This window comes from Halalkalibacter oceani, from assembly GCF_040544555.1.
Lineage (GTDB): Bacteria > Bacillota > Bacilli > Bacillales > Bacillaceae_D > Halalkalibacter > Halalkalibacter oceani.
Map to the genome: position 1 here is coordinate 1 of NZ_JBEPKD010000011.1, position 57,671 is coordinate 57,671.

Here is a 57,671-nt window from a genome sequence, read left to right on the forward strand (position 1 = left end):
ACACAAAGAATCATTACTCAATCGTTAAAAAAGGATGTTGGCAAGTAGCTACATTTTTAACTGCCAAATCATACATTTCCTACTTGCCAAATACAAGTATGAATCAAAAGAATTCGTTACCATTATTGTTTTCATTGGTAATTATAAAAACAAAGTCAGAATGAATACTTTAGCTTTTAACGAAAGGAGCTTACCCGCAGGCAAGCTCCTTTCGTGAATAGACGATGCTCTATATAAGAATGGAATGAATTCATTCCAATAGCTCAAGGTTCCGAGCAGCAATTAAGGCCTGGGTTCTGGAGGAGACTCCGAGCTTTTCATACAGGCGGGAAAGGTACACCCGCACGGTGCCTGGGGATAAGGCAAGTTCTTCGGCCATTTGCTTGTTGGTTGCCCCTTGGTTCAGCAGACGGAGAAGATTTATTTCATTGCGGTTCAATGGCTCGGCGAGCTCTTCCTTATGCTGCTTTTGGGACATGATTTCTTTTGGAAATGATGCAACTAACTGGTGGACATAGTTCTCAGTCACTTCTGAAGAAGGAAACATGGAAGGTTCGTGCTGTTTCACTTTTAAATAATGCATCAAAACAGCTTTCATGTCAGCTCCATCATCCAGAAAGCTTCGTACATATCGATTTTGTTCGCCTAGCATTAGTGCTTCGTGGATGTGTTGCGTAGCTTTGTCCTTTAGTCCTCGCTGGTATTCTAATAAAGATTGCAAAGCTGAAATTTCCACTAGGCTCGAGATTAGTTGCTCTCTTGCCGCCTGAGGCTTCATTCGCTCCAGAAGGCGGAGCGCTTCCGCTTCCTTGCGTTGCTTGCCGAGCAGACGCACCAGTGCTATATTAGCATATTCTTGGTTGAAAGCTGGGTACGCCTCGGCGGTTAAGCCTAGTTTTTCGGCTTCTTTTTTTGCTTGTATGAGCCGGCCTTCGAGCAGGTACAATCGAATTTGAAAAGCATGAAGCAGTCGCAGCCAGTGGGCTTCGGAAGTAGACTGGATCGCATCACGAATCCGTTCGTGAGCAAGATCAAAATTTTGGTCGACGATGTGGAAGCGTGCTTGCATAATCACCAGTGGAATGAACAATCCGGGAACTGGCATCTGCAACGTATTTCTTTCGACCTCATTCAGTAGCTTGCGGCTTTTGTCCAACTCGTTCCATTCGTAATAGCCTTCGCACAAAGATTGTTTCACATATAAGTTAATGAGCGATTGTGTCCAGCCATGAGATTCCAGAATTTCATTGAACATGCGACCAATAGTATCTGTGTCGGCAGAGAGAACGCCCTTGAGACCGAGTGGTGTGCGTCTTACTAGAGGCTCTGACAAGTTGTAATTGTAATTGTAAAAAACAGCGTTCTCCGGCAATATGCGGTCTTGTATACCTTCCACGAATTTCAACCACTTTTTGAAGTCCCCATTTAGAAACATCAAGTTGGCTCGAACGAACAGGATGCCACTTTCCAGCTGTCCTTTGCGACTCGGTTTATCTATTGACGAGCTTGTCTGCTCCAATGTATCCAATAATCGATCCGCTTCAAGAAAGTCTCTGTTTAACAAGAGCACAAAGGCATACAAGAGAGACATCTCTGGAATAAGTAAGGTTTCATCTGGGATGCGCTGGAACCAACGATGCAATGTCTTGTGCTCACCTTTGCGTAGTACATCAGGGAGATGTTGCGCTAAATATTCTTGGGTCAATTCAAAATCCTGAGCTTCCAATGCATGATGGATGGCATCGTCCATGAAGCCGTATGAGGCGAGGCATTCACTCGCCAAACGATTAGCTCTAAGCCATCCTTCAGGGCTGTTCTTTTTAAACATTCCCTGCAGAAACTGCGCAAACAAATGATGATAACGGAACCATCTATTTTGATCGTCAAGTGGGATTAAGAACAGGTTTAATTGTTTGATCATCTCCAGCATGTCCCTGCTGTTTGAACGGTTTGTGATTGTATCGATAATCGGAGCATTCATCCTGGAAAGGACAGAGCTGTCTAACAAGAACGTATACAATTCATCAGGGAGACCTGACATCACTTCCTGAAACAAAAAATCTGAAACGTTTCGATGGTCTCCGTTGAACTCTTGAATAAAGTGATCGTAGTCGGTTTTTGAACGAATCGAGAGTGTTACCAACTGTAAACCTGCCGCCCAGCCACCCGTCTGTTCATGCAGTTTTCCAATTTGTTGGTGCGATAACTCGAGCTCGTTAACATTTGTGTAAAACAACTCGGCTTCATCCAAGGTAAATTGAAGTTGCTCCATATCGATGCTACTAACTTCGTTTTGAACAGTCCATTTGGCTGTAGAAAAGGGTAGCTCTTTGCGGGAAGAAATGATCATATGTATCGTAGACGGGAGGTAATGGATGAAATAGGTAATGCTGTCATGGATATGCGCATCATTTATGATGTGGTAATCATCTATAAGAATGGCGATTTCTTCGGAAGACGCAAAAAGTTCATTAATAAGCGAATCTAAAAAGCTATATATAGAAGAGCCAGATAAGGCTCGCTCCAGATTATAGATATGTTCTCGGTTTAATTGAGGTAGCACAGATGCTATGGCATGAAGGATATAGCGCCAAAACCTGACCGTATCATTATCCATCTCATCGAGAGAAAGCCAGACACAAGGTAGCGAATTTGAATCCGCCCATTGAGTCAACAACGTAGTCTTTCCGAAACCAGCGGGAGCCGTTACGATTGTCAATCTACCCTTCGATCCAGCATTAAGGGTATCCAATAAACGACTTCGTAAAACACTGCTATCTTTTGGAACAGGCAGGGTGATTTTTGTTTTTAGAATCGTTGGCTGAATTTGATTGGTCATGATTACCTCACCGTGTAATTTAGAATATTCGATATACTCATTATACAAAAGTCTGAAAAAAATTAACATTCGTCAATTTCATTTTTCTCTTTCTTTACTTATAATGAGGTGCGACTTAGCTATGGAAAAAAAGGAGAGAGTACTGTGAAAATTGTAGAGTATAAAAGGCGAGCCACAGTAATTGTCCTCATTGTCTTACTGGTGTTCAGTTTCCTCGGTTTTTTGAGGATAGCGAATCAAGAAGTTTATGCCAACACAAACACAAGTTTGTATTATACATTGGGTGACCCTGAGTATAGTGTGATGCAAATGAACTTGCAAAATGGTTCCGCTCCTGAGACGCTTGCTAAGCAAGGTGCTTTTTTTGAACCTAGAGCGATTGCTGTTGATTCAGAAGGTGGATACATCTACTATTCAGCGAGAGATCGTATATACAAAATGAAGCAGGATACATTACAAGAAGTTGCTCAATATGACAACCCTAGTGGTTATGTAATAAATGAGTTCGCTTTGGATGCCAGTAATCATAAGTTGTACTTTTCAGATGCCTATGGAGATGGATCAGGAACGTTTTTTTCAAGAGTGTTAGTCCTAGACTTAACGAATGGTTCCATCGATCTGCTCTATGATACGCCTACCGATGGCTTTGTCTTTCTTTTTGGGCTCTCGGTTTCCCATAATGGGGACTATCTTTATTTTCAAATAAGGGATTTATATGGTGATTCTAGTATTTATCGCATGGATACAGGAGGATTGAATGTCGAGGAATGGATTTCGGATATTGGGAACCCCATTCGTGCAGTTGTTGATCCAACAACCGATGAGCTTTATTTTTCTGATGAGAGGATGATTCGCAAAGCTAGCTTGAGTACAGGAGCTGTACAGAGTGAGCCTTATTATTCAGGAGAGCACCATATTTCAGCTATTGCGCGAGATCCAAGTGATGGGACGATTTACTTTGGTATATCCGACAATACGTTTGTCATCTCTATGTATCGAGTGATTTCAAGTAGTGAGGCAGAACTTGTTGTTGCCGATATAGGTCGTGTCAATGACATGGTCATTGCAGAGGCGCCCCAGCCCCTCACCTATACCTTAGAGCCGATTGACGATATAAAACTTCCAGATCTTGTTGAAGGGTATAAGCCGGAAGATAAATGGCCTAGAAACATTCTTCTTAGAAATACTGGAGCGGGTACGTTGAGGAATGTTTATGCAAGTATAGATGGTCCAGGTAAAGATGCTTTTATTTTGCAACAACCTTATTCACCGATAGAGACAACGACCAATATGTCAATAGAAGCGAAGAATGAATTAGCAGCGGGAAACTATAGAGCTACGGTCACGATAACAGCTGACAATATGGAGCCTGTGAGTTTTCAAGTTACTCAAGAGGTCCATACCTACTCGATAGCGCCAATTAACGATCAGACATTGACGGAGCTTGTGTCTGGATATGCATCGGGAACACAAGAGACGAGAAGTGTGGAGGTCGTGAGGACGGGTACGGGCATACCTAGAAATGTATCCGCCAACATAAGCGGGACGAATGCAGAGGCCTTTGAGATCACCCAACCAGCAACCACGATAGTTGGAGAATCTTCCTCATTTACTGTGAAAGCGAAGGATGAGCTAACGTCAGGCTTGTATACAGCAACAATTACGATCACAGCCGACCATATACAACCAATGAGCTTTCAAGTGACGCAAACTATACTTCCATCGACTGAGGCAAGGTTGGGAGGATTGAGTATAGCTGAGGGCACGCTCACCCCTTCCTTTGATCCCGACGTCATGCATTATACAGCTCATGTTCCGCATGAGCGCGATAGTATAACGCTTGCAGCATCCACACTCCATACACAGGCAACTTATACGGTCTACAACGCCGAAAGGGAAATCGTGACAGGACCTGCGGCATTAACGGTTGGAAAGAACCTGTTTGAAATTCACGTAACAGCTGAAGACGGTGAGGCTACTGAGATTTACGTGATTGAAGTAACACGAGCGCCTTCTAGCAATGCGGACATTCATTCACTAAGCTTGAAAGGCATCACACTAAATGAGACGGTAAGTGCGGATGTTTATCAATATACAGCAACAGTACCCAATGGGGTGGCTGTAACAGATCTTCAGGTGGAGACAGTGGATATGAATGCCTCGGTCAGTGCTTTGACCGTTAACGGAGCGTTAGCGGACAATCCAATTCCATTGACAGTAGGCTCCAATAGAATTGAGGTCACCATTCTGGCTCAAGATGGCGTAACCGAGCAAACCTACACGATCATTGTTACAAGGGTAGCTTCCGATAATGTGCTGTTGAGCAGTCTCGACGTAAACGAAGGTATACTGTCTCCGACCTTCGACCCGTCAATCTACGCCTATTCTATAGAGGTTTCTCATAATACAACGTCAGTGAGTATCACGCCTGTGGTCGATCATAAAAATGCCAAATTAAAGATTAATGGAGAGCCACAAGCAAGTGGTGCCCCGATCAGGATACCACTAAAGGTCGGAACCACGAACGTGCTTATCGAGATTGAAGCCGAGAACGGGATTCATTCATCGACCTACACGCTAGCGATTCAGAGAGCTGCAAACAGCAATGCTGCACTTGAGGATTTAAAACTAATCGGTGGAACGTTGTCACCGGTTTTCGCTGCCGATCAGCTCACCTACGATGTGGCTGTACCTTATTCGGTTTCACAGGTAAGCGTCTTAGCAACAGCTTATGATCCGTATGCTGTCTTAAGGATGAATGGCCATATCGCTTTAAGCGGTGAACCTTCTGCTCCTATTGAACTTGAAGTGGGAAGCAATATGATTACGGTTGAAGTGACGGCACAAGACGGGATGACAGTGCAGGAATATCAGATCAACGTCAATCGGTCGAAGAAGTCGAATAACAGCAATCCCCCACAAAGGGATAAGAAAGAAATTCCAGATGACTCTCCAGAATTATTCATAGATGAGCTCAGAGCACAATTTCAAATGGTGACGGAATTATTTAGGTCTTATTTGAGGTCAATAGGTATCTTTTGAAGTTAGGTCTTGAACAAGTGGAAGAAACCTCGGCTGATGTTACGATTAATTTTTCACCTGGGGAGTACCATGTAATTAAACACGTGAGCTCAAAAGGGATTAAGAATGAAAAAGGGAAGTATGGAGCAAAATTTTCTTTCCTTGAGAGGAGAAAGTAAAAAAATGTGTCGTTTGCTGAAGAAACAATTGTTGCTCGGATTAGCTTTCCAAAGCGTTGAGCAAGAGGTGGGTGTAGCCTCTCAGTCTTTTTCCTTTGATGATGGTTCAGCTGACGGCCCTTTTCTTATTGAACCGCAGAGCAGCTGAATGCTGTAAATGGGGAAAAGGAGCGACTCGCGCAGAGACGGCGGTTCTTCTTAGCCGAATGTTAGAAAGCATTGGTTCGAATTGACGAAAAATATGTTACAAAATAAAATCTCCATCGTGCCACTATCTAAGGTGGTATCGATGGAGGTTTTTTTGGCAGAAGGATCTTATAACGGTGTTTCGCTGGAATTTCCAAGATCGACTGAAATTGCGGGATAACAGCTTAACTAGTTTTTGGTATGATAATCAAAAATGTAGAAGAAATGGGCTGGCGTCTTTTTGTTCAAGTCATGACAGATGAAGAAGGCAACCACTTTACCAAAAAAGACAACCCTAATAGTGAAATTCGCATGATCTCTTCTTCTGCGTACATACTATCCTTATAAATGACTGGGCGGAGATGAGGAAAATGACGGAAAACCAACTTAAACATACATATTTGGTCATCGATCATCTTCGCGTCTATTGTGAGTATTGGATCGATCAGAGCAAGCCGGCGATGTTTCTGATTCACGGCTTTGCCTCTTCCACCTATACATTTCACCGTTTGATACCCCTGCTTAAGGAGCATTTTTCAATTTTCGCGATTGACCTTCCGGGGTTTGGCCGGAGTGACAAATCAACCTCATTTACCTATTCGTTTCAAAATTATGCGCAACTTGTAGCGAAGTGCCTGAAATATTTCGGCCTAGAGCGGGTCATTATCGTCGGTCATTCGATGGGCGGGCAGATCGCCTTGTATACGGCGAAATTAGTTCCGGATCAAGTCGATAAATTGGTGCTGCTAAATAGTTCCGGCTATTTGAAAAAAGTAAAGAAATCCCTGATGTACAGTTCATATATGCCCTTTTTTCCTGCTTTCGTTCAGTGGTATGTCGGACGGAAGGAAGTAAAGGACTATTTGGAAAATGTGCTGTATAACAAAGCACTAATTACCGCAGACATGATTGAGGAGTTCGGCCGACCGCTTAAGGAAAGAAACTTCTATAAATCACTCGTCCGGCTGGCGCGCCATCGTGAGGGTGACCTGACGACGGAACAGCTGCGCGACATTAGAAAACCGACCTTGCTTTTGTGGGGCGAAGAGGATAAGGTCGTCCCTGTGGCGGTTGGCAGACGCCTTGTGAAGGAACTGCCTGAAGCGGAGCTGATTACTTACAAGCACACAGGTCATCTGCTTTCGATTGAAAAGCCGCTTGATGTTGTGACGGATATAGTAAGGTATACATGTAGAACCAATTTAGTCTAAAGTTTTCGTAAAAGTCGGGTAAAAAGCGGGGCCTGGATCTTTAAAAAAGCTGTACAGTCCCTTAATATTCACCTGTTACACTAAAACCTATAAGACGTATGGAATGGGGGTAATGAGGTGAAAGTGCGAAAAGCGATCATCCCTGCGGGGGGATTGGGGACCCGGTTTTTACCTGCTACGAAAGCCCAGCCGAAGGAAATGCTGCCGATCGTCGATAAGCCTACGATTCAATATATTGTCGAGGAAGCTGCCGAGTCCGGCATCGAGGATATTATTATTGTCAGTGGACGCGGCAAAAGAGCGATTGAGGATCACTTTGACAGCTCCTACGAATTAGAGAGCGTGCTCGCCGGCAAGGAAAAATGGCGGCAGCTTGAAGAAGTGAAAACCATTTCGAGCCTGGCCAACATTCATTATATCCGTCAAAAAGAGCCGTTAGGACTCGGTCATGCGATTGCGTGCTGCCAGTCATTTATTGGCGATGAGCCGTTTGCTGTACTGCTCGGGGATGATATTGTCCGTTCGGCTATCCCTTGTACGAAGCAATTAATGACGATTTATGAGCGCTATCAATCTCCTGTTGTCGGCGTTCAGCCTGTCCGTGACGAAGAAGTATCGAGATACGGAATTGTCGCACCGGCAGGTTTGGAAATCGAACAAGGTGTGATCGGCGTATCAGACCTGGTTGAAAAACCTTCTCTCCACCACGCGCCATCGAACTATGCACTTATGGGACGTTACATCCTCTTACCCGACATCTTCCCACTTCTACACACAATTACGCCTGGTGCAGGAGGCGAAATCCAGTTAACTGACGCTTTGAAACAACTGAATCAATCCCATCATGTGCTTGCTTATCACTTCCAGGGAAAACGCTATGACATTGGCGATAAGCTCGGCTTTCTGAAAGCAACATTGGACTTTGCCATGGAGCGAGAGGGGCTCAGTCAAGAGTTGAGAGCCTACATGGAAGAACTGATGAACGTCACAATCGCGTAAAGGCGATGAAGGGAGGGGGTCCGCATGCAAATTACCGTTGTTGGGACTGGGTATGTCGGCTTAGTCACCGGTGTGACCTTTGCCGAGGTTGGCCATGAAGTCATTTGTATCGACGTTGACAGTACGAAAATCAAGATGCTGAAACGGGGCGAGGTGCCGTTTTATGAGCCTGGTCTTCAGCAGCTTCTTGTTCATAATCTCGCAAACGGCCGACTGACGTTTACGACTGATGGCGATGAAGCGTATCGCTTGAGAGATGTGATTTATGTAGCGGTCGGAACGCCCTCAAAGGCGGATGGCGCAGTGGATGTGAGCTATATGGAGCAGGCCGTAGTTGACGTCGCGAAAGCAATTGAAGAATATACGGTCATTGTTATTAAAAGCACTGTACCTGTCGGAACGAATGAACGTGTTCGCGCTATGGTCGCCCAGCATACAAGCTGTCCATTTGATCTTGTCTCCAATCCAGAGTTTTTACGGGAAGGCTCGGCGATTTACGATATTTATCATGGGGACCGGATCGTCATTGGCGCAGAACATGAGCGGGCCGCCGAAACGGTGGCGATGCTGCACAAGCCGTTTGGCACGCCGATTTTTCATACCGACCCGCGCAGTGCCGAGCTGATCAAATATGCGGCGAACGCTTTTTTGGCGACGAAGATCAGCTATATCAATGAAATTGCGAATCTATGTGAAAGGCTTGGAGCAAATGTCGACGCTGTCGCGCATGGCATCGGCTTGGACCGGCGGATCGGCGCGCAATTTTTACAGGCAGGTTTGGGCTACGGCGGCTCCTGTTTTCCGAAGGATACAAGAGCGCTTCTTCATATGGCAGAAACCGCTCAGTCTGATTTGCGGGTGCTCGCCGCTGCCAGTACCGTAAACGAGCGCCAGCCTTACGTCGTGATCGAGAAATTGAAAAAACGGTTTTCATCATTACGAGGGCTGCGAATCGCCTTATTGGGATTGAGCTTCAAACCGAATACAGATGATCTTCGTGAAGCTGTCTCGCTTGTCATTTTGCAGGAATTACAGGCGGCGGGAGCGTCGCTGATCGTGTATGATCCGGTCGTCGATCATCCGAAAGGAAACCGTGTTCTCGAACAAGTAATGTTTGCCGGCAGCATCGACGAAGCGCTGTCCGGGGCCGAGGCGAGCATCATCGTCACGGAGTGGGAGGAAATTAAGGCATTTCCACTTGCCAGGTATAAAGTGTTGATGAAAGAGGCAGTTGTTATCGATGGGCGGAATTGTTATCCTCTGGCGAAGGCGGAAAAAGCGGGGGTAGAGTATTACTCCATTGGCCGGCCGGCGGTCAATGAGCAGCAGCCGAGCCAGCTGCTGAAGCAATGAGAGAGAGGCAGGCAGTGGTGCCACTATAGATAGGGGGAGTCAAAAGATGAGAATCGCGATTTTTTCTGACACATACGCACCGGAAGTGAACGGGGTCGCCCGTACGCTGAAGCGTTACACCAATTATCTTGACACGAAAGGCATTGAATACCGTCTGTTTGTTCCGGAAAGCCGCACACCGGTGCCGAAGGTTCCTCACATCGAGCGGTTTATGAGCATCCCGTTTTTATTCTATCCGGACTGTCGTCTGGCACTGCCGAATCCACTCTACATCCGGCAAACGCTCGATGAATTCAAGCCGACATTGATTCATGTCGCCACACCGTTTAATCTCGGACTCTTTGGTCTTCATTATGGCAAAAAGCATCACATTCCGATGGTCGCTTCCTATCATACTCACTTCGATGATTATTTAGCCTATTATCATGCCACCTTATTCAAAAAATGGATCTGGAAATATTTGCATTGGTTTCATCACTCGTTTGACCGCGTCTTTGTTCCGTCAGAAAGCACAAAACAAAAGCTGATCGACCGCGATTTTCACCCTTCGATCGACATTTGGGGCCGGGGGGTGAACCACCAGTTCTTTTCGCCGGCAAAAAAATCGAGCGACGTCAGAAAAAAGTACCGGATCAAAGAAAAGAACATTCTGCTCTATGTTGGCCGCATCGCCCCGGAAAAAGATGTCCATATCGTGCTGGAGACGTTTCATGCTTTGCCGCCGCATATGAAAGAGCAAACACATTTGCTGCTAGTCGGCGACGGCCCGCTGTTTCAGACGCTGTCAGCTAAACCCCACCCGCAAATTACATGGACCGGTTTTTTAGAAGGGGAAGCTTTGTCCGAAGTGTATGCGTCGTCTGATCTTTTTCTTTTCCCATCTCCGACCGAGACGTTTGGCAATGTCGTCCTGGAAGCCCAGGCTTCCGGTCTTCCAGTTATCGGCGCAAAAGCAGGAGGCGTGCAGCACCTCGTTTCCCATGGAGTGAACGGCTTTTTATGCGAGCCGAAAAGCACAAAGGCCTTTGCTCACTATACGGCCTTTCTTTTAGAGCAAAAAAGCCTGCGCCGTTCCTTTTCGGAAAAATCGCGTGCATTTGCCTTAACGCTGTCATGGGAAGAAATATTCAATGGATTACTTTACAGTTTTTATCAGATTGCGAGTCAGAAGCAGGAGATTTCGGCATAATTGCTATAGAAGAGCTAAGAGGATGAAGAGGAGCTAGTGACCTTGGTTTTCTAACAGCAGATGGGCCAATCTAGTAGCGCTTCATCTCTCTTTTTTTAGCACTTTGTTTCATTGAACCGTATAGCCGCCATCGACAAATAAATTTTGACCTGTAATCCAATCAGCATCTTCGGAGGCAAAAAATATAATAGGTTTAACGATGTCATCGTACAGTCCAATTCTTTTGAACAGTGTTTTTTCGACTCTCATTTTTCTACCTTGTTCATCAGAGTTTTTATTCAAAAAGTCGCCATCAAGTGGTCCTGGTGAAATGGAGTTAACATTAATATTAAACGCAGAAAGCTCTTTCGCCAGCACTCTCGTTAATCCTAGAATCCCAGCTTTTGAAGAAGAGTAGGCGCCTCCGCCGTAAACCCCGCTGATCGAAGCAACTGAACTTATATTAATAATTTTTCCTTGGTTTTGTTGCTTCATAATGGCTCCAAAATGCTTCGCTGTTAGAAAGGACCCTTTTAAATTGATATTTAGTACTTTATCCCATTCGTTTTCCGACAATTCAAAGATCGTATTGTAATGTAAATAGCCGGCAATATTAATCAAGATATCGACTTTACCAAACTTATTAAGGACTGAAGCTGCTGTCTCTTGGATGTCTGTCTCTTGAGAAACATCCATAACGAAAGCTTCAATTTCACAGGAACGATGCTTCTCTTTATGAAGATGCGTTACTAAGTCGTTTATTTTCTCACTATGTATGTCCGTTACGACGATTTTACAAGGATAGTGGGAAAAAGTTTGACTTAGCGCTTTTCCTAAACCACCAGTTGCACCTGTTATGACAACGACCTTATCATTAAAATTATAAGACATCTCTCATCACCTTTGCATGGATTAATGGTTATTCACGATTCAATTGAACACTGGTTATATTCTCTAAAAACGTAACAATTTCTGTGTGATCCTGATTATGGTCTCCGCTAATGCTGGCGGCTTTATAGATTTGTTCTACTGAGCCCGCCAAAAAAACCGGAATGTGTAAGTCTCGAGAAATGTCATTGACCATCTTTACATCTTTTAAGATTAGATCGAGAGAAAACCCAGAGTTGAAGCTACGAGGCAGAACAAAAGTTGGAAATTTATAATGGGTTGAGAAACTTTGTCCAGAGCTTTGATTGATTGTTTCTAATGCAATATCCAAATCAATATTGAGCTTTTTTAGTAAGATTGCCGCTTCCGTCGTAGCATAAAGGGATGTTGCCGACAAGTAATTGTTAATTGCTTTCAAGGCATGCCCTGAGCCGGTTTCACCAATTAAATTGACTGTTTTGCCCATAGTCTTTAGAATGGGAAGAACTTTCAGGTAAACTTCTTTTTGAGCACCAACCATTATTGTCAATGTCCCAGCTTTTGCTCCTTTTACTCCTCCTGAAACGGGAGCATCCACGAAAGTTAAACCGGTTGAAGCGGCTTTCTGTGAAAGCTTTTTTGTCGAGAGAACGTAAGAACTGCTCATATCAATAATGATCCCGCCGGGCTTCATGCTGCGGAACAATCCATTATCCCCAGTAACTACGGATTCCACTATTGGCGAGTTCGGTAACATCAAAATGACGATGTCACTTTTGGCGCCAAGCTCCTTTATGGACGAAGCGGTGCGAGCATCCTTAAAACTTATCGTTGCGTCTGGATTCGTATCAAACATAGTCAAGTTGTAGCCGGCTTTTAGTAAGTGTTCAACCATCCAGCGCCCCATTTGCCCGATTCCAATAAATCCAATATTCATCGAATCTACTCCCTCATTAGAACAAATTAAGCCGAGTTTATTCTTCTCGGCCATCTTCCTTCATAACTTCCTGAGCAACCCGGAAGCTGTCAATCGCTGCTGGTACGCCGCAGTAAATGGCAGTCTGTAAAAAGACCTCTCTCATTTCCTCCAGCGTGACCCCGTTATTGAAGGCTCCTCTTACATGCAATTTCAATTCATGCGGGCGGTTAAGCGCCGTCATAAGGGCCAGATTGAGCAGGCTCCGTGTTTTCCTCGGAAGCTCTGGTCTCGTCCATATTTCGCCCCAGCAATATTCGGTCACCAGTTCCTGCAGCGGCTGAGTGAACTCCGTTGCATTGTTAATCGACTTGTCCACATACTCTGAGCCTAATACCTCTCTACGAACCTTCAATCCTTCTTCAAATTGTTTTTCATTCATTGTGCATAACTCCTTTCATCCTTTACATATTGTCCTTCTTATTGACGTTAATATTGTCGACAATATTAAATAATTTAAATCCATCTTAATTGAAAGCGTATTAAATGTCCATAGTTTATTAATTGAATTTTTGAAAAAGTAGAAATCAAGAGGATAAAAGACTGACCATTTGGCAAGGAGTGAAAAGACCGTTTAGGGTGTAAAAAGAGGAGGAGATAGAGCGGAATCGCTTGCCTGATTCACGACTCTATCAATGGCTTAATTGATATAGAAAATATCCAATGTCTTGAGCGAGCGCTTTTCCTGATCACGAATCGCTTTTAAACCGATTTCCTTATCTTTGTTTTTCAAGGCATTAAATTGTTGACAGTGTTCTTCGAAAGATAGGGAAAGATTATTTCCTTGGCCCATGTTTAATAAGCTTAACGGACGGGAGGAACGGCGAAGTGATTGATGCATTTCTTTTAAAAATTCATTTTGGGCGATCGAAAATAAAGTTGTGTGAAATTCCTCGTTATGGTTGTAATAAGAAACAATGTCTTCATCCTCAATCGCCTGCTTTTGTTTATTTAAAATTTCTTCCAAACGAGTAAGGTCTTCTTCCACAATATTGTTCATTGCTTTTTCCAGTGCAATTTCCTCCAAGCGAAAGGTTGCATCGTACAACTGATGAATTTCCTCTTTTGAAAAGTTTTTTACAACAAAGCCATGATGAGGTACGCGGGTTACGAGTCGATCCTTTTCGAGCATAAGTAAGGCTTCTCTTACTGGTGCACGACTCGTATTAAATTCTTTGGCGATGGCTGATTCAACTAAATGTTCATTAGGATGTAATTCTCTGTTAGCAATTTTTGCTGCGAGTTCTTCAGCAATTTGCATAGGAGCTGTTAATTTTTTCATTTATATCACCTGCAAATTTCTGTATAAATTTTCTTCTTTGTTGAAAGTAATGATTATTATATGCCTTATTGTCGGCAATTCTGTATGAAAATTATATTATTACACCGTTAATAAAAAGTCCAGCTTAATAAAGAGGCTGATTAAAGATGGAGAATAAAAAGATTTACAGATGAAAAACGGGCAAGAGGCATCAAAACCAATATTATTTTGATAAAGCAATAACAGCAAAGGACTTTCATATTCGTTTTTGAGAACAAAACGCTAATGCAACTTAAATTTGGAGATTTTTTAAAAAAAATCGTGGCCTCTATCATACCAAAATTAAAAATATTTAAATTTAATTCATATTAATATAATATAGGAAGGAAATTAAATATTTTATAATTTATATTTTATATTGGATATTTTATATTGACATGAAAATTCAGATTATTTATACTTTGAATACGGAAAATCAATTCTGAAAATTGAAATTCCTTTGAAGTCTATTTGTAACTTTGCTAGTTATTTTTTTAAAAAGGGGGATTAAGCTTTGGCTTTATAAGGAGAAGAGAAACATTAATAGTTTTGTAAGTGCTTACAGTCTGTGGATTTAAAATCAATGACAAAAGGAGAATTAAAAATGACGAAAACAATGGACTATACGAGGTATATTCGGTTAACAGCTCTTCTTCTTAGCGTATCGGTATTTTTCGTTTTAGCAGCTTGCTCATCTTCAGATGAATCCAATACTCCTGACCCAACAGATGGTAATAGCGGAGAGACGGAAGAATCAGTTACATTAAGAATTTCAACAGCGATGGATTTAAATAATCTTCAAATGCTTGGTTTTCCGATCTTTCAAGAATTAGTTGAAGCTAACAGTGATGGTAGGGTCAAAGTGGAATATGTAGGGGGCCCAGAAGCGATTCCAGCTTTTAATCAAGGGGAAGCAATTGCAACAGGGGCAGTGGATATGGCATGGGTAGCAAGTTCCTACTATGCTGAAATGGTTCCGGAAGCATTGGTTTCAAACTTCACGGAATTCACATATGAAGAGGAAATTGAAAACGGTGCCATTGAATATTTAAGTTCATTACATGAAGAAAATAATATTAAACTAATTGGTCGTGCTGCCAAAGGACAATATTCGATCTTTCTAAAAGAAGAGGTTCAATCAATGGAGGACTTTGAAGGATTAAGAATTAGAGGAACATCTACGTATCTTCCTTTACTAAATGCCTTGGGAGCTGTTGCCCTTTCTATGCCGGGGGAAGAAATTTATAGCGCATTAGAAAGAGGACTGGTCGATGGGACTGCTTGGGCAAGCTTTTCCATAACAGATTTAGCTTTACAGGAATTAATAGAATACCGAGTTGCCCCGAATTTTAATACGTTGGATACGCTAATTATCGCGAATTTAGATAATTGGAATTCGATTCCAGAGGATCTGCAAACGATTATTCAGGACGCTGCGATTGAATCTTATTACCGAATGGCGGAAGAGTTAGATGAGCATATTGAAAAAGAGAATCAACTGCTAGAGGAAGCTGGGGTAGAAACTATTAATTTACCAGATGGTGAGGAGTTTCAAAAACTTGCCCTGGATGAATCGTGGGAATGGCTTGGAGAAACAGTCGAAGACATTGCTGAGTTAGAAAAGTACTTTAGAAAGCAGTAATAATCCAACACACTACACAAATTATCAGCTAATTGTATTAAGGAAGTGAACGAGATGAAGACTGCTTATTTGTCAGAAATTGGACAAGTTCTTGTAAAGGATCTTGATATTCCTGAAATCCAGGACAATGAGATTTTAATTAAAGTTAACTGCGCAGGAATTTGTGGGTCAGATGTACATGCTTATCACGGTCATCACCCTTTTCGGAAACCACCAATGGTTTTAGGGCATGAAGTGGTGGGTGAGGTTTCTAAATTAGGGGGCGAGGTAACTGGGATTAGCATAGGTGATCGTGTTACCGTTGAACCACTAAAAGGTTGCGGCACTTGTTTGTATTGTTTGAGAGGAGAATACAACCTTTGTAAAACTAGGGTGAGCGCTGGAACGAACGGTTGGTTGGGAGCGATGGCGGAATTCTTTGTTGCCCCGGCTGATAAGGTTTATGTGTTGCCGGCATCAATGGAATATCAGGTCGGATTGCTAGCTGAGCCTTTGGCCGTTGGGGTGCATGCAGTAGAGTTAAGTGAAATTGGAGAGAGTGAAAATATACTTATAGTTGGCACAGGTCCGATTGGGTTATTAACGGGTGTCGCGGCTCAAGCAAAGGGTGCTAAGAACATTTATTGTACTGATATTAATGACTTTAGATTGGGCTTTGCTCAAAGCTTGGGGTTGCAAACGATTAACGTAAACAAACAGTCTATAAAAGAAGTGACAGAGGAAACAGTACCTGACGGGTTCGATGTAGTTTTTCTAGCGGTCACTTCGAAGGAGGCCGTGGAGCAGGCATTAACATATGTTCAATATGGTGGGAAAATAGTCGTGATTACAATCTTTACATCTGAGATACCATTTAATATGGGATTTCTGCAGGAGAGAGAGATCGAAGTGAAAGGCTCAATGGTTTACACAAAACCTGATTTTGAATTAGCCTTGAAGATTTTGTCGGACAGAGGGGAAGACATGAAGCGATTTATTACACATCAAGTACCAATTGAAGATGTAAATGAAGCAATGCAAGTCATTACCTCACCAAAAAATGAAGTTATAAAAATGGCTGTTTACCCGTAAGCAAAACATTTCAATGAACAAAGAAGTGGTGCGAAATTGAGTTCACAGACTGAACACCCTTCTTTGTACATTGGATTAAGGAGAGTGGACATTTTGATGGCGAAGTCAAAAGAAAGGGATGGTATGGAAATAACGAAGAACGAATCGAAGAAGGATAAAATCGAGAAAATAGTCAGAAAATCCGATTCGGCATTTTATAGAGTAGAAAAGGTGTTTCTTTTCTTTGCTGTAATCGCTTTGATAGGCATGTTAACGAGTATGTTATTTGGAATTGGAAGCAGGGTTATGTTCAATAGGTCCATTTTGTGGGTAACGGATTTCTCGGGATATGCCATGGTTTATGTCGTGTTTTTGGCTGCGCCTTGGATATTAAAAGAGAAGGGGCATGTCATTGTAGATATTATCACTGGTGCCTTAAGCAAAAAATTTTTAAGGGTAAACTCAATAATCATATGCACTGTATCAATTTTTATCTGCATTTTACTGTTGATATTCAGTGCGGAAATCACGATGGGTTACTATTTGAACAATACAGTCATGCTAAATACAATCCAGTGGCCAAAATTCGCTTTGTTCCTGCCAATTGTTATTGGTTTCTTGATGCTAGGTATTCGTTTTTTTATCGAGCTATTAAAGTCGATTTTATTAGGAGAGGATATTTTTGATGATAGGCTGCCTGAAATGTAAACTAGCATTTTGAGAAGGGAAGTGAATAATGTGGAGTGGTACTTTGTCATATTAATGTTCTTCCTCATGTTGATGGCATTAATATTTTTCGGGTTTCCGATCGCTTTTGCGTTCCTTACGATCAACACACTAGTAGCGATTATCTTTATCGGCTTTAGTTCCGGGATCAATACATTGGTTAATAGTTCCTTTGAGGCATTAGCGAAGTTTACGCTAACTCCGGTTCCGCTATTTATTTTAATGGGTGAAATCTTGTTTCATTCCGGTTTAGTAATGAAACTACTAGATGCTTTTTCGAAGTTTCTAGGTAAAATTCCTGCCAGGCTAAGTTTGTTATCGATTGGTACAGGAACGTTGCTATCAGCGATGAGTGGCTCGGCAGTAGCAGACGCGGCCATGCTCGGCTCAACATTGGCACCTGAAATGCAAAAGCGTGGATATCATTTAAGGATGATTGTTGGTCCGATCGTGGCGGCAGGTACGCTTGCGCTAATTATCCCACCAAGTACGGTAGCGATCTTATTGGCGAGTACAGCCCGGATTAACGTTGGTCATGTCCTGATCGCCGGTATTTTGCCTGGGATATTAATTGCAATAGTATTGGCTGTATATTATATGGTTATGGGTTATGTTAAACCGGAACTAGCTCCGATCTATGAAGTAGAAAAACCGAAATGGAGCGAAAGATTCAAAGCATTGTTTATGTATGTGCTGCCGATTGCCTCTCTAATCTTTTTCGTATTAGGCTTGATCTTCTCTGGAGTCGTGACGCCAACAGAATCTGCATCGACCGGAGTTTTAGGGGCCCTCATACTGGCGATTGTGTATAGAAAGCTTTCCTTGAAAGTATTAAAAAATGCATTGGTAGGAACGGTAAAGGTAAGTGGAATGATCATGTTGATTATCGCTGCTTCCGCTGGATTTAGTCAAATTCTATCGTATACAGGAGCTACAAGGGGTCTGGTTGAATTTGTTGTTGGAACAGATGTAGCACCGATCATTACAGTCATCATCATGTTGCTGATTGTTTTGATGATGGGAACTTTCATCGAGCCAATATCGATTATGATGATCACGATTCCGCTATACTATCCTGTCATTACAGCGTTGGAATATGACCCGATCTGGTTTGCGATCATGATGTTAATTTGTCTAGGGTTAGGAAATATAACACCTCCGTTTGGTTTGCTTTTGTTTGTGATGAAAGGGGCGTTACCATCCAATGTTCCGGTAAAAAGAATATATACCGCAGTCATTCCGGTTGTGCTTCTTGAAATGGCTGTTGTAGCGCTAATCCTGTTTATTCCTGAAATTACAACATGGCTGCCTTATTTAAGCGATTAGTAATAAGTAATCATTGATTACTTAAATTTTTAATAGAATATTGGATCCAAAATTTTTTATATAAAAGCCATTTAGTTAGAGAGTGAAAGAAAGGTGGAGACATTTTATGAAGCAAAGTGCTGAAAAAGTCAAAAATATCGGTTCCTGGATTAATGGAAAAGAGATAACAGAGGGTGGCCGTGCTCAAAATGAAGTCCGGAATCCTTATGACAATGAGGTAATCGGAATTGTCAACATGGCAACATTAGATGATTTAGAGGCGGCTATTGTTTCCTCGCACCGTGCTTTTGAAGAGGCGATGAAATCAATGCCTGCCCACCAACGTTCGGATATTTTAAGAAAAGCGGCGGATGAGTTAGAAGCAAGCAAGGAAGAATTTGCGGCAACCATTTCACAAGAAACCGGAAAAACGATCAGAGATTCGCGGGGAGAGGTATCGCGTGCGATTCAATTGCTTAGGTTTGCTTCCTCGGAAGCGAAGGCAAATGACGGGGAGCTTATAAAAATGGATGCCTCAACTGGAGGGGAAAACAGGCTTGGATTCGTGAAACGATATCCAGTCGGAGTTGTTGCGGCCATTACGCCATTTAATTATCCGCTTAATTTAGCAATGCATAAAATTGCTCCGGCTATTGCAACAGGGTGTTCAGTCGTCGTAAAACCGGCAGGAAAAACACCTTTATCAACCGCGATGCTGGCACCACTTTTTGAGAGAGCGGGCCTACCTAAAGGAGCATTGAATATTGTTATGGGAGCGGGAGCTGAAATTGGTGAAGCACTTGTCACTCACCCGTATATAAAAAAGGTTACATTTACGGGGAGTGAATCAGTAGGGATGAAGTTGAAGGAATTGGCCGGAGATAAAAAAGTGACACTTGAACTAGGTTCAAATGCCCCGAATATTATTTTCGAGGATGCAAATTTGGAAATGGCAGTATCAAATATTTTAAGAGGAGCATTCACGTATTCGGGACAAGCGTGTATTTCTGCACAACGTATCTATGTGCAAAAAGGCGTCTATGAAAAAGTTATGGATTTGTTTGTTCCAAAAGTCGAAAAGTTAGTAGTTGGTGATCCAGCGTCTGAACAAACTGATATTGGTCCACTAATCACACTAAACGCAGCGGAGAGAGTAGAACAATGGGTTCAAGAAGCGTCTAACGAAGGAGCCAGAATAATAGTTGGTGGAAAAAGAGAAGGAGCAATCTACCATCCTACCATTGTCGAAAACGTAAAATCCGATATGAAAGTTGTTTGCCAGGAAATATTTGGCCCAGTTGTTGTAATGATTCCTTTTGAAAAGGAAGAGGAAGTTGTTTCGATGGCAAATGATTCAAACTATGGCCTTCAGGCGGCTGTTTTTACATCGGATGTAACGAAAGGATTGCGAATTGCGGATCAATTAGAAACAGGTGGCGTATGGATCAATGAAGTTTCTCAGTTCCGACTGGATCATTATCCGTATGGAGGAGTGAAGAAAAGTGGCCTAGGTAAGGAAGGAGTTAAATACGCAATGGATGATATGACAGAAATGAAATTTATTGGTGTAAACCTAATTTAGTTCCCCCAATAGAATTTAGTAAATAAAAGGAGAGAATTATGACGTATAAAATATACCCCCTTGACCTTGGGACTTTTGAAGCGATGGAAACTTCTAATCTACTTTATCAAGTAAATCCAGGAGTGAAAGTAAGGCAGCCGATATTGGCATGGTTGATTTTGGGAGGTGAAGAGCCCATTCTCGTAGATACAGGAGGTTCAGATGAGGAGTGGGCAAAGCAGTATCATCATGGCTTGCAACGTTCCTCTGAACAAACGATCGAAGCCCAGTTGCAGAAGCATGGAGTACATCCCGATGAAATTAACATTGTTATTAATACTCATTTGCATTGGGATCATTGTTTTCAAAACAATAAGTTCAAAAATGCTCACTTCTATGTCCAGAAAAAAGAGCTCATGGCTGCTGTCGTCCCACTCCCTACTCAGAAAGGGTATTACGAGACAGAAATCGCTGGCGTTATTCCAAGCTGGATGGAGACATTTGATCGAATGAAGGTTGTTGATGGTGATAGTAAGTTAAGGGAGGGCATAGAGCTTGTTCATTTGCCTGGACATACAGTGGGCCTGCAGGGAGTTCTTGTAGAGACAAAAAATGGTCCGTATTTAATTGCCAGTGATACGATTGGTGTCTATGAAAACTGGGAGGGAAATGATAAATTGGCTCATATTCCTCAAGGGATACATTGGAGTCTGGAAGATTATTTCAGAACATTTGAAAAGATGGAGAAATTAGGAGCGAAGGTTCTCCCCGCCCATGATATGCGGGTATTGGAGCACGAATACTATGAATAAACAATCATTGTCTTTGGAATGGATCAACTCATTTCAGCAGGCTGTCAAACAGGATCAAGAGTTTTTATGGATTGCAAAGCATATGAATTGCACCTTCCTATGGAAAGTAGGTTCCGAATCTTTCTTATTTAAAATTGAACAAGGAAATATTCTTTCGATTACATCACCAACATGGAATGATAGCTGGGATTTTAGTATTGAAGGAACACAGGAAGCATGGAACAAGTTCCTTAAACAACCCCCTCCCCCGCTTTATAACGATTTACTAGGAATGGTAACTCGTTTGCCGGAATGTGAACTGAATGGTAATCGGTTAATGGCTATGCAATATATGCGCTCGTTGACTAGGTTATTTACGATAGCGCGCGAAGTACAAGGAGACGTAAAGATATGATAAAAGGACATTATGTGACTGTCACAATTAATCATGAGCCACATGATATCTATTATGAAAAAGCAGGAAATGGAACCCCCTTGCTGTGTTTACACACAGCGGGGGCAGATTCGAGACAATATTATGACCTTATGAAAGATAAAGAATTAACGGAGAATTTCCAAGTCATTGCATTTGATATGCCTTATCATGGACGTTCGATGCCGCCAAATGGTTGGTGGAAGGAACAGTACTTGCTCAACACAGATCGATATGTCAAAACGATTATGGCTTTTATTGACGCTTTAAACATAGAGCATCCTGTTGTTATGGGTTGTTCAATGGGAGGCAGTATCACGTTAGAGCTCGCATACCGGTTCCCGGATAAATTCCGGGGAGTGATCGCATTAGAGGCGGCTGCCAAGACTGGAGGACGGTTTAATGAATATTTATTCCATCCACAAGTTCATGGCGGAGAAATGTGCGCTACAAATGTGTATGGTCTTATGGCTCCGCAAAGTCCAGAAGAGTTGAGGCGGAAGGCCTGGTGGATATACAGCCAAGGAGCTCCGGGTATCTACTATGGGGATATTTATTTTTATAGCGAGGATTGGGATGCGACTAACCGTGTTGCTCAAATTGATACAAAAAAATGTCCTGTCTTCATGCTGACAGGAGAATATGATTATTCTTGTACGCCGGAAATGTCTAAAGATACTGCTGATAAGATCCCCGGGGCTTATTTTAAGGAAATGAAGGAAATAGGACACTTTCCTATGACTGAAAATCCCGACTTGCTCATGAAATATCTTCAACCGGTCCTACTAGAGTTGTCAGCAAAAACAAACTAGATTCCAGAAGCTAAAATTCCCACACTTTAATATAGAAGGAGAATCACAATGATAAATCAATCTTGGAATTTTCATTCAACAGAAAGAATTGTCTTCGGAAATGGTTCGATACAACAATTAAACAATGTGTTACAACGGTTAAATGCAACAAAGCTGCTTATCGTAACCGATCAGGGAATTCGTAAAGCAGGAATTTTGGACCGGGTCGTTCCATTACTTGAAAAAGAGAATTATCAAACGGTTATTTACGATGAAGTGGTGTCAGACCCTCCGGCTCAAATGGCAATTGATTGTGCAGAATATGCTAAATCACAGTTTGAACCTGATTGTATTATCGGACTTGGCGGAGGGAGTTGCATCGATATAGCGAAATTATCAGCACTTCTCCTTACCCATGGAGGGCACCCCCTCGATTATGCTAAAAAAGCAGTTCCTGGCCCGACAACTTCTGTCGTGGCAATTCCAACTACAGCTGGAACCGCCTCCGAGGTCACGACGGTAGCCGTCGTGCAGGATGTAGAAAATAAGATAAAACTTGGGGTATCAGACGAATATTTACGCCCGGATGTAGCTTTACTGGATCCAGAGCTGACAATCGGCCTGCCACCATATACGACCGCTTGCTCTGGAATTGATGCTTTGTCGCACGCTATTGAAAGTTATATGACTAAATCCTTTGCACACCTTGATTCCGAAGGGGTTTTTCAAGGATCGAGCCCGTTAAGTGATAGTTTGGCCTATAAGGCGATAGAACTCATTGCGAACAATCTCACCACAGCGGTTCATCAAGGCAGTAATTTAGAGGCAAGAGGTAATATGCTTTTAGCCAGTTTAATTGCCGGAATGGCATTTTCTAATTCCGGTACTGGGGCAGTTCATGCACTTGCATATCCAATTAACGGTATCGTTAAGTCTCCACATGGCGAAGTGACGGGTTTACTTTTACCTTATGTTATGCAATATAATTCGACAGTCCAAAAGAGCAAAATGATCGATATTGCAAAGGCATTTGGCATTGATACGTCATTAATGCCAAAACAAGAAGCTGTATTAGCAGCGTCAACGGCTGTTTTAAATCTAGTTGAGGAAATTGGCCTGCCTACCCGCCTTTCACAAATAGGAATAAAGGAGAAGGATGTGCCAGTAATAGCGGAAAAAGCGATCGGAATCGACCGTTTAATCCGGACAAACCCAAGAACTCCTAGGGTGTCTGACTTTGAAAAGCTATTAAATAACGCACTATAAACCGAATTATAGAATCAAATGATCAATTAAGCTGTTAAATTAAAAGGAGATTATAAAAAATGGCGTACAGAATTGAACGGGATACAATTGGTGAAATGAAAGTTCCGGCTGAAAAACTTTGGGGGGCTCAAACCCAGAGAAGCCTGGAAAATTTTAAAATTGGCGAGGAAAGGATGCCCGAGGCGATTATAAAGGCATTTGCAATTTTAAAGAAAAGCGCCGCTTTGGCTAACGAGGAAATGGGTCATTTAAGCACCGAAAAGGCAAAGGCGATTGTGAAAGCATCCGATGAAATTATTGAAGGAAGCTTGAATGGTCACTTCCCCCTTGTTGTCTGGCAAACAGGAAGCGGAACGCAAACTCATATGAACATCAACGAGGTTATCGCCAACAGAGCCAATCAAATTTTAGAGGAAATGGGAAGTGAAGGTAACGTTCATCCAAATGACGATGTTAATTTCTCCCAAAGCTCAAATTGTAATTATCCAACGGCTATGTATATTGCAGCTGTAACGGCTGTTGAAGAGCAGGTGTTGCCAGCTTTAGCAAAATTCAAGTCAACATTGTTCTCGCTATCAGAAAAGTATTCAGACATTATAAAAGTGGGGCGTACGCATTTGCAGGATGCAGTACCTCTTACGCTAGGTCAGGAGATTAGCGGCTGGCATCGAATGTTGGAAAAGACAGAACAAATGATTGAAAATAGCTATAAGCAAATGGAGGAACTTGCATTTGCTGCGACAGCTGTAGGGACAGGGTTAAACACTTATGAAGGATTTGCCGAATTAGCTGTTAAGAAAATAAATGAATTTACCGGTAAAAACTTTAAGCCTGCCCAAAATAAATTCCATGCTCTTACTAGCTATGATGAAGTCGTATACTCACATGGAGCTTTAAAGGCTTTAGCAGCTGATTTAATGAAAATTGCCAATGATGTACGTTGGCTGGCGAGCGGGCCGAGAAGTGGTATCGGCGAAATTACGATTCCTTCAAATGAACCAGGCAGTTCAATGATGCCAGGCAAAATTAACCCGACTCAAGCAGAAGCATTAACAATGGTTGCAACACAGGTAATGGGAAATGATGTGACAATAGGCATTGCGGCGAGTCAAGGAAATTTTCAAGTGAACGTATTTAAACCTGTCATCGCCTATAATTTTCTGCAATCTGCAAGACTGTTAGCCGACAGTATGGTCTCCTTTAATGACAATTGTGCGGTAGGGATTGAACCTAACTACGAAGTTATCAAACGAAACCTGAGCAATTCTCTAATGCTGGGCACAGCTCTTAACCCTCATATTGGTTATGAAAAAGCGGCTAAAATTGCCAAACATGCCCATAAAGAAGGACTCAGTCTAAAAGAAGCTGCTATAGCCTTAAACATCCTGACAGAGGAAGAGTTTGATGAAATTGTCGACCCTTCTAAAATGATTCAGCCTGCAACGATTGACGGTTAGTCACCAGAAAGATAACGATCCTATTCATTAAATAAAACAAGTTGGATGGCAAATTTGTTTGTATGTCAATTGCATCAGCATGTGCCCTCCGCATGTTGATGCATAAAATCGTTGCTAATGTAGCTTTTATAAAAGAAAGGGAAGAAAAAGCTAATGATGTTTTGGTATAAGCTGACGGTTTTAGATATACTAAATATAGGAATTTATAATTTATGTGCATTGCTCATAAATGGAATTCTAATTATTTAAAGCTATCCAACTATAGATAAAAGCTGGATCAAAGATTTTCAGCATAAGCTAAAAAATAAGGAGGGCCACTATGACACGGAAAACAAATTTGTTTATTCATGAAAGGATGACATTGCAAGACCGTGTAAGCCAAACATTGAGAGAAGCTATTTTAAGGGGGGATTTTCAACCGGGGGAACGTCTAGTTCAAGATGTGCTGGCGAATGAGCTTGGGGTAAGTCGTATGCCGATTCGGGAAGCACTTCGACAGCTGGAATCGGAAGGGTTAGTAGAGTTTGAAGCTCATAAGGGTGCTCTAGTTAAAAAATTAACAATTGGAGAGATTGATGAAATTTATACATTGAGAGCAACCCTTGAAGCAATGGCAATAAGAAAAAGTATGTCTAACCTTACTGAAGTAGAAATAAATGAAATGAAAGAGTTATTAGATGTGATGGAAAAGGAAGCAGCAAATCCGCAAGTTTTTATTGAAGGGAATAAAACGTTTCATAGATTAATTTACAAAGGTTTAGAGTGGAATAAATTAAGAACGATCATCGAACAGTTGAGCCATGGAATATCGAATGCCGCCCCGTTTTTATTTGATGGGCAAATGGAAAAATCCAATAAGGAACATCGCTTAATTCTTGATGCTATTGAGAAAAAGGATAGTGACTTAGCTGCGGAACTAATGCGAAAGCATATTGAAAGAACTGGAAAGAGTTTGAAGAAGTATATGGGGGAAGAAGAGTTGCATTTAACGGAAAAAGGAATGGATAATTTCAACTAAAGTTATGAGGTTCTTTCCAAAAAAGAATGCTCATTAACTTGAATTAATAAAAACATAGGGCTCAAGAGGATTGGAGTATGAGTATGCGTCAAATCCATGTGAAAGAAATCACGGAAAAGGTAGTTCAGTTATGCCAAGATGCTAATTATGAACTTGGTGATGATATGATGGACGTTTTCAATGAGTCTCTTAAGCAAGAAACTTCCACAGTTGGTCGTCATGTGTTAAGTCAATTAATTGAAAATGCGAACGTTGCAAAACAAGAACGGGTTCCAATGTGCCAGGATACAGGGGTTGGAGTGTTTTTTATCGAAGTCGGCTACGAGTGCCAGATTATTGGCGGTGATTTATATGAGGCAATAAACGAGGGCATCAGTAAAGGCTATCGAGAGGGGTATCTTCGTTTTTCAATGGTAAACGATCCGTTGAACCGAATAAATACGGGCGATAATACTCCAGCTCTAATCTATGTGGAAATGGTTTCCGGAGATCAGCTAAAAATAAAGTATTCCGCTAAGGGAGCGGGCAGCGAAAATATGAGCAGGTTAAGAATGTTGAACCCGGCTGATGGGTTAGAGGGCGTCAAGGATTTTGTCATTGAAACGGTATCTAAAGCTGGGCCAAACGCTTGTCCCCCAATGGTTGTTGGGGTAGGGATTGGCGGCAGTTTCGAAAGATCCACCTACATTGCCAAAAAGTCATTATTCCGTCATGTCGGGCAGCGTCATTCCGATGAAAGAATTGGGGCTCTCGAAAAAGAATTAATACAAAAATGCAATGAATTGGGGGTTGGGCCACAAGGGTTGGGAGGAGTAACAACTGTACTTGATGTCAAAATTGAAGTTTTTCCTTGTCATATTGCCTCCCTGCCAGTTGCCGTTAATATTCAATGCCATGCCAACCGTCATAAAGAAGCGGTCTTGTGATAGGGGTGATCAAGTGAGTGTAAAAATAGTTCAGCTTCCATTAACAGATGAAGTAGTTTTAGGTTTGAGGGCTGGGGATAAGGTTCTTTTATCAGGCGCATTATATACTGCTCGAGATGCCGCTCATAAACGTATATTTGAAGCAATTCAGAATAACGAGCCCCTTCCGATACAGATTAATGGACAGACCATTTATTATGTAGGACCGACCCCGGCTAAAGCTGGCCAGATAATTGGTTCAGCAGGGCCGACGACAAGTGGGCGTGTCGATAAATATACGCCAGCTTTATTAAGCCTTGGGCTTAAAGGGATGATCGGGAAAGGGTATAGAAATGATGAAGTAAAAAAGGCAATTCAAACTTATCAGGCCGTTTATTTTGCTGCAATCGGTGGCACGGGAGCTCTTTTATCGAAAGCGATCACCTCAGTGGACATTATTGCTTTTGAAGATTTAGGTCCAGAGGCAATTCGGAAGCTGGTTGTCAAGGACTTTCCCGTCATTGTTATCAATGACTGCTATGGAAATGACTTATATGAGCAGGGCGTTGAGTCCTATCAGAAAAAACATGAAGAAAGCGAAAAATAAAATTTTAATAGATTTAATATTCCGATATTTCTGAAAGGGGAGAGGGTTTTGGAAGGAAAAGTAGCTCTAATTACTGGATCAAGTACCGGGATAGGGAGAGCGATTGCTCTTCGATTGGCTAAAGAGGGCGCCAACATTGTTATTAACTATTCGAGATCGGAAAAGGAGGCACAGGAAACGAAAAAGGACATTGAAAATTTAGGGGTGAAATGTCTAGTCTGTAAAGCTTCTGTTGATGATGATGAAATGGTAAGACGAATGGTCGAGGAAACTGTTAAAGCCTTCGGTCGGCTGGACGTATTAGTCAATAATGCAGGAGTTACCAATTTTGTGAAGCATGACGATCTGGAAGGGTTGAAAGACGAATATTGGGATCGTGTCATGAACATTAATGTAAAGGGTCTGTTTTATTGTTGCAGAGCGGCTGCCCCTTACTTAAAACAGCAGCATGGGTGTATTGTTAATGTGACTTCCGTCGCTGGCTTGACGGGGTTGGGAAGTTCGATTGCTTATGCATCTTCCAAAGCAGCGGCTAATAGTGTTACGAAATCTCTTGCTCGTGTTATGGCGCCGGAGGTTCGGGTGAACAGCGTTGCTCCTGGTATTGTGACCACTCGCTGGAATGAAGGAAAAGAGGAGAGTATTAAGCATTTAAGTGAAGGCACACCGTTAGGTAGAGTGGCATCTCCTGAAGATGTTGCTGAACTGACATATTCTCTTATTGCTCATGCAGGCTTTGTAACTGGAGAAATTATTAAAGTTGATGGTGGCATGTTTATATAATTGCGTTTTCTTGAAAAGACAGACAAAAAATGAGGTGGAATGTTTGATTAGTAAAATCAACCATATTGCAATTATCGTAAAAAACATTGAGGAAGCGCTTATTCCCTATCAAAGGGCTTTAGGCTTGGATTCAACGGAAATTGAGCTGGTAGAAGAATTTAATGTTCGGGTAGTATTTATTCCAGTTGGAGATACCCAAATCGAATTGGTTGAACCTCTTGAGGAAAATCAACCACTTAATGAATTTTTGAAAAAAACGGGAGGCGGTCTCCATCATATTGCTCTGGAAGTAGGGGAAATTGAGGGAGCAATTAAGGAGCTGGAGAAGGAAGGAATTAATATGGATGATCGAGTTCCACGGCCGGGTGCCCATAATACAAAAGTTGCCTTTGCAAATGAAAAAGAATTTAATGGAGTCATTATGGAATTAGTCCAACCTTCTAAGTAGCAAGTTATTTTCTCCTATTATCATTTACAGAGGAAAGGGAGTTTTATACGTGAAGGCAATTGTCATCAATCAATTTGGTGGTAAGGAAGCTTTAAGTTATCAACATGTTGACAAGCCATCAATAGTTGGGTCGAATGAGGTGTTAATTTCGGTTGTCGCTACAAGTGTTAACTATGCCGACATTCAAACAAGGGAAGGAAGGTATCACGCAGCGGGAAAACCGCCCATTATCCCAGGACTTGATGCCGCAGGAGTGGTAGAAAGTGTCGGCGCAGCTGTCAGGACTGTAAGCGTCGGTGACAGGGTCGTAGCCTTTCCTAAAACAGGGTCATATGCCGAGTATTGCATAGCGGATGAGGAACTGGTCTTTGCGCTACCACCGGGTATCGGCTTTGAAGAAGCGGCCGCCAGTCCAATTGTATCGTTTACTTCCTATGCACTTATTGCAAAGGTTGCTCGAATGCAAAAGGGAGAAGCCGTTCTCATACACGCTGCAGCGGGCGGGATCGGCACAACTGCAACTCAAATTGCTAAAATATTAGGGGCAGGCTGTGTCATTGGCACCGTTGGTCATGAGAGTAAACGGCAGGCGGCACTAGAGTCAGGTGCAGATTATGTTATTTGCTACGAAACTGAGGATTTTGTCCAAAAAGTAAATGAGTTGACGGGGAATAAAGGGGCAGATGTAATCCTGGACTCGATAGCGGGTAAGATTGGTGAACAAAGCTTGGACTGCCTAGCTCCATATGGCCGATTAGTGAACTTTGGAAATGCAAGTGGAGAACCTGCACAATTTCAAACGAAAGATTTGCATTCAACTTGCAGGTCTATTTTAGGATTCAGTATAGGTACTACTAAAAACCAGAGACCACATATGCTGCATGAACTTGGAGAAAACGTATTTCGTTATTTATCGACGGGCCAATTAAACATTAAAATCAGTAATACTTTTAATTTGCCCGATGCTGGATTGGCACAGCAGTTAGTCGAAAGCAGGCAAAGTACGGGTAAAGTTGTATTGAAAATATCTTGATTTCTTATGGTGGTGATGCGAAGCACACTTAATCTCGAATTGAAATGAGGGAAAACGAATGTTGCCTTTAGAGGGAATAACGGTAGTAAGCGTTGAACAAGCAATCGCGGCCCCGTTTGCCAGCCGTCATTTGGCTGATCTTGGTGCAAGAGTGATCAAAGTTGAGCGCCCCGAGGGAGGGGATTTTGCTCGAAATTATGATAAAACAGTTAAAGGGCTGTCAAGTCACTTCGTGTGGTGTAATCGTTCAAAGGAATCATTGACGCTGGATTTAAAAAGTGCCGAAGGAAAAGATGTACTGGTCCGTTTACTAAAAAAAGCAGATGTGTTTCTTCATAATTTAGCTCCGGGTGCGATGGAGCGTCTGGGGTTTGGTGATGACTTCTTAAAAAATAACTATCCTCGATTAATTGCATGTAGTATTTCGGGATATGGAAAAAGCGGTTCGTATAAAAACAAAAAGGCATATGATTTACTAATTCAATGTGAAGCTGGCCTGCTTTCTATTACAGGAACAGATGAAGTACCATCCAAGGCGGGTATCCCTGTCGCTGATATAAGTGCGGGTTTATATGCATTTAGTGGTATTTTAAGCGCGTTGATCGAAAGAAACCAAACAGGAAAGGGAAAAATCCTCGACGTTTCCATGCTTGAATCACTCGCTGAGTGGATGGGCTATCCAATGTATTATGCTGGCTACAGCGGGGAAGAACCGAAAAGAACCGGGGCGAATCACGCTACGATCTATCCTTACGGTCACTTTTTATGTGGAGATGGTAAGGAGGTTTTCTTTGCCATTCAAAATGAACGAGAATGGGGCGTCTTTTGTGCTAAGTTACTCCAGACACCAAAGTTAGCAGAAGACTCACGTTTTGAAAACAATCCAAGTCGCTTTGAAAATCAAGCACAATTAAAAACCATTATAGAGGAGGCATTTTCAACTTTAACGTCTGATGAGGTCATTGGCCGATTGGAAGAAAGCAAAATAGCTAATGCTCGTATGAATACGATGAAAGAACTCTTCCATCATCCGCAACTGGCTGAGAGAAATCGTTGGAGAAATATTGATACACCAGTCGGTTCAGTTAAAATGTTAATTCCTCCTGTGACGATGGAAGGTTTTGAACCGAGTATGAAGGCAATTCCTGAGTTAGGTGAGCATAATGAGAAGATATTACATGAACTGGACGATCTCAACGGTAACAAATGAGATAGTCGAGAATTGTAGAAGAAATACTATATTGTCGACAATATTAACGTCAATAAGAAGGACAATATGTAAAGGATGAAAGGAGTTATGCACAATGAATGAAAAACGATTTGAAGAAGGATTGAAGGTTCGTAGAGAGGTATTAGGCTCAGAGTATGTGGACAAGTCGATTAATAATGCAACGGAGTTCACTCAGCCGCTGCAGGAACTAGTGACCGAATATTGCTGGGGCGAAATATGGACGAGACCAGAGCTTCCGAGGAAAACACGGAGCCTGCTCAATCTGGCCCTTATGACGGCGCTTAACCGCCCGCATGAATTGAAATTGCATGTAAGAGGAGCCTTCAATAACGGGGTCACGCTGGAGGAAATGAGAGAGGTCTTTTTACAGACTGCCATTTACTGCGGCGTACCAGCAGCGATTGACAGCTTCCGGGTTGCTCAGGAAGTTATGAAGGAAGATGAACGATAAACAGAGGATACGTGATCATGTGGAGGTGTGCCAAAAACCATTTGGTACATCTCCTTGATATGTTTAATAATAAAAAAACTTACAATAAATAGAGTTCTGTTTCGTGCCCTTATTGGTATCTTCTCATTTTTACAGCTTTAAATCGTATATAAATATGGATAATGGGTAGATATTATAAGCTATAAATCATTATAATGGATAATGATGATAAGGTTATAATGGAAACAGACAAGTTTTGTAATAGGTCGCGCCTTGCTTGGTGTGACACCTAGGCAGGAGCGTATACATCCTTCCTGCAAATTTTAGAGTATAGGGATGGTAAAAATGAGCAACGGAGAAACAAAAACAGATGTCATCTTAATTGGTGCTGGTATCATGAGTGCGACGTTAGGGACACTTTTGAAAGAATTAGTACCAGAATGGGAAATTACTGTGTTTGAGAAGCTCGAAAAGGCAGGTGAGGAGAGCTCCAATGAATGGAATAATGCCGGGACAGGGCATGCGGCACTATGCGAGCTTAATTACACAACGGAAAGGCCGGACGGATCGATCGACATTAGTAAAGCGATTAACGTGAATGAGCAGTTTCAGCTTTCGATGCAGTTCTGGTCTTATCTTGTTAACCGTCAGCTAATCCAGCATCCGCAGGACTTTATTATGCCATTGCCTCATATGAGTATGGTGCAAGGGGAGCAGAATGTGACATTTTTAAAGAAACGGTTTGAAGCGCTCACAGGAAATCCCCTTTTTCAAGGAATGGAATTTTCTGAGGATCCTGAAAAATTGAAGGAATGGATTCCGCTTATTATGGAGGATCGGGAAACGGACGTGCCGATTGCTGCAACGAAGATCGATTCTGGAACCGATGTCAATTTCGGCGCGTTGACGCGGATGCTGTTCGATCATTTAGCAAGTCAGGGCGTCGAAATCCGTTACAAGCACAGTGTAGATGATTTGAATCGTACCGCGGACGGCTTGTGGGAATTAAATGTACGGAATGTCGAGAGCGGTACAGTCGAGCGTCATACGGCAAAGTTTGTTTTCATCGGCGGCGGGGGAGGAAGTTTGCATTTGCTGCAAAAGTCCGGTATTCCTGAAGGAAAACATATTGGCGGATTCCCGGTAAGCGGCATTTTCATGGTCTGTCATAATCCGGAAGTGATTGAGCGGCACCACGCGAAAGTATACGGCAAGGCGAAGGTTGGAGCACCGCCGATGTCGGTTCCGCATCTCGATACCCGCTTTATCGAAGGACAGAAATCGCTGTTGTTTGGTCCGTTTGCCGGATTCTCACCAAAGTTTTTGAAAACAGGCTCGATGCTTGATTTATTGACTTCTGTAAAACCGAATAACCTTGTTACGATGCTGGCGGCAGGAGCAAAAAATCTCTCCTTGACTAAATACTTGATCGAACAGGTAATGCTGTCAAAAGAAAAGCGGATGGAAGAGCTACGGGAGTTTATTCCGAATGCGAAAGACGAGGATTGGGATTTAGTCGTAGCGGGCCAGCGTGTACAGGTGATTAAAGACACGGATGCCGGAAAAGGAACGCTTCAATTTGGAACGGAAGTGATTACTGGCGCAGATGGTACGATTGCTGCTTTATTAGGAGCGTCCCCGGGAGCGTCAACTGCTGTTCATGTCATGCTTGAGGTGATCAGAAATTGCTTCCCGCAGCATTTGGCCCAGTGGGAGCCGAAGATTAAAGAAATGATTCCTTCTTATGGGGTGTCACTCGCGGAAAACCGAGAGCTTCTGCACGACATTCATACTTCGACTGCGAAGACGCTTGGCTTAAGTGAAAAAGAGCTGGTTCACAGCTAAAGGAAGGTAGCGGCGTTGTCTTGCTGTGACAAAACTAGTTAGCAGGGGCTGGGAAAAAGGTGAAAAACAACCTTTTACTCAGCCCCTTATTTTAAAATAAAAAGAACCAACCGAGAACTAACACAATTACGATAACCGGAATGAGGCCAAGATAAATAATTAATTGATTGCCAATACTGCGTTGGCTGCTATAATTCGAGTCTTCTGTTTTTGTCAATGATAATGTAATGACAAGGGCTGCTACGCAAACAATAGCGGCAAAAATAATTAAGATTGTCATTGTTTCTCTCCTTCAAGGATTGCATGATGATGTCTATGTTCTTTTATTAAACCCGATCATGACAAAATTGGCACCATCCAATTTGCCATTAATTTTCTCATCCACTTTGTAGCGTTGGGACAAGGTGACGTTATGTCATCGTTGACTCGATAAGAGCTTCCTTAAATCGTTTAATCCCCTCACGGATTTGCTGCTCATTTCCTCTCCCATATGTAAAGCGGACAAAGCCCGATTCGGAACCCATTATGCGCCCTGGGGTGAAGATGACGCCTTTTTTTATCGCCTCTTCGATCAGCCGATTTTCATTAGATAAGCCGTTAATTTTGCACCATAAATGAATGCCGCCCTGAGGGGTCTCGTATTCGACCTGCTCGGGTAAGAGCGCTTGTAAGCTTGTGACCATCTCTTGTTTGCGGCGTTCCAGCTTTTGTCTGAGCAAGCTGATATGGTGCGGGAAGTAGGCAGAGTCAAGAAACTCTTTTGCCACCCACTGCGGAAAAATGCTGTGCCCGAAATCAACCTGCTGCTTAATATCAGCCAGACGCTGGATAACGGGGTGGGGACCGATCACCCAGCCGACCCGCAATCCGGAGGCAACGATTTTTGAAAGCGAGCTAATATAGAGCACATTGCCGTTCAAGTCCAATGACTTTAAAGTAGGCTGATTAAATTCTCCTGCTGACGTAAGGCTGTATGGGTCATCCTCAATGACCGGAATGCCGAACTCGGATGAAATATCTAAAATTTTCTTGCGGCGCTCCAGGCTAAGAACCGTCCCGGTAGGATTCTGAAAATCGGGATTTAAAAAGATCATGCGAATGCGATGCTTTTTATGCAGCTCAATCAGATCAGCGGGCCGGATCCCATTGTTGTCGGGCTTTACTAGATGGACATGGAGTCCGGCAGAGCGGAAAAGCGGTAACGTGTAGCAATAGGATGGATCTTCGATTGCTACGGCATCGCCTTGTTGGAGCAGCCCCTGGACGATAAGATGGAGGGCCTGCTGCGCTCCGGATGTGATCAGAATCGACGAAGCATCGGTCTGAATATTTCGATATGCTTGGACATGCTCGGCAATGACGGCCCTTAACCTTTCATTCCCTTGCGGTTCGTCGTAGCCAAGGTTCTCGGTAAAGCGATGGCTGGAAAGGATTGTCTGAAACTGTTCTGTCGGGAATAAATCACTCGATAATTCTCCGCTCATGAAGTTAATGATGCGATCATCCTTTGATTGCTCTCTCAATCTTTGAACAATCGGGAAATTAGGTAAAACTGAACCTGCCTCTACATAGTGATTCCAGTTCGGCATCCGTTTATTGAGCAAGCCCCAAATATCACTGCTGACTTTTGTGCCGCTTCCTTTTTGCCTCGTCACTAGCCCCATCGATTCAAGCTCGGCGTAAGCGGCGACAATCGTACTCCGGTTGACAGCGTATGTTGCTGCTAACGCTCTTTCGGAGGGCAATGTGCTGGCAGGAGGGAGGTGGCCGGAAGAAATCTCAGCTTCAAAATAGGCTGCAATTTGTTTATATAAAGGTTTTTGATCGTCGCGGTTCGGTTTCCACTCCATGTGTCCCCCTCATTTCTTTTACCCATTTTCGCCTGTCGGGGCGGGGCGTCGGCTTCGCGCGCCGCTTCTAAGAAAGGACGCTACGCGTATTTCTTACCGTGTATTGTCACTATAACGAATGATGGACGGGAAGGTCAAGTTTGGATGTTTTGCCCGGGAACGATGGGCTGAAACAATACTAGCTTCAACAGATCGTGGCGGTTCCGCTCATTGCTTAGAGGCCGGACAAAAGGTAATGAAACAACCTTCTGACCAGGCCTCTGACTGTCCTGCCTATAATGCCGGGTAATAAGGCTCGTAAACAGGGTTGCTGTAATAAGGCGGTCGCACAGCGATCGTTGGCAGATCCCAGCTGTATGTCATATAGTCCATTGTCACCTTTTCTTCCTCATTTTGCAAAAGCCTTGTCGCTTCTGGAAAAAATTCAATATTCAAATGTCATTCCTCCCGATTTTTTTATTAGCATTCTTCACATAAGCAAATGCCTAGACATAGCATATGTTATCTGGGAGGGAGACGTTATGAAAAATAAAGATGAGCGCAATCAGCCAACGAATGAAGAGCTTGAAAGAATCAGAGTGTATCAGCAATGGTTTGAAGAGAACAAGAAGGATGATCCGTATCCTCAATACCCGATTTACGGCAAAATCACAAAAACGGAAGAAGTCCCGATGGCTCAGCCTGAGCAAAGGCAGCTTCGGCAACCGGGCCTTGAGAGCTTGATGGTTCCAAAGCCGATTATCGAAAACCCGCATTATCGCGGCAGCGGGAAATTAACCGGTAAAACAGCACTCATTACCGGGGGAGACAGCGGCATGGGCGCTGCAGCAGCGATTGCCTTCGCGAAGGAAGGCGCCGACGTAGCGATTTCGTACTTAGATGAACACGAAGATGCGAACCGGACAAAAGACCGGGTCGAAGAGCTTGGCCGAAGATGCTTAGTGCTGCCGGGTGACTTGAGGGAAAAGGAGCAATGTGAACATATCGTATATGAAACGATCAACACATTTGGCCGGTTGGATGTACTATGCAATCATGTCGGCATCCAGTTTCAGCAAAACGACATAACGGAAATTACCGATGAACAGTTTGATGAAACGTTTAAACTCAATGTATACTCGCACTTTTATACGACGCGGGCGGCGATGCCGTACCTCGAAGCGGGCAGCTCGATCATTGGCACGGCATCTGTCGTGGCCTACGAAGGGGAGCCGCTGTTAATGGATTATTCCGCGACAAAGGCGGCGATTGTCGGATGGACCCGCGCATTGGCGAGAAATGTTGCCAAACGGAAAATCCGCGTCAACGCGGTTGCACCCGGCCGTATCTGGACTCCTCTTATTCCGGCTAGTTTTTCGTCCGATGAAAACGCGCTCCACGGCGGAAATCTTTTTAATCGGATGGCCCATCCGTTTGAGGTGGCACCGACATTTGTCTATCTGGCTTCGGATGATTCGCGCCATGTCACCGGTCAGGTTCTTCATGTTGACGGTGGGGAGTCGACGCAATCCTGATCGTGAAAAAAGGTGGCACTCCCGTCGATTGGACGTCTATGAAAAGGAGGCTGCTGAAAAAGCGAAACACACTTTTTCAGCAGCTTCATGAAAAGAGGGCTTTATAAAGGAGCAGCAAGCCGCTTATCCCGATTAAGGACAGGACGGAATACTTGAACACGCTGTCGGTGATAGATTTTTGGATTTTCATTGCCAGGGCAAGGCCGAGAAATGACGGAATGATCGCCAGAAGAGCGTAGAGGAAAAGCGTGTTTCCTTGATAAAAGCCAAGCGAGCTAATCGTAATTAGCTGCGTGATATCAATAACGACAAAATAACAGTTAATCAAAAATAAAAACTGATAGCGGCTGACGTTCATCTGCAAAAAATATAAACTGATCAACGGTCCGCTCGCTCCTGCTGCTCCCTGAAGAGTACCACCGATAAGACCAACGGCGCCATCGACCCATTGCGGCGGCTTCGTAAATTGAGGCAGGAAGGATGTCAGTGAACTAATGACGAAGAAAATAATGACGACGCCGAGCAGGCCGGTCAAAAGGTTGGAGTCGGTCATGACTAAAATGGTTGAACCGATAATCATACCGCCGATTCCCATTAAGGTGAGGACGGCGGCTTTTTTTAATGTGCTCCACTTCTCAAATGTTTTGACGAGCATAAAGCAGTCGGTCGCCACCGTCGCCGGGACGGTTAAGGCTATCGCTGTCTGTAGGTCGAACATCACCGTTAAAATCGGAGTGGCGACCAGAGGCAGGCCCATTCCACTAATTCCTTTTGATACCCCGGCCAATAGAAAAACAAAAAGAGCGATAAGAATGACGGATAGCTGCAACGGATTTAATCCTCCTATTGTCAGGTTCTATTTCGCGACCATCTCCGGGATCCATAGATAGATCTGTGGAAGATAGGTGACGATCAGCAAGGAGATCGCGTACCAAATCCAAAAAGGGGATAAGCTCTTTACAATGTCATGAATCGGCTTCTTGAAGACACCTTGGCTGACAAATAAGTTTAACCCGAATGGCGGCGTGAACATCCCGATGGCAATATTCATTGTCATAATCAAACCTAAATGGATCAGGTCAATCCCCAGACTTTGCGCGACGGGCACAAGCAGAGGAGTTAATACTAAAATAGCAGAAGTCGGATCGAAAAACATCCCAACGATGATTAATAGAAGATTAAATTTTTAGACACACAAACCTCATTTTGACAAATTCTATAAAGCGGATGTTTCTAAATTGATAGGTGTATAATGAAGTTGTAAGGAAAAGCATGAAAAAACGAATGGAGGGATCAGGAAATGAGACTTCAGGACAAAGTAGCTGTTATTACCGGGGCCGCGTCAGGAATGGGAAAAGCGATTGCTAACGTTTATGCAAAAGAGGGTGCGAAGGTAGTCGTGTCTGATATTAATGCCGAAGCGGCAAACCAGACGGTGGACGAGATTAAGTCGGCTGGTGGCGAGGCAATCGCTGTTGTCGCCAATGTTGCGAAGGAAGAGGATATTCAAAATTTGATTGACACAGCTGTCAACAGCTACGGCACGCTTGATATTTTAGTTAATAACGCCGGCATTATGGATAACTTCGAGGCTGCCGCCGACATTCAAGATGAGTCATGGGAAAAAATCTTTGCGATCAATACGACGAGCGTAATGCGGGCAACGCGCAAGGCTCTTCCAATATTTTTAGAAAAGCAAAAAGGGGTCATTATTAATATCGCTTCGGCAGGGGGATTACAAGGTGCCCGAGCAGGAGCAACCTATACAGCTTCAAAGCATGCTGTCGTCGGCTTTACGAAGAACACCGGCTTTATGTATGCACAAAAAGGGATTCGCTGCAACGCGATTGCCCCCGGAGCTGTTGAAACGAATATTGGCACGTCGATGACTAATATTAATGAATTCGGCATCGGCCGGACACAGCCGGGTCTGGCGATCAATCCGCGTACCGGAAAGCCGGAGGACATTGCCAATATTGCCTTGTTCCTTGCTTCTGATGAAGCAGATTTTGTGAATGGAACAGTCATCACGGCCGACGCGGGCTGGACGGCATATTAAGTGAATAGAGAGAAAGGGCTGGGCAAAAGGTGTTTGCCCAGCCCTATATGTTCTAAACCATTTGATGGAATGTCACATGTCTCCTTTAACTGTTATTTATAACAGAACTGGTGTAATCGGTTATATTATCCTGTGAAAAATAATGACTAGTATCGTAAGCTAATTTGTAAGTCACATTATTTATGGAAAAAGAATGGATAATATACATACCATCCTGCTCGACTGTAACTTCAGTGCCATTACTATTTATAGTATGTTCTTTTGCTGGAGCAATTCCGTTATAATCTAAAGTGACAAGTAGTACATTTTCAGTATCATAAGGCCCTACAATCGTTTTAGCATGATGGGCTTCTTCCCATTCTGTCACATTATTTTGATCTGCAAAAAAAGGCTTTATGTCATCTGAAGGCTCGGGCGTATAATAGAGATTCACACTAGGATCTCCGTTTGCATGATGTTGTACATACACATATGAAATGTCCAAATCATTGAAAGTAGGTATCTTCATTTCCTTTCCGGTTTCTTGCATAATTGCTTTACTAAGCTCAGTTTCGTCAGCCAAATTAGTTGAGTCAGAATAACATCCAACGATAATCCATATGCTGAGTAGGCATATAAAAACTAAAAATTTAGACACGTTGTTTATCATTCCTTTCTTATTGTATAGACTTTTTTTATACAATATCATAACATCCTTATTGTTTTTAATAACGGCTCGGGTGTATATAGCGAATAGAGGAGAAACTTCCCTTTTCGCGTGTAGGATAGTCGACTTTCCTGCTACTATAAAAAAAAATAGTAGCACGAACCAAGGCCATGGTTTGTGCTACTAATGGTAGTATGTTTAGTCTTGCTGAAATGAGATTGTCTATCCGTTCGCGTTCACGATTTGTGAAAGTCCATCCTCGATTGGAGTAGCCGGTCGTCCGAGAAGCTTTTCCAGATCATTGCTTTCAATGTCGAGCGTCCCTTCGCGAATGTCTTTTTGAATGTTGACTAAGAAAGGTAAAAACGATTCCGGTACCCCGACCTGTTTCATTACATCGGCATACGTCTCGTCATCAACCTGCTGGACGGTTATGTCCTTTTTGATCACCTTGCTCAGCGTTGCTACAAGCTCTTCCTGCGTCAGCGGTTTACCGGCAAGCTCATAGATTGTATTGTCATGCCCTTGACCGGCGAGAACGGCCGCCGCGGCTTCTGCATAATCCTGTTGCACAGCCCAGCCGACTTTTCCATCAGCGGCAGAGGTCACCCAAGGGGCGCCAGCCAGCACACCTTGAATACTTGAGCTTTCATTTTCCAAATACCAGTTGTTGCGCAAAAAGGAATACGGGATGCCTGTTTCCAAGATCGCATTTTCGGTCGCTTTATGAGTCGGAGCGAGAAAATTACTGCTTCCCTGAGCATTCGTGATGCTTGTATAAGCGATGAAGCGTACGCCTGCCCGTGCCGCTGCGGAGACGGCGTTGCCATGCTGTTTAATTCTCGTTTCATTGTCACCGTCAGCTGAGATAATCAGCAATCTGTCGACGCCGGCAAAAGCCGTATCCAATGTAGCCGGATGGTCGAAATTGCCCTGGCGCACTTCGACACCGCGTGCTTGCAAGCTTTCAGCTTTCTGAGGATCGCGGACACTGACAGCCAGCTGACTGGCCGGTACGGCTTTCAATAGCGTTTCTACCACTTTTGTCCCTAATTTCCCTGTTGCACCCGTTACTAAAAGTTTCATCGATGATCCCTCCCGTTTCGTTTTTTAATGATTAACTTGTATTTATTTCAGATACATGTATTTATCATAGATACTCCTTGTTATCCTGTCAATCAATTTGAGGTATAATACGGTATTATAGTCATGACAAAGAAAAAGGCAGGTGATTGATGTGGCGATAAGCAGCCGCTTTGCCGTAGGCATTCATATTTTAGCTCTGATTGAATTAAATAAAGACGGAATAAGCTCGTCCGAATATTTGGCAGGAAGCGTCAATACGAACCCGACCTTAATTAGAAAAATTATGGGCATGCTGAAAAAAGCCGATTTACTTATCGTACAGCCGGGAGTCGCCGGGGCGAGGCTTGCTAAGGAGCCGGCTTCAATTACTTTGCTGGACGTCTATAAGGCAGTCGATGTCGTAAAGGAAAAAGAATTGTTTAGTATACATGACCACCCCCATCCGGATTGTGTCGTAGGACGCAACATTCAGGAGGCGATTCTCCCCGTATTGGCCGCTGCCCAATTTGCGCTTGAAAAGGTGTTGGAACAGGTGACGGTGAAAGATATTATCGAGGAGATTGTGATGAAGGAGAGGGGCTCGTTTTGAGTAGACTATTGCTTCACCATAGTTTGAGTTCAGCTGGCTCAGTTTTTTCATCTCATTATCGATATCGGCTTTAAGAAACTGGATGATAGAGCAAAATATCTCATAAAAAAAGACAATAATGGAAAGCTTTACTGTGACTCTAAAAAGCAAAAGGTGATGGTTCTAAATTGGAAATGAAGCATTTGCAGTTCTTTCTTGAAGTGGCACGTACGGGCAGCTTTACGCATGCAGCTGAGAATCTGTATATTACGCAGCCGGCGCTCAGCCGGATTATTAAATCAATGGAGGACGAGCTCGGACTGCCATTGTTTATCCGTTCGCGGAAAAAGGTAATCCTGACAGATGCCGGGCATGTTTTAAATAAGCATGCGCAGGTGATGGATAAGCAATGGCAGCGGCTGTATGCAGAATTGGATAAGATGAAAACAGTGAAAACGGGGCAGATCCGGATCGGGCTGCCGACGATTGTGAATTCATTCTTCTTTTCGCAGCTGCTTGCTTCCTTTCATAAAGAGTACCCGGAAGTAACCTTTCAATTAGAAGAAGCCGGGTCCAAGAAGATTGAAGAAGAGATTACAAATGATAAGCTGGATTTCGGCGTAGTCGTGCTTCCCGATAAGCATGATATGCTCGATTATTATATGTTTGAAACGGACAAGCTGAAGCTCGTTGTCCCGCCTTCCCATCGTCTTGTCGGCAGAGAAACGGTGGCGTTATCGGAGCTGAAGGATGAGTCATTTATTATGTTTAATCGTGAGTTTGAGCTGAGAAGGCTTGTGCTGGCGGCATGTCGGGAAGCCGGCTTTGAGCCGGGCATTATTTCGGAGACATCGCAATTGGACTTCATTGAAGAAATGGTCGCCTATAATTTAGGGATCACGCTCTTGCCGGAAAGCACGTGCACAGAGCTGAAGCGGGATGTCCATACGATCGCCGTTACGAATCCGACGATTGAATGGAGGCTGGCGATGATTTGGAAAAAAGAAGCGTATTTATCGCATGTTGCCACGGAATTCATTCATTTTGCAAAAGGAAAGCTGCCGAAAAGCAGACCGGATCAAAAAGGATAAAACAGCAAGCAGAGAAGTGGACTTCCTGTTTGCTGTTTTGTGGTCTGATGGTAAGCAGCTGTTGCCTCGTAGAATTATTCCCGATGCTAGGATTGTACCATTACACCATGCATCTTTCCCCTTTGTCAGTGCTATGATAGAAAACATCAATCTTACAAAGAAAATGTCATTCCGCTTTCCAACCTCTATTTTTCACATGGAAATCCTCCTACAAAACGCTTTCATAAGCGATCGGTATAGAGCGTATGTAGGATCGGCATTGTATTTTACCGTTGTCTTTAACCTATAATAGGAAATGAGCGAATTCTACTCAGAATATGCATCTAGAAATAAGGTGAGATAATGGAAGCAAAAAAAATGAAAGAAACTCGTGTTGTTCAAACTGATCAAGTATTGATTAACGATTTGAACAATTACTATACATTGTTTGGTGGCGTTCTAATGAAAAAGATGGATGCCTGTGCGACTCTTTCCGCCCGCAGGCATTCAAGAGTGAAGGAGTGTGTCACGGCTTCAACTGATTCTGTGCATTTCCTTCAGCCGATCAGACAGAGTGATTCTGTCTGTATTGAATCATTTGTCAGCTATACAGGGAAGACATCAATGGAAATCTTTTGTAAGGTGATCGCTGAGGATCTTGAAACGGCGGAACGTAAAATCGCCGCGACCGCCTTTTTGACATTTGTTCCATTGGATGAGAATAAGCGGCCAAAGGAAGTGCCGGGCGTCATTCCGGAATCAGAGGAAGAAAAATATCTCTATGAGACTGGAAAGGAACGTGAAAGAATTCGTAAGCTGAAGCGTCAGCAAAATAAAGAGCTTGTCGCGAACCTTGAGTTGAAAAAGCCTTGGGATTAATTTAGAAAAAGGAGAGATGACATGCTGACCGCATCAAGTTATCAGGAAGTCCAAACGGCGAAAGAGGCGGTGGAACAGTTCCGTCGGACGAAGCCGGTACTTTTCCAAAAGTTTCTCAATGTCGTCCAATTGACCCGTCAGCTCCAATATGGTTATCAATATATGGGAGCCTTACTCATGGGAGAGGATGCTGACAAGTTTCAGCCTCAGGCTCAGGCGGACTATGTACTGGCTGTCTACAAGCGAGAAATTGAGCAATTAAAAGCAGACAGCAAAATTGAAGAACTGAAGCAATTTCTCGCGGCAAATCGACAGGTTAGCTATGCCCATCTTAGTAAACTGGCGCTGGGAATGAAGCCGGAAGGATTGATTGGGCCGATTTGGGTACGTTAGAGTCACGGAATGAAAGATGATAGCCATCAGCCTTGTGAGGATCGGATCTCCTCACAGGGTTTTTATTTGTTTATTAAGTAAAACAACAGTTGAAATCGATAATGAGAATTGTTATCATTTAATCGGATGCAAAATTTGAGTAAGGTGTTTCTTAACCGTGAAGGAGAATAGAAGATGAAGACATATGTAAGACAAAGTGAACGGAAGCAGAGCATATTCCTTTTTGTTTTCTTATTAATTGCGATCATGGCTTTAAGCGCTTGCGGAGGTGCGGCGCCGGAAGAGGGACAAAGTGAAGAGAATCCTGAAGAGGCCCCTGCCGAAGAAACGCCGGCGGGGGAAGAGAGTGACGAATCGTTTACTTTAACGGACGGAATGGGTCATGAGGTGACCGTACCGGCGAATCCTCAGCGGATTATCGCTTCCTATCTTGAAGATCCTCTTGTCGCACTTGGTTTTACTCCTGTCGCGCAATGGACGGTAGGAGAGGGCAGCATTCAGCACTATTTACAGGATTATTTGCAGGATGTGCCAACGATTCCATGGGATTTGCCATTTGAAACGGTCATCGAGTTTGATCCGGACTTATTGATTATTGGTTCAGAGTCCACGGTAGGAGAAGGCAAGTACAGTCAGTATGAGAAAATCGCCCCGACTTATGTACTCGGCGATGAGGTCAATGATGACTGGCGCGAGGCGCTGCGGGCAGTCGGAAAAGTGTTAAATAAAGAAGAGGAAGCGGAACAGATCCTTACTGAATATACGGAGGTCGCCGAAGAAGCGCAACAGACGCTGCAGGAAGCGATTGGTGAGGAATCCGTAGCGGCGATCTGGCTTGTCTCGAAGCAATTTTATATTGTAAGTGAAGACCTATCCAGCGGGGCGGTCTTGTATGAGGATCTTGGATTGACAGCTCCTGATTTAGTCAAGGAGGTGTCGGCTACAGGATCGGGAAACTGGAACCCTGTTTCGCTGGAGGAATTGGCGAATATGGATGTTGATCACCTGTTTTTGGTCAACAGTGATGGCGATGAAGGCAGAGAGATGCTGCAGGAGCCTTTATGGCAAAGCATTCCGGCTGTGAAAAATGATCATTTGTATGAGTTCGACAGTACGACGAGCTGGCTATACGGCGGGCCAATCGCCAACGAGCAGATTATTGAGCATGTGTTAACTAGTTTGGTCAAGTAAGCGGCGACGAGCGCAAGGGAGCCCTGAAGCAGTGAAAGAGGCTTATGGGGAAAACGGGAGCTTGAGATAAAAGGAAAAGCCAGCCTTTTTCTCAAGCTCTTGCTATGGTAAAGGGACGATTGCTTATTCGGAAGCGGCATTCTTCACAATCATGACATCACAAGGGGCCTGACGGACGGAAGCTTCTGCGACACTGCCGATTAACAGACGCTCAACTCTGTTGCGGCCGGTTGCTGCGGTGACGAGCAGATCAATGTGATAAGTCTTTGGCAGCTCTTCCGCGATTAAAAAACGAGGGTTGCCTGATTTTAGCACGGTTTCAACCTTGGTTAGCCCTTTTGCTTCCGCCAGCTCTTTGTAGCGCGCCAGCATTTCTTTCGCATCATTTTCAATCCGGACGAACCAGGAATCGTGGAAGCCGACCGCTCCGGTAACATTTCGGAGGTCAATAATATGGGCGATGACTAAGGAAGATTTGTGAAACTCCGCTACTTGAATAGCCTTCGCTAAAGCTTGCTCTGATTGCTGTGAACCGTCGACTGCGACTAAGATATGGTTATACATACGATCCTCTCCTTTAAACAGCCAGGATTAACAACGAAAAAAGAAAGCGTTTGCTGTTTATGTCTCTATTATCTCATGATTCTTGTGAAATTGTGAGCAAGAATGTGACGAATTTTTTCTGATTTTTTGAGGTTTTATTGACGAAAGTCCTCTTTTATCATCTTGGCCAAACTTTGCATGCCCTGGATAAGCTCCGACTCAGAAGGATAGGCATAAGACAGACGAAGATGGCTGTCGTCAAATTTATCGTAGATCGTGCCCGGGTTAAGCAAGATTCCTTTCTGCAAGACGTGCTGAAATAATTTTCGCGCGGAGATCCCTTTTTGTAGCTGCAGCCAAATGTAAAAACCTCCGTCCGGAATGTTCCACGTGCAACAATCGGAAAAGGAGTGCTTCAGGATATCGAGCATTAAATCGCGGCGTCTCAGAAGGCTTGCTCGGAGACGTGCCAGATGGGCCTCATATTTTCCACTTCGTATCCATTGGTTGACGACAGCTTGAGAGAGCGAGCTTGAGCCGTAGTCGGTCTGCATTTTAATATCGGCCAACCGGTCAATCACCTGTTCAGGGCCAACGAGCCAGCCAATCCGCAAGCCCGGGCTTAATGCCTTCGACACACTTCCTAAATAGAGAACGTTACCACCCCTGTCATCAGCCTTTAACGGTGGCGGAGGTGCATCCTCGAACCAAAGATCGCCGTAGACGTCATCCTCGATAAGAGGCAGCGTTTCACGGTGGGCTATTTCGGTTAGCTGTTTGCGTCGTTCCTCTGACATGACCGCCCCTGTAGGATTATGGAAAGAAGGGATCGTATAAAGCAATGCAGCGTCATGCTGGCGCTTCAGTCGGACAAGGCTTTCCATTTGCAACCCGTGCCTATCAAGAGGAATGCCGACTCCCCGTATTCCGACCGATTCAAACATAGAAAGAGAATTAAGATAAGACGGCGCTTCGTGCAAGATAACGGAGCCCTTTCGTAAAAGACCCCAGGCAATTAATTGCAGTGCCTGAAGACCACCGGAAACGATTAAAATCGATGACGGCGAGGCGTAGATTCCCTTATTCCGCAAATAACCGGATAGCGTTTCCCTCAATTGCATATTCCCTTTCGGCTCTTCATAGCCGAGGGAAAGCGGCTCGTGCTGAAGTGAGGTCAGTATCTGTTGCATGGCATCAGCGGGAATCAGCTCAGAGCCGAGTTCCCCGGTGCCAAGTCGCAAAATGGCGGGTTCCGCTTCGGCCTTATTGATTTGCTGGATCAGCGATTTGTTTGGCTGATGAATCCCGGCCTGGACGTATTCCGGCCAATTCGGTGATGAGGCGGCCAGGACATTCCACGTATTGTTGGCGACGATCGTCCTGCTGCCGGCCTTTGCTTCGAGCAGTCCCTCTGCGATAAGCTCCTGCAGGGCGGTGATGACAGTGCTTCTGTTCACCTCAAAGCTGGTTGCTAACTGCCGTTGGGAGGGGAGCTTTGTTCCGATCGTCCATTCCCCACTCATGATTTTATTTCGAATAAAATTGACAATTTGCAAATATAAGGGGGTTGAGGATGATTTCACAGGCTTCCAATTGATTTCTGACAATACGTTTCCCTCCTTCGCTTGCATTTGTAAATAAAGTATAGCGTAAATTGGTTGGATAGTCAGCGAACCAATTGGTTGCAGACAGGATTTTTTCTATCCGTTATGCTACCTTTAGTAAGGGAGGAGAGACGATGTTAGAAGCAATTGTTCACGGGCTGATTTTATCATTTGGATTAATTTTGCCATTAGGGGCGCAGAATATTTTTATTTTCAATCAAGGGGTGACACAGCATAGCTTCAGGGCGGCGCTCCCTGTAGTGATTACGGCCTCTGTATGTGATGCGATTTTAATCGCGCTGGCGGTAGCCGGGCTTTCTGTAATTGTGCTGCAATTTACGTGGATGAACCAATTATTACTGGCGATTGGCTGTCTGTTTTTACTCTATATGGGCTGGTCGATATGGAAGAGTGTCCCGGATGATAGCAAGGAGGAGCCGAGTGGCCCTATTTCACCGAGACAGCAAATCCTTTTTGCGGTTTCCGTTTCCTTGTTCAACCCTCACGCCATCATTGATACGATTGGAGTCGTTGGAACGAGTTCCTTGGCGTATCAGGGAATTGACAAGCTGCTGTTCGCTGGAGCATGCGTGGCTGTTTCTTTTATTTGGTTTTTCATGCTGGCCGCAGCGGGCCGCAAACTGGGTCATTACGACAAAGATGGACGAAAAATAAGGAAATTGAATCAGGCGTCGGCCCTTTTTATGTGGGGGATGGCCGTTTTCTTAGCCTATCAGCTTTTTCGTCAATTGTAAGAAAAGGACTTGCAAAAATAAAATACGAAAGAGTCGCTCGAGATGTGTTTTTCTGGCAAATAACTATGATATAATTCCTATTGGTCATATCATAGAAAAAGGGGTTGGAACGAGTGGAGGAAACGGCTGAGAAAAGTCTGAATGTTTCGGTATTGATGAATGAATTAAAGAAAGACAACGATGAAATGCAAGTAGTCATGAAACAAATTCAGGACATATCGACAAAATCAAATATTCTTGCCTTGAATTCAGGGATTGAAGCAGCCAGAGCCGGAGAAGCGGGACGCGGCTTTTCCGTTGTGGCGACAGAGATAAAAAAATTCGCTGAGGAAAGCTTGCAGGCGAGCAGACAAAGTGAAGAGATCATTACTAGCATCCAGAATAAGGCCAATGAAATTATTGCCGTCCGGACGGTTGATATTGCTTATGATACGATTGACAAAATTGACCGCAATTTATTTGAGCGCAACTGCGATGTCCAGGCGTGGGCCACGTTTGATGCGATTAAGCAATGTTTGCTTGCGCCTTCTCCGGAAACGGTTCAACATGCTGAGGCTTTTCTGAAAAATATCCATGCGATTTATGAGGTATATTTTGATCTGTTTGTCGTCGACCTGTCAGGTAAAATTGTTGCTTCGGCGCAGCATCCGAATCAGGTAGGCAAGGATATGTCAAAGCGTACATGGTTTAAGGAAACGGTGCGCACCAATCAGGTGTATGTCACGGACATGTATTATTCAGATGTTGTCGAGGGACATACGATGAGCTATTCCAGTCCCGTTCATGATGATCAGGGCAACATCATCGGCGTCTTTACGACGAGATTTAACTGGGAATTTATTTATGACATCATCGACCGGGTCAAGATTGATGAGACGAGCAAGCTTTATGTCATCAATTCAGAGGGCTATGTCATTGCGTCAAAGGACCGCTCTGACGTGTTAAATACAAAGCTGAACCATCTGAGAGCGGTTGAGCTGCTGCTTTCCGGCCGGGAAACACGCGGCTATACGATTGAGCAGAATCATATTTACGCCTACTGTTTAACGGAAGGCTACAATGCGTATAAAGGAAAAGGCTGGTCCGTTGTCGTAATGGAGTCGATCGTTTAGCCGGCTAGAGAGCTGAGATCGTTTAAAGGGGACCAGATTTGGTAACACTGGAAAACAAACCGTTTGCTTGTTTTGCTTTCTTTGGGTAGAATAAAGGGATACATTTCAAGCTTGAAAAGAGGGTATTACATGAGTAAACAATCCATTTATGGATTAACCTTTGAACAATTGACGTCTTGGCTTTTGGAACATGGACATAAAAAATTTCGCGCTTCTCAAGTATGGGACTGGCTTTATCAAAAGCGGGTAACGACGTTTTCCGAGATGACGAATATTAATAAAGAATGCCTGCAACTGCTGGAGGAGCATTTTGAATTCCAGACGCTGACTGAGCATATAAAGCAGGAGTCGGCAGACGGGACGATTAAATTTCTCTTTAAGCTGAACGATGGCAATTTAATTGAGACAGTATTAATGCGTCAAAAATACGGCCTGTCCGTCTGTGTAACAACGCAGGTCGGCTGTAACATTGGCTGCAGCTTCTGCGCGAGCGGCCTGTTGACGAAGGATCGTGATCTGTCCAGTGGTGAAATTGTTGAGCAGATTATGAAAGTCCAGCTTTATTTGGATTCGGTTGGCAAGGGCGAACGGGTCAGTCACATTGTCATCATGGGAATCGGGGAACCATTTGATAATTTTGAGAACATGGTGGACTTCCTTGATATTATGAAGGATCAGAAGGGGCTGGCGATTGGCGCGAGACATATTACTGTTTCAACAAGTGGCCTTGTCAACAAAATTTATGAGTTTGCTGATTTGCAGTCACAGGTCAATTTGGCGATTTCCCTTCATGCACCGAATGATGAGCTGCGTACCCGGATTATGAAAATTAACCGTGCTTATCCGATTAAGAAGCTGATGGAAGCGATCGACTATTATATCGAGAAGACAAATCGGCGTATTACGTTGGAGTATATTTTGCTGAAGGATGTTAATGATCATAAGGAGCATGCCCTTGAGCTTGCTGAGCTGATTGCTGATAAACGAAAGCTGGCGTACGTCAACTTAATTCCGTATAACCCGGTTAGTGAGCACAGTCAATATCAGCGAAGCACGAAGGAAGCGATCCGGACCTTCTATGATACATTGAAGAAAAAAGGAATTAACTGCGTCGTCCGGATGGAGCACGGCACTGATATTGATGCCGCCTGCGGTCAGCTTCGCAGTAAGCAAATGAAGAAAAAGCAAAAGCAGAAGGTTTAGGCAATCATAAAAATCGCTTCGTTCTATAGCTTGGGGTGTAGTCACTCCATTTTATAGGAACGAGCGATTTTTTTTTTAGATGAAATGCGTGCCCCCATCCCGGTAGCGGATTCGAAGCGACTGCTTTCTTCAACTTACAAAAAAGCCTGCCGACTTTGTCGACAGACTCGAGGCGCCCAAGGGCGTCATTTCTTATTGAATGCCTTCGTGGATTTCCTTCACCATTTCCGATACGGAGATTAAACCACCACCGGATAGGTACCAAACACTTGGGTTCAGGAAGACAATGTTGTCATTTTGCGCAGCGTTTGTGCTGTCGATAATTTCATTGTTAATTAATGGATTTTCACTGCCAGCCTCATCAATCGCCTGATCACGGTCGATCACGAAGAGGTAATCAGGATTTGTTTCGGCAATGTATTCGTACGAAACGCTCATTCCATGAGTTGATGCTTCAATGTTTTCATCAGCTGCCGGGATGCCGAATACGTCGTGAAGGATCCCGAATCTTGAGCCGTTTCCGTATGCGCTAATATTTCCACTTGTCGTCAAAACGATGAGTCCAGTTCCGTCCAGTTCAGCAACTTCTTCATTTAAAGCTGCAATCGCATCATTGATTTTTGTTAACTCTGCTTCTGCTTCTTCCTCTTTGTTGAAGATTTCTCCTAACAATTCAACATTGTGGGTGAACGACTCCATGTAATTCGTTGTATCGACTCCGACAAAAATGGTAGGAGCGATTTCACTTAATTCTTCATACGCTTCAGACTGTCTGCCGGAAATAATGATTAAATCCGGATTTAAACCATAAATTGTTTCGAAGTCAAGCTCTTTCAAGCTTCCGACATTCGTATATTCATCGCCCTCATACTTTGATAAATAATCCGGCAGCGAGCTTCCTTTTGCGACACCTGCGACTTCGACTCCAAGTGTATCTAACGTCTCAAGAGCACCGTAATCAAAGACAACAACCGTTTCCGGTTCTTTCTGAACAACTGTTTCGCCAAGATCATGAGTAACGGTAATTTCAGCTGCTTCGGACTCTGCTTCCGCTCCGCTGCCGTCCTCTTCAGTCGCTTCCTCAGTTGTAGCCGGGCTTTCCTCTTCACCAGTATCTGCATCATTTGATGCATCTGTTCCGCATGCGGCTAATGTAACAAGCAGCACGAGAAGAAGAATAAGAAAGGATACGTATTTCTTCATGTTATCTCACTCCTAATCGTATAGTTTTATCTATTTTTAAATTATGTAGCATAATTTAAAACCTGTCGCTAACCAACAAATTTGCTGATTAAACAGAAAATGACCATAAACAAATGATAACAATTATCATTATCATAAGTCAAGAAAGAATTTAAAAAAAGTGCCTTATCATGCTGTTGACGCAGCCAGTTGATGGGCATATAATTAACACAATTGTTTGAAAAGAATGCAAGCTGTCAACAAATATTTCGGTTTCCTAATGTTTCATGTGAAACATGATCATGGCAGGAAAAAGCCGAATTTCAGCAGCGTAGGGAAGGGTTTTTTATGGCAGGATGGAATGTTTTTTTTGGACGGACGAATAATACAAATCCATTTACAGATTTTAATGGAAAAAATATAACCGCGGGCTGTGTTTCCGGATTATTGGCCATTATCAGCGTGCCTGTCATTATTCTGCAGGCAGCTGAAAACGGTAGTTTTACAAATGAACAAACCATTTCATGGATGCTGGCGATGTATATTTTCGGCGGGCTATTCAGCGTTTTAGTACCACTTTATTACCGGATGCCGATTGTCGGAGCGAGTTCCATCACAGGGATCGCTTTTTTAGCTACAGTCACGGGGCAATTTTCTTATCACGAGCTTGTTGGAGCTTATGTGCTGACCGGATTATTAATGCTTATTGTCGGTTATTTCGGTTTTTTTAAAAAGTTGATTGAATATGTGCCGAAGGAAATTATCGCGGCGATGCTTGCCGGAATGATTATGAAATATATGACGAATTTCATTGTTTCGATTAGTCAGATGGCGTTGATCGGCATTCTCTCATTAGTAGTGTTTTTTGTTTTCAGCTATAAAAATATGAGGGTACCTCCGTTGATTGCTGCTGTGGGGACGGCCTTTATTCTGTTGCTCGTAACTTATCCGCTTCATGTAAGCGGGGGCGCTTCGGCTTTTGTCGTTCCGGCTGTTCAGATGCCGTCTTTCAGCGTTTTAGGGTTTTTGTCAGTTGCGATCCCGCTGGCATTATTAATTTTAAGTAATGATGCTGCGGTCGGGATTGGAGCAATTGAGCAGAACGATTATCATCTGCCGGTTAATCAATTGGTTTCACTTGGTGGGATTTTTACAATTTGCGCCGGCTTCTTTGGCGGAATCAGTGCCAATGTCGCGGGAATGATGTCGGCGATTTGTGCTGATGAAGAAGCGGGGCCTTACGAGAAGAGGTATATTGGCGCTGTCATCTCTGGCTTGATTTTGATTACATTCGGTCTTCTGTCCTGGAAGCTCGTTCCGTTTATTCAAGCTTTGCCGGCTGATTTTGTCGCGATTTTAGTTGGGCTTTCACTGCTTGGTGTGTTCGGGAACAGCCTGCATATCAGCTTTTCAAAGCCAGAGCTGAAAATGAGCGCTGCTTTTGCGTTTATTATTGCCGCCTCAGGTATTACATTATTTAATATCAGTGCACCAGTCTGGTCATTGCTTGTTGGAACGTTCATTGCCCGCAAAATGGAAACGAAGCGAGGAAAGGCAGAACTGAGAAAGCAAACCGCGTAGCTGACGCTGAGATTCATCTAAAGAAAGCCGGATGAGGTTTTCCTCAAGGGAGATGAAACTTTTTTAAGTTTGCTGACGTTCCTGTATATATGAAGCGAAAAAAATGATGGAGGTTTTCTAAGATGCGAAGCAAAAAGGGAATCATCCTAGTTAGTTGTATGACAACGATTTTTTTATTGGCAGGCATTGTAGCTGTAACCGCTTCTGATTCGATTAAGCTGGAAGTGAACGGCCATATGATTCAAACCGATGTACCTCCGCAAATTATTAACAACCGCATGATGGTGCCAGTGCGTTCAATTAGCGAGGTGTTAGGGGCAAAAGTCAATTGGAACAAAGAGGGAAATAAAGTGGAAGTCGATATGACGGATGTCGACTCACCCCAAGAGGAAGATAAGTCGCTCCAGCGTCAGGTAGAACTGCTGCGAAACTGGATTGCGCCGGTCAGCGCCAATAAGGCGGTGGAAACATGGGCAGAAGCGGTGAAGCAGAGAAACGGTGCTGTGCAATATGCGATGTTCGCTCCGGACGTCCAAGAGCAGACACGAGAACAGTTGAAGCGGTTCAACTGGGTCACCGGTGTATCAAGTCCATGGGTCGAGCGTTACGAGATCAATGAGCAGAAGGTTTCGGATGAAGATGCGGTAAAATATGAAGTTATCTTTCATATGACAACGTCAACGGGAAGTGCCGGTACCGCTCATGCGAGCTTGACGGTAAGCAAAGGAGATGGCGGCTGGCTGATTACCGATTTACTTAATGACGGCTCCTCTAATATACCGGGAGTGAATGATAAGGCTGGCGATGGTTCTACTGATTCGACGACAGGGGAGGTGCTGGAGCATCCGCAAGCTGTACAGATGATAAATGATAAAATCGGCTGGGCCTGGGAGTCCGAACCGTTGAAGGTGGTTAAGACGATAGATGGGGGGCAGCACTGGAAAGAGGTTCCTCTAACAGGGCTGGACGATGAATCCACTGCAAGCATTTCCCAGCCAGCGTTTGAGTTTCTCGATGCAGACCACGGCTGGATTAGCTGGACGAATGACAAGGAAATGGTAATTGCCTATACAGCTGATGGAGGGCAACATTGGAGCCAAACTTCAATTCCTGGCTATAATATGGCTGTGGATTTTACCTTCCTCAATGATCAGGAAGGCTGGTTGTTAACGGTCGGAGATGCCGCGATGATGAAGAGTGAGAAAAGAGTGTTTCGGACGATAGATGGGGGAGAAACGTGGGAGCTATTATCCAGCAACACCGATTACTTGGAGTCAGATGAGGCAACGAGGAATGCTCTTTCGTTAACCGGAACGGCCAATGGTATCATTTTCAGTGACGCAGAGCATGGATGGGTTTCGCTGGACAATCCGGTCAGTGATGAATTGTTGTTTTATCAGACTGTAGATGGTGGCAAGAGCTGGAGTCCGGTTGAGCTTAACGTGCCTGAAGAGGTTGAAGGTGAAGAGTTCATTACATCTTTCTCCGTGCCGCAATTTTTTGGCTCGCAAAAGAAAGAAGGAATTGTGATTGCCCGCTTTGCGTATCGTGACGAGCAATCAACCGTTGCGTTTCGAACAACGAACGGGGGGGAATCATGGGATGGCGAACTTCTACCAGCCGAAGTGAATGTAGAAAATGTCAGCGATATGACCTTCGCTGCTCGCGATAGGGGCTGGGCTATTGTTGACGATGGATTGTACCGCACAAGAGATGGCTTAGAGTGGAAAAAGGTGTCCACCAATAAGACGTTCAACGAAACGCTGAAAATAAATTCGGTGCTCAAACAGATCGTCTTTGTTGATAGCATGGAGGGCTGGATCTTGGCAGCGTCGGAAGACTTGGAGGATGAAGTACTTTTAAAGACCGAAGACGGCGGAGAAACATGGAAGCAAGCGCCGATCAAGGGATAGAAGCTTAGGGATATGTCGCCCACAATTTTAGGCGGTGTGTCAAAGGGTCGCAGTTCCTTTGACACACCTCTCTTTGTTTTAGCAGCCGACAAAACGGGTACTCAACCTGCAAAGCATGATAAAGGAGGAGTACTGATGAGTGATAAACCGAACAAAAAAGATGAACAACTGGAGCAGTTTCGCGTTGAAGATGAGGGCAAAAAGCTGACGACGAATCAGGGGTTGAAAGTCGCGGAGGATGAATTCTCCCTCAAAGCGGGAGAACGGGGCCCGACATTAATGGAAGATTTTCATTTCCGTGAAAAAATGACGCACTTTGATCATGAGCGTATTCCGGAACGGATCGTGCACGCCCGTGGTTTTGCGGCTCATGGTGAGTTTCAAGTATATGAATCGATGAGGAAATATACGAAGGCGAAATTCCTGCACGATCCAGCGGTGAAGACGCCTGTTTTTGTGCGGTTTTCGACCGTTGCGGGCTCCAAGGGCTCAGCAGAGACGGTCCGTGACGCGCGCGGGTTCGCGACGAAATTTTATACGGAGGAAGGAAATTATGATTTAGTCGGAAATAATATTCCGGTTTTCTTCATTCAGGATGCGATGAAATTCCCCGATTTGATTCATGCGGTGAAGCCGGAGCCGCATAATGAGATGCCGCAGGCTGCTTCCGCGCATGATACATTTTGGGATTTTGTCGCCAACAATCAAGAGTCGGCCCATATGGTCATGTGGACGATGTCTGACCGCGCCATTCCGCGTAGCTTTCGGATGATGGAAGGGTTTGGCGTGCATACGTTCCGTTTTGTGAATGAAGAGGGCGAGGCGTTTTTTGTGAAATTCCATTGGAAGCCGGTTCTCGGCACCCATTCTTTAGTATGGGATGAAGCGCAAAAGATTTCAGGGAAGGACCCGGATTTTCACCGCCGTGATTTGTGGGAGGCGATTGAAAATGGGGATTACCCGGAATATGAGCTGGGCGTCCAAATTGTTGAGGAGAAGGACGAATTCTCTTTTGACTTCGACATTCTTGATCCGACGAAAATATGGCCGGAAGAGGACATCCCTGTCAAAATCATCGGGAAGATGACATTGAACCGCAACGTTGACAATGTCTTTGCGGAAACGGAACAGGTCGCCTTCCATCCAGGTCATGTCGTGCCGGGCATTGATTTTACAAATGACCCGCTGCTACAGGGACGGTTATTTTCCTACACAGATACGCAGCTTATTCGCTTAGGCGGGCCGAATTTCCATGAGCTGCCGATCAACCGCCCGGTCTGTCCGTTCCATAACAATCAGCGCGATGGCTATGGCAGACAGACGATCAACAAGGGGCAGGTCAGCTATCATAAAAATTCTCTCGCCGGGAACACGCCAGCGCCGGCCAGTGAGGCAGAAGGCGGCTATGTTCACTATCAGGAAAAGATAGATGGGCGCAAAATCCGGGCTCGCAGCGAAAGCTTTAAGGATCATTTTTCACAGGCGACGTTATTTTGGAACAGCATGAGCGAGCCGGAGAAGCAGCATCTTATTGAGGCATTCAGCTTTGAGCTTGGAAAGGTGGAAAGCAAATCCGTTCAACGGCAGGTTGTCGAGATGTTTGCCAATGTCAGTCTCGATCTGGCAAAAGGGTTTGCTGAAGCGATTGGAGTCGAGGCTCCGAAAGGCGGAGGCTCTTCTGTAACGAAGTCATCACCAGCTTTAAGCCAGGAAAATACAATAAAAAAGGTCGATACACGTAAAGTTGGTGTTATTATTGATGACGGCTTTAATGGCCAGGATGTAATGGCCGTACTGGACCGCTTAAAGCAGGAGGGCGCGAAGCCGGAGATTGTCAGTGACCGGCTTGGAAAGAAAACGGGCTCGGACGGCAGCGAGCTGGAAGTGGATCATACATTCTTGACCGGGGAGTCCGTGCTGTTCGATGCGCTTTATCTGGTCGGAGGTAACAACGTTGACCGCTCGTTTATTAAGGACGCCTTGTATTTTCTCCATGAAGCGTATGATCACTTTAAGCCGATCGGCGCCACCCATCAAGGACTGACATGGGTGAAAGAAGCCGGCATGGAAAACAGCGCGGGTGTTGTCACAGCTGAACAGAACATCGAGACATTTACTACGCAGTTTCTCGAAGCAATCGCCGCTCACCGGCATTGGGCTCGGCAAGTAAAGTAAAACCAGAAGGGGGTGGCACATGGGCCCACCCTCTTTTTTTGTCTGTCATCCTCTTTGGTAGGTGCATCACGCTTAAAATCGCGGTAAGAAATTAGCATACATGTCCGAATCATGCATAATTTTGTCACGAAATATAGCTTACTTTTTCTTATCAGATCAACTATACTTAAGTTAGAGAATAGATCTGGCTCAATTCGGAATCCATTCTTTATTCAAATTTTCGAAGAGAGTAGGTCGTCTATGAATAACCAAAAAAAAGCGAAAGAAAATCTTAGAAAGAATATCGTACCGTTTGAAAAATCCAATACGAAAGCTAGCGTATTGCAATTGATAAATACGATGGTGCCCTTTGTGGTGCTGTGGTTTTTGGCTTACTTATCCCTCTCCGTTTCTTACTGGCTCACATTGGCCATAGCGATCCCGACTGCAGGCTTGCTTGTCAGAATTTTTATTATCTTCCATGATTGCTGTCACCAATCCTTTTTCTCCAACCGTAAAGCAAATACGATTGTCGGAACGATAACCGGCATTTTAACGTTTACTCCGTTTCATCAATGGCGTTATACGCATAATGTTCACCACGCGACGAACGGAAAGCTCGATAACCGCGGTGTCGGTGATGTCTGGACGATGACGGTGGAGGAATATGTAGCGGCTTCCCGTCTGAAGAAGCTGATGTATCGCCTTTATCGCAATCCGGTTTGCATGTTTGGCATCGGGCCATTTTATATTTTCCTGATTGATTACCGGTTTAACCGTCCGGGCGCGCGGATGAAGGAACGTCTTAACACGTATTTAACGAATAGTGGCATTGCGGCGATAATTGTCGGCCTGTCCTTTTTAATCGGCTGGCAACAATTTTTGCTCGTGCACGGTCCGATCTTTTTCTTTTCGGCTGCTGCCGGCATTTGGTTATTTTATGTCCA

General features: G+C 43.9%; 54 protein-coding genes (1 of these 54 running past the window's edge). 39 read left to right on the forward strand and 15 right to left on the reverse strand.

The window, feature by feature from the left end; genetic code table 11:
• Positions 1-250: 250 nt before the first annotated feature.
• Positions 251-2,839: a winged helix-turn-helix domain-containing protein gene (locus tag ABMB67_RS13050; protein ID WP_354572336.1), complete on the reverse strand. Its 2,589-nt coding sequence runs from the start codon at positions 2,837-2,839 to the stop codon at positions 251-253.
• A gap of 144 nt (positions 2,840-2,983) precedes the next feature.
• On the opposite strand from ABMB67_RS13050, the gene ABMB67_RS13055 reads away from it, so the two are divergent.
• The 6 genes from ABMB67_RS13055 (at position 2,984) to ABMB67_RS13080 (ending at position 10,977) form a co-directional block, all read left to right on the forward strand.
• Positions 2,984-5,881 carry a cadherin-like beta sandwich domain-containing protein gene (locus ABMB67_RS13055; RefSeq protein WP_354572337.1) on the forward strand — a complete coding sequence of 966 codons (2,898 nt, stop codon included), beginning with the start codon at positions 2,984-2,986 and terminating at the stop codon, positions 5,879-5,881.
• Between the two features lie 105 nt (positions 5,882-5,986).
• On the forward strand, positions 5,987-6,187 hold the full coding sequence (locus ABMB67_RS13060) for a hypothetical protein (protein ID WP_354572338.1): 201 nt from the start codon (positions 5,987-5,989) through the stop codon (positions 6,185-6,187).
• A gap of 409 nt (positions 6,188-6,596) precedes the next feature.
• Entirely contained in the window at positions 6,597-7,436 is an 840-nt protein-coding gene (locus ABMB67_RS13065; RefSeq protein WP_251224072.1) for an alpha/beta fold hydrolase, read from the forward strand.
• Between the two features lie 117 nt (positions 7,437-7,553).
• On the forward strand, positions 7,554-8,435 hold the full coding sequence (gene galU, locus ABMB67_RS13070) for a UTP--glucose-1-phosphate uridylyltransferase GalU (RefSeq protein ID WP_251224073.1): 882 nt from the start codon (positions 7,554-7,556) through the stop codon (positions 8,433-8,435).
• Positions 8,436-8,459: 24 nt separating this feature from the next.
• Positions 8,460-9,788, forward strand: a complete 1,329-nt coding sequence (locus ABMB67_RS13075; RefSeq protein ID WP_251224074.1) for a UDP-glucose dehydrogenase family protein — start codon at positions 8,460-8,462, stop codon at positions 9,786-9,788.
• 46 nt (positions 9,789-9,834) lie between these two features.
• Entirely contained in the window at positions 9,835-10,977 is a 1,143-nt protein-coding gene (locus ABMB67_RS13080; RefSeq protein ID WP_251224075.1) for a glycosyltransferase family 4 protein, read from the forward strand.
• A 108-nt stretch (positions 10,978-11,085) separates the two neighbouring features.
• On the opposite strand, the gene ABMB67_RS13085 is transcribed toward ABMB67_RS13080, so the two are convergent.
• The 4 genes from ABMB67_RS13085 to ABMB67_RS13100 all read right to left on the reverse strand — a co-directional run bounded on the left by ABMB67_RS13085 (position 11,086) and on the right by ABMB67_RS13100 (position 14,081).
• On the reverse strand, positions 11,086-11,847 hold the full coding sequence (locus tag ABMB67_RS13085) for an SDR family NAD(P)-dependent oxidoreductase (protein WP_354572339.1): 762 nt from the start codon (positions 11,845-11,847) through the stop codon (positions 11,086-11,088).
• Between the two features lie 28 nt (positions 11,848-11,875).
• On the reverse strand, positions 11,876-12,760 hold the full coding sequence (locus ABMB67_RS13090; RefSeq protein WP_354572340.1) for an NAD(P)-dependent oxidoreductase: 885 nt from the start codon (positions 12,758-12,760) through the stop codon (positions 11,876-11,878).
• 37 nt (positions 12,761-12,797) lie between these two features.
• Positions 12,798-13,181 (reverse strand): 4-carboxymuconolactone decarboxylase, encoded by a 384-nt coding sequence (pcaC, locus tag ABMB67_RS13095; RefSeq protein WP_354572341.1) that lies wholly within the window; start codon positions 13,179-13,181, stop codon positions 12,798-12,800.
• 258 nt (positions 13,182-13,439) lie between these two features.
• Complete coding sequence (locus ABMB67_RS13100) at positions 13,440-14,081, reverse strand: GntR family transcriptional regulator (RefSeq protein ID WP_354572342.1); 642 nt, start codon at positions 14,079-14,081, stop codon at positions 13,440-13,442.
• A gap of 622 nt (positions 14,082-14,703) precedes the next feature.
• Here ABMB67_RS13100 and dctP point away from each other — a divergent pair.
• The 19 genes from dctP (at position 14,704) to ABMB67_RS13195 (ending at position 33,421) form a co-directional block, all read left to right on the forward strand.
• Positions 14,704-15,741: a TRAP transporter substrate-binding protein DctP gene (gene dctP / locus ABMB67_RS13105; protein WP_354572343.1), complete on the forward strand. Its 1,038-nt coding sequence runs from the start codon at positions 14,704-14,706 to the stop codon at positions 15,739-15,741.
• 54 nt (positions 15,742-15,795) lie between these two features.
• Positions 15,796-16,812: a zinc-dependent alcohol dehydrogenase gene (locus ABMB67_RS13110; protein WP_354572344.1), complete on the forward strand. Its 1,017-nt coding sequence runs from the start codon at positions 15,796-15,798 to the stop codon at positions 16,810-16,812.
• Between the two features lie 96 nt (positions 16,813-16,908).
• Positions 16,909-17,499: a TRAP transporter small permease gene (locus ABMB67_RS13115; RefSeq protein ID WP_354572345.1), complete on the forward strand. Its 591-nt coding sequence runs from the start codon at positions 16,909-16,911 to the stop codon at positions 17,497-17,499.
• Positions 17,500-17,529: 30 nt separating this feature from the next.
• Positions 17,530-18,843 carry a TRAP transporter large permease gene (locus ABMB67_RS13120; RefSeq protein WP_354572346.1) on the forward strand — a complete coding sequence of 438 codons (1,314 nt, stop codon included), beginning with the start codon at positions 17,530-17,532 and terminating at the stop codon, positions 18,841-18,843.
• Between the two features lie 106 nt (positions 18,844-18,949).
• The gene (locus tag ABMB67_RS13125) at positions 18,950-20,404 is read left to right on the forward strand and encodes an aldehyde dehydrogenase family protein (RefSeq protein ID WP_354572347.1); all 1,455 of its coding nucleotides are present in this window, start codon (positions 18,950-18,952) and stop codon (positions 20,402-20,404) included.
• A gap of 38 nt (positions 20,405-20,442) precedes the next feature.
• A complete protein-coding gene (locus ABMB67_RS13130; protein WP_354572348.1) occupies positions 20,443-21,195 on the forward strand; it encodes an N-acyl homoserine lactonase family protein in 753 nt (250 codons plus the stop codon).
• Positions 21,188-21,589, forward strand: coding sequence for a hypothetical protein (locus ABMB67_RS13135; RefSeq protein WP_354572349.1), 402 nt, complete (start codon positions 21,188-21,190; stop codon positions 21,587-21,589). The genes ABMB67_RS13130 and ABMB67_RS13135 overlap by 8 nt, the downstream gene beginning before the upstream one ends.
• Positions 21,586-22,419, forward strand: coding sequence for an alpha/beta fold hydrolase (locus ABMB67_RS13140; RefSeq protein WP_354572350.1), 834 nt, complete (start codon positions 21,586-21,588; stop codon positions 22,417-22,419). The genes ABMB67_RS13135 and ABMB67_RS13140 overlap by 4 nt, the downstream gene beginning before the upstream one ends.
• A gap of 48 nt (positions 22,420-22,467) precedes the next feature.
• On the forward strand, positions 22,468-23,664 hold the full coding sequence (locus ABMB67_RS13145) for an iron-containing alcohol dehydrogenase family protein (protein WP_354572351.1): 1,197 nt from the start codon (positions 22,468-22,470) through the stop codon (positions 23,662-23,664).
• Positions 23,665-23,723: 59 nt separating this feature from the next.
• Complete coding sequence (gene fumC / locus ABMB67_RS13150) at positions 23,724-25,121, forward strand: class II fumarate hydratase (protein WP_354572352.1); 1,398 nt, start codon at positions 23,724-23,726, stop codon at positions 25,119-25,121.
• Positions 25,122-25,440: 319 nt separating this feature from the next.
• Positions 25,441-26,139 (forward strand): GntR family transcriptional regulator, encoded by a 699-nt coding sequence (locus tag ABMB67_RS13155; RefSeq protein ID WP_354572353.1) that lies wholly within the window; start codon positions 25,441-25,443, stop codon positions 26,137-26,139.
• Positions 26,140-26,216: 77 nt separating this feature from the next.
• Positions 26,217-27,065, forward strand: coding sequence for a fumarate hydratase (locus ABMB67_RS13160; protein WP_354572354.1), 849 nt, complete (start codon positions 26,217-26,219; stop codon positions 27,063-27,065).
• Positions 27,034-27,651, forward strand: a complete 618-nt coding sequence (locus ABMB67_RS13165) for a Fe-S-containing hydro-lyase (protein ID WP_354572355.1) — start codon at positions 27,034-27,036, stop codon at positions 27,649-27,651. The genes ABMB67_RS13160 and ABMB67_RS13165 overlap by 32 nt, the downstream gene beginning before the upstream one ends.
• 48 nt (positions 27,652-27,699) lie before the next feature.
• Positions 27,700-28,434, forward strand: coding sequence for an SDR family NAD(P)-dependent oxidoreductase (locus ABMB67_RS13170; protein WP_354572356.1), 735 nt, complete (start codon positions 27,700-27,702; stop codon positions 28,432-28,434).
• 43 nt (positions 28,435-28,477) lie between these two features.
• The gene (mce, locus tag ABMB67_RS13175; RefSeq protein WP_354572357.1) at positions 28,478-28,882 is read left to right on the forward strand and encodes a methylmalonyl-CoA epimerase; all 405 of its coding nucleotides are present in this window, start codon (positions 28,478-28,480) and stop codon (positions 28,880-28,882) included.
• Between the two features lie 49 nt (positions 28,883-28,931).
• The gene (locus ABMB67_RS13180) at positions 28,932-29,915 is read left to right on the forward strand and encodes a quinone oxidoreductase family protein (RefSeq protein WP_354572358.1); all 984 of its coding nucleotides are present in this window, start codon (positions 28,932-28,934) and stop codon (positions 29,913-29,915) included.
• Between the two features lie 58 nt (positions 29,916-29,973).
• Positions 29,974-31,125, forward strand: coding sequence for a CaiB/BaiF CoA transferase family protein (locus tag ABMB67_RS13185; RefSeq protein WP_354572359.1), 1,152 nt, complete (start codon positions 29,974-29,976; stop codon positions 31,123-31,125).
• A gap of 94 nt (positions 31,126-31,219) precedes the next feature.
• The gene (gene pcaC, locus ABMB67_RS13190) at positions 31,220-31,597 is read left to right on the forward strand and encodes a 4-carboxymuconolactone decarboxylase (protein ID WP_354572360.1); all 378 of its coding nucleotides are present in this window, start codon (positions 31,220-31,222) and stop codon (positions 31,595-31,597) included.
• A gap of 324 nt (positions 31,598-31,921) precedes the next feature.
• Positions 31,922-33,421, forward strand: a complete 1,500-nt coding sequence (locus tag ABMB67_RS13195) for a malate:quinone oxidoreductase (protein ID WP_354572361.1) — start codon at positions 31,922-31,924, stop codon at positions 33,419-33,421.
• A 91-nt stretch (positions 33,422-33,512) separates the two neighbouring features.
• Here ABMB67_RS13195 and ABMB67_RS13200 read toward each other — a convergent pair whose 3' ends face one another.
• The 3 genes from ABMB67_RS13200 to ABMB67_RS13210 all read right to left on the reverse strand — a co-directional run bounded on the left by ABMB67_RS13200 (position 33,513) and on the right by ABMB67_RS13210 (position 35,706).
• Positions 33,513-33,701 (reverse strand): BshB3 potential contributor to bacillithiol synthesis, encoded by a 189-nt coding sequence (locus ABMB67_RS13200; protein WP_251224077.1) that lies wholly within the window; start codon positions 33,699-33,701, stop codon positions 33,513-33,515.
• A gap of 130 nt (positions 33,702-33,831) precedes the next feature.
• Positions 33,832-35,271 (reverse strand): MocR-like pyridoxine biosynthesis transcription factor PdxR, encoded by a 1,440-nt coding sequence (gene pdxR, locus ABMB67_RS13205; RefSeq protein ID WP_354572362.1) that lies wholly within the window; start codon positions 35,269-35,271, stop codon positions 33,832-33,834.
• 273 nt (positions 35,272-35,544) lie between these two features.
• Positions 35,545-35,706 (reverse strand): hypothetical protein, encoded by a 162-nt coding sequence (locus tag ABMB67_RS13210; protein WP_251224079.1) that lies wholly within the window; start codon positions 35,704-35,706, stop codon positions 35,545-35,547.
• A gap of 86 nt (positions 35,707-35,792) precedes the next feature.
• On the opposite strand from ABMB67_RS13210, the gene ABMB67_RS13215 reads away from it, so the two are divergent.
• Positions 35,793-36,785, forward strand: a complete 993-nt coding sequence (locus ABMB67_RS13215; protein ID WP_354572363.1) for an SDR family oxidoreductase — start codon at positions 35,793-35,795, stop codon at positions 36,783-36,785.
• Between the two features lie 85 nt (positions 36,786-36,870).
• Here ABMB67_RS13215 and ABMB67_RS13220 read toward each other — a convergent pair whose 3' ends face one another.
• Positions 36,871-37,614, reverse strand: a complete 744-nt coding sequence (locus ABMB67_RS13220; protein WP_251224081.1) for a sulfite exporter TauE/SafE family protein — start codon at positions 37,612-37,614, stop codon at positions 36,871-36,873.
• A 27-nt stretch (positions 37,615-37,641) separates the two neighbouring features.
• Positions 37,642-37,953, reverse strand: a complete 312-nt coding sequence (locus tag ABMB67_RS13225) for a TRAP transporter large permease subunit (RefSeq protein WP_349775626.1) — start codon at positions 37,951-37,953, stop codon at positions 37,642-37,644.
• 132 nt (positions 37,954-38,085) lie between these two features.
• Here ABMB67_RS13225 and ABMB67_RS13230 point away from each other — a divergent pair, with 132 nt between their 5' ends.
• On the forward strand, positions 38,086-38,844 hold the full coding sequence (locus ABMB67_RS13230; RefSeq protein ID WP_354572364.1) for an SDR family oxidoreductase: 759 nt from the start codon (positions 38,086-38,088) through the stop codon (positions 38,842-38,844).
• 85 nt (positions 38,845-38,929) lie between these two features.
• On the opposite strand, the gene ABMB67_RS13235 is transcribed toward ABMB67_RS13230, so the two are convergent.
• Positions 38,930-39,526, reverse strand: a complete 597-nt coding sequence (locus ABMB67_RS13235) for a hypothetical protein (protein WP_354572365.1) — start codon at positions 39,524-39,526, stop codon at positions 38,930-38,932.
• Between the two features lie 186 nt (positions 39,527-39,712).
• Positions 39,713-40,576, reverse strand: a complete 864-nt coding sequence (locus ABMB67_RS13240; RefSeq protein WP_354572366.1) for an SDR family oxidoreductase — start codon at positions 40,574-40,576, stop codon at positions 39,713-39,715.
• 151 nt (positions 40,577-40,727) lie between these two features.
• On the opposite strand from ABMB67_RS13240, the gene ABMB67_RS13245 reads away from it, so the two are divergent.
• From ABMB67_RS13245 to ABMB67_RS13265, 5 genes are all read left to right on the forward strand, one after another.
• Positions 40,728-41,165, forward strand: a complete 438-nt coding sequence (locus ABMB67_RS13245; RefSeq protein WP_251224086.1) for an Rrf2 family transcriptional regulator — start codon at positions 40,728-40,730, stop codon at positions 41,163-41,165.
• 167 nt (positions 41,166-41,332) lie between these two features.
• The gene (locus tag ABMB67_RS13250; RefSeq protein WP_354572367.1) at positions 41,333-42,235 is read left to right on the forward strand and encodes a LysR family transcriptional regulator; all 903 of its coding nucleotides are present in this window, start codon (positions 41,333-41,335) and stop codon (positions 42,233-42,235) included.
• 342 nt (positions 42,236-42,577) lie between these two features.
• Positions 42,578-43,093 (forward strand): acyl-CoA thioesterase, encoded by a 516-nt coding sequence (locus tag ABMB67_RS13255; protein WP_251192628.1) that lies wholly within the window; start codon positions 42,578-42,580, stop codon positions 43,091-43,093.
• A 21-nt stretch (positions 43,094-43,114) separates the two neighbouring features.
• The gene (locus ABMB67_RS13260; RefSeq protein WP_354572368.1) at positions 43,115-43,486 is read left to right on the forward strand and encodes a hypothetical protein; all 372 of its coding nucleotides are present in this window, start codon (positions 43,115-43,117) and stop codon (positions 43,484-43,486) included.
• 174 nt (positions 43,487-43,660) lie between these two features.
• Positions 43,661-44,677: an iron-hydroxamate ABC transporter substrate-binding protein gene (locus ABMB67_RS13265; RefSeq protein WP_251224088.1), complete on the forward strand. Its 1,017-nt coding sequence runs from the start codon at positions 43,661-43,663 to the stop codon at positions 44,675-44,677.
• Between the two features lie 123 nt (positions 44,678-44,800).
• On the opposite strand, the gene ABMB67_RS13270 is transcribed toward ABMB67_RS13265, so the two are convergent.
• Together ABMB67_RS13270 and pdxR (ABMB67_RS13275) are read right to left on the reverse strand one after the other, a co-directional pair.
• Positions 44,801-45,241 (reverse strand): universal stress protein, encoded by a 441-nt coding sequence (locus ABMB67_RS13270; protein ID WP_251224089.1) that lies wholly within the window; start codon positions 45,239-45,241, stop codon positions 44,801-44,803.
• Between the two features lie 134 nt (positions 45,242-45,375).
• Complete coding sequence (gene pdxR / locus ABMB67_RS13275) at positions 45,376-46,827, reverse strand: MocR-like pyridoxine biosynthesis transcription factor PdxR (RefSeq protein WP_354572369.1); 1,452 nt, start codon at positions 46,825-46,827, stop codon at positions 45,376-45,378.
• 131 nt (positions 46,828-46,958) lie between these two features.
• Here pdxR (ABMB67_RS13275) and ABMB67_RS13280 point away from each other — a divergent pair, with 131 nt between their 5' ends.
• The 3 genes from ABMB67_RS13280 (at position 46,959) to rlmN (ending at position 49,894) form a co-directional block, all read left to right on the forward strand.
• A complete protein-coding gene (locus tag ABMB67_RS13280) occupies positions 46,959-47,579 on the forward strand; it encodes a LysE/ArgO family amino acid transporter (RefSeq protein ID WP_251224091.1) in 621 nt (206 codons plus the stop codon).
• A gap of 113 nt (positions 47,580-47,692) precedes the next feature.
• On the forward strand, positions 47,693-48,691 hold the full coding sequence (locus ABMB67_RS13285) for a methyl-accepting chemotaxis protein (protein ID WP_251224092.1): 999 nt from the start codon (positions 47,693-47,695) through the stop codon (positions 48,689-48,691).
• A 129-nt stretch (positions 48,692-48,820) separates the two neighbouring features.
• Positions 48,821-49,894 carry a dual-specificity RNA methyltransferase RlmN gene (gene rlmN, locus ABMB67_RS13290; protein ID WP_354572371.1) on the forward strand — a complete coding sequence of 358 codons (1,074 nt, stop codon included), beginning with the start codon at positions 48,821-48,823 and terminating at the stop codon, positions 49,892-49,894.
• 192 nt (positions 49,895-50,086) lie between these two features.
• On the opposite strand, the gene ABMB67_RS13295 is transcribed toward rlmN, so the two are convergent.
• Entirely contained in the window at positions 50,087-51,097 is a 1,011-nt protein-coding gene (locus ABMB67_RS13295) for a siderophore ABC transporter substrate-binding protein (protein ID WP_354572372.1), read from the reverse strand.
• A 327-nt stretch (positions 51,098-51,424) separates the two neighbouring features.
• Here ABMB67_RS13295 and ABMB67_RS13300 point away from each other — a divergent pair, with 327 nt between their 5' ends.
• From ABMB67_RS13300 to desA, 4 genes are all read left to right on the forward strand, one after another.
• Positions 51,425-52,657, forward strand: coding sequence for a benzoate/H(+) symporter BenE family transporter (locus ABMB67_RS13300; protein WP_354572373.1), 1,233 nt, complete (start codon positions 51,425-51,427; stop codon positions 52,655-52,657).
• Between the two features lie 122 nt (positions 52,658-52,779).
• The gene (locus ABMB67_RS13305; protein ID WP_354572374.1) at positions 52,780-54,570 is read left to right on the forward strand and encodes a stalk domain-containing protein; all 1,791 of its coding nucleotides are present in this window, start codon (positions 52,780-52,782) and stop codon (positions 54,568-54,570) included.
• Positions 54,571-54,705: 135 nt separating this feature from the next.
• Positions 54,706-56,745, forward strand: coding sequence for a catalase (locus tag ABMB67_RS13310; RefSeq protein ID WP_251224097.1), 2,040 nt, complete (start codon positions 54,706-54,708; stop codon positions 56,743-56,745).
• A 240-nt stretch (positions 56,746-56,985) separates the two neighbouring features.
• Positions 56,986-57,671 carry the 5' portion of a Delta(5) desaturase DesA gene (desA, locus tag ABMB67_RS13315; RefSeq protein ID WP_251224098.1) on the forward strand. It continues 337 nt past the right edge of the window, so 686 of the gene's 1,023 nt are visible here — the first part of the coding sequence; it begins with the start codon at positions 56,986-56,988; its stop codon lies beyond the right edge, outside the window.

Bases quoted from the DNA above. Each gene is read 5' to 3' on its own strand.
- ABMB67_RS13050 (WP_354572336.1), bottom strand. From the start codon at position 2,839: ATGACCAATCAAATTCAGCCAACGATTCTAAAAACAAAAATCACCCTG.
- ABMB67_RS13060 (WP_354572338.1), top strand. From the start codon at position 5,987: ATGAAAAAGGGAAGTATGGAGCAAAATTTTCTTTCCTTGAGAGGAGAA.
- ABMB67_RS13065 (WP_251224072.1), top strand. From the start codon at position 6,597: ATGACGGAAAACCAACTTAAACATACATATTTGGTCATCGATCATCTT.
- ABMB67_RS13075 (WP_251224074.1), top strand. From the start codon at position 8,460: ATGCAAATTACCGTTGTTGGGACTGGGTATGTCGGCTTAGTCACCGGT.
- ABMB67_RS13080 (WP_251224075.1), top strand. From the start codon at position 9,835: ATGAGAATCGCGATTTTTTCTGACACATACGCACCGGAAGTGAACGGG.
- ABMB67_RS13085 (WP_354572339.1), bottom strand. From the start codon at position 11,847: ATGTCTTATAATTTTAATGATAAGGTCGTTGTCATAACAGGTGCAACT.
- ABMB67_RS13090 (WP_354572340.1), bottom strand. From the start codon at position 12,760: ATGAATATTGGATTTATTGGAATCGGGCAAATGGGGCGCTGGATGGTT.
- pcaC (WP_354572341.1), bottom strand. From the start codon at position 13,181: ATGAATGAAAAACAATTTGAAGAAGGATTGAAGGTTCGTAGAGAGGTA.
- ABMB67_RS13100 (WP_354572342.1), bottom strand. From the start codon at position 14,081: ATGAAAAAATTAACAGCTCCTATGCAAATTGCTGAAGAACTCGCAGCA.
- dctP (WP_354572343.1), top strand. From the start codon at position 14,704: ATGACGAAAACAATGGACTATACGAGGTATATTCGGTTAACAGCTCTT.
- ABMB67_RS13110 (WP_354572344.1), top strand. From the start codon at position 15,796: ATGAAGACTGCTTATTTGTCAGAAATTGGACAAGTTCTTGTAAAGGAT.
- ABMB67_RS13115 (WP_354572345.1), top strand. From the start codon at position 16,909: ATGGCGAAGTCAAAAGAAAGGGATGGTATGGAAATAACGAAGAACGAA.
- ABMB67_RS13125 (WP_354572347.1), top strand. From the start codon at position 18,950: ATGAAGCAAAGTGCTGAAAAAGTCAAAAATATCGGTTCCTGGATTAAT.
- ABMB67_RS13130 (WP_354572348.1), top strand. From the start codon at position 20,443: ATGACGTATAAAATATACCCCCTTGACCTTGGGACTTTTGAAGCGATG.
- ABMB67_RS13135 (WP_354572349.1), top strand. From the start codon at position 21,188: ATGAATAAACAATCATTGTCTTTGGAATGGATCAACTCATTTCAGCAG.
- ABMB67_RS13140 (WP_354572350.1), top strand. From the start codon at position 21,586: ATGATAAAAGGACATTATGTGACTGTCACAATTAATCATGAGCCACAT.
- ABMB67_RS13145 (WP_354572351.1), top strand. From the start codon at position 22,468: ATGATAAATCAATCTTGGAATTTTCATTCAACAGAAAGAATTGTCTTC.
- fumC (WP_354572352.1), top strand. From the start codon at position 23,724: ATGGCGTACAGAATTGAACGGGATACAATTGGTGAAATGAAAGTTCCG.
- ABMB67_RS13155 (WP_354572353.1), top strand. From the start codon at position 25,441: ATGACACGGAAAACAAATTTGTTTATTCATGAAAGGATGACATTGCAA.
- ABMB67_RS13160 (WP_354572354.1), top strand. From the start codon at position 26,217: ATGAGTATGCGTCAAATCCATGTGAAAGAAATCACGGAAAAGGTAGTT.
- ABMB67_RS13165 (WP_354572355.1), top strand. From the start codon at position 27,034: ATGCCAACCGTCATAAAGAAGCGGTCTTGTGATAGGGGTGATCAAGTG.
- ABMB67_RS13185 (WP_354572359.1), top strand. From the start codon at position 29,974: ATGTTGCCTTTAGAGGGAATAACGGTAGTAAGCGTTGAACAAGCAATC.
- pcaC (WP_354572360.1), top strand. From the start codon at position 31,220: ATGAATGAAAAACGATTTGAAGAAGGATTGAAGGTTCGTAGAGAGGTA.
- ABMB67_RS13195 (WP_354572361.1), top strand. From the start codon at position 31,922: ATGAGCAACGGAGAAACAAAAACAGATGTCATCTTAATTGGTGCTGGT.
- ABMB67_RS13200 (WP_251224077.1), bottom strand. From the start codon at position 33,701: ATGACAATCTTAATTATTTTTGCCGCTATTGTTTGCGTAGCAGCCCTT.
- pdxR (WP_354572362.1), bottom strand. From the start codon at position 35,271: ATGGAGTGGAAACCGAACCGCGACGATCAAAAACCTTTATATAAACAA.
- ABMB67_RS13215 (WP_354572363.1), top strand. From the start codon at position 35,793: ATGAAAAATAAAGATGAGCGCAATCAGCCAACGAATGAAGAGCTTGAA.
- ABMB67_RS13230 (WP_354572364.1), top strand. From the start codon at position 38,086: ATGAGACTTCAGGACAAAGTAGCTGTTATTACCGGGGCCGCGTCAGGA.
- ABMB67_RS13240 (WP_354572366.1), bottom strand. From the start codon at position 40,576: ATGAAACTTTTAGTAACGGGTGCAACAGGGAAATTAGGGACAAAAGTG.
- ABMB67_RS13255 (WP_251192628.1), top strand. From the start codon at position 42,578: ATGGAAGCAAAAAAAATGAAAGAAACTCGTGTTGTTCAAACTGATCAA.
- ABMB67_RS13260 (WP_354572368.1), top strand. From the start codon at position 43,115: ATGCTGACCGCATCAAGTTATCAGGAAGTCCAAACGGCGAAAGAGGCG.
- ABMB67_RS13265 (WP_251224088.1), top strand. From the start codon at position 43,661: ATGAAGACATATGTAAGACAAAGTGAACGGAAGCAGAGCATATTCCTT.
- ABMB67_RS13270 (WP_251224089.1), bottom strand. From the start codon at position 45,241: ATGTATAACCATATCTTAGTCGCAGTCGACGGTTCACAGCAATCAGAG.
- ABMB67_RS13280 (WP_251224091.1), top strand. From the start codon at position 46,959: ATGTTAGAAGCAATTGTTCACGGGCTGATTTTATCATTTGGATTAATT.
- rlmN (WP_354572371.1), top strand. From the start codon at position 48,821: ATGAGTAAACAATCCATTTATGGATTAACCTTTGAACAATTGACGTCT.
- ABMB67_RS13295 (WP_354572372.1), bottom strand. From the start codon at position 51,097: ATGAAGAAATACGTATCCTTTCTTATTCTTCTTCTCGTGCTGCTTGTT.
- ABMB67_RS13300 (WP_354572373.1), top strand. From the start codon at position 51,425: ATGGCAGGATGGAATGTTTTTTTTGGACGGACGAATAATACAAATCCA.
- ABMB67_RS13305 (WP_354572374.1), top strand. From the start codon at position 52,780: ATGCGAAGCAAAAAGGGAATCATCCTAGTTAGTTGTATGACAACGATT.
- ABMB67_RS13310 (WP_251224097.1), top strand. From the start codon at position 54,706: ATGAGTGATAAACCGAACAAAAAAGATGAACAACTGGAGCAGTTTCGC.